This window comes from Candidatus Obscuribacterales bacterium (assembly GCA_019744775.1).
In the GTDB taxonomy this organism is placed as follows: Bacteria; Cyanobacteriota; Vampirovibrionia; order Obscuribacterales; family Obscuribacteraceae; genus SBAT01.
Window position 1 is genome coordinate 403700 of the sequence record JAIETZ010000002.1, and the last position, 56552, is coordinate 460251.

At 47.0% G+C, this 56552-nt stretch carries 59 protein-coding genes (2 of these 59 running past the window's edge); 33 read left to right on the top strand and 26 right to left on the bottom strand.

Features of this window, described 5'->3' with window-relative positions; all coding sequences use genetic code 11:
* From K2Y22_05200 to K2Y22_05235, 8 genes are all read left to right on the top strand, one after another.
* Positions 1 to 830: the 3' portion of a tetratricopeptide repeat protein gene (locus tag K2Y22_05200; protein ID MBX9877835.1), read on the top strand. Its footprint begins 970 nt before the window's first position; 830 of the gene's 1800 nt are visible here — the last part of the coding sequence; its start codon lies beyond the left edge, outside the window; it ends in the stop codon at positions 828 to 830.
* Positions 827 to 2560 (top strand): tetratricopeptide repeat protein, encoded by a 1734-nt coding sequence (locus K2Y22_05205; GenBank protein ID MBX9877836.1) that lies wholly within the window; start codon positions 827 to 829, stop codon positions 2558 to 2560. The genes K2Y22_05200 and K2Y22_05205 overlap by 4 nt, the downstream gene beginning before the upstream one ends.
* Before the next feature lie 38 nt (positions 2561 to 2598).
* A complete protein-coding gene (locus K2Y22_05210) occupies positions 2599 to 3009 on the top strand; it encodes a hypothetical protein (protein ID MBX9877837.1) in 411 nt (136 codons plus the stop codon).
* Positions 3009 to 3221 carry a hypothetical protein gene (locus K2Y22_05215; GenBank protein MBX9877838.1) on the top strand — a complete coding sequence of 71 codons (213 nt, stop codon included), beginning with the start codon at positions 3009 to 3011 and terminating at the stop codon, positions 3219 to 3221. Before K2Y22_05210 ends, K2Y22_05215 begins: the two co-directional genes overlap by 1 nt.
* Positions 3208 to 4155 carry a hypothetical protein gene (locus K2Y22_05220; GenBank protein ID MBX9877839.1) on the top strand — a complete coding sequence of 316 codons (948 nt, stop codon included), beginning with the start codon at positions 3208 to 3210 and terminating at the stop codon, positions 4153 to 4155. The genes K2Y22_05215 and K2Y22_05220 overlap by 14 nt, the downstream gene beginning before the upstream one ends.
* A 9-nt stretch (positions 4156 to 4164) precedes the next feature.
* A complete protein-coding gene (locus tag K2Y22_05225; GenBank protein ID MBX9877840.1) occupies positions 4165 to 4818 on the top strand; it encodes a UbiX family flavin prenyltransferase in 654 nt (217 codons plus the stop codon).
* A complete protein-coding gene (gene rimM, locus K2Y22_05230) occupies positions 4818 to 5348 on the top strand; it encodes a ribosome maturation factor RimM (protein ID MBX9877841.1) in 531 nt (176 codons plus the stop codon). Before K2Y22_05225 ends, rimM begins: the two co-directional genes overlap by 1 nt.
* A gap of 138 nt (positions 5349 to 5486) precedes the next feature.
* Positions 5487 to 6968 (top strand): trehalose-6-phosphate synthase, encoded by a 1482-nt coding sequence (locus tag K2Y22_05235; GenBank protein MBX9877842.1) that lies wholly within the window; start codon positions 5487 to 5489, stop codon positions 6966 to 6968.
* A gap of 4 nt (positions 6969 to 6972) precedes the next feature.
* Here K2Y22_05235 and nuoK read toward each other — a convergent pair whose 3' ends face one another.
* The 8 genes from nuoK to ndhC form a co-directional block, all read right to left on the bottom strand.
* Complete coding sequence (gene nuoK, locus K2Y22_05240; GenBank protein MBX9877843.1) at positions 6973 to 7473, bottom strand: NADH-quinone oxidoreductase subunit NuoK; 501 nt, start codon at positions 7471 to 7473, stop codon at positions 6973 to 6975.
* Positions 7474 to 7510: 37 nt separating this feature from the next.
* Entirely contained in the window at positions 7511 to 8143 is a 633-nt protein-coding gene (locus tag K2Y22_05245; GenBank protein MBX9877844.1) for an NADH-quinone oxidoreductase subunit J, read from the bottom strand.
* 9 nt (positions 8144 to 8152) lie between these two features.
* Positions 8153 to 8890 (bottom strand): NADH-quinone oxidoreductase subunit I, encoded by a 738-nt coding sequence (locus K2Y22_05250; protein ID MBX9877845.1) that lies wholly within the window; start codon positions 8888 to 8890, stop codon positions 8153 to 8155.
* A 3-nt stretch (positions 8891 to 8893) separates the two neighbouring features.
* Positions 8894 to 10342, bottom strand: a complete 1449-nt coding sequence (locus K2Y22_05255) for an NADH-quinone oxidoreductase subunit H (GenBank protein MBX9877846.1) — start codon at positions 10340 to 10342, stop codon at positions 8894 to 8896.
* A 16-nt stretch (positions 10343 to 10358) separates the two neighbouring features.
* A complete protein-coding gene (locus tag K2Y22_05260) occupies positions 10359 to 11579 on the bottom strand; it encodes an NADH-quinone oxidoreductase subunit D (protein ID MBX9877847.1) in 1221 nt (406 codons plus the stop codon).
* A gap of 30 nt (positions 11580 to 11609) precedes the next feature.
* Positions 11610 to 12146 (bottom strand): NADH-quinone oxidoreductase subunit C, encoded by a 537-nt coding sequence (locus K2Y22_05265; GenBank protein MBX9877848.1) that lies wholly within the window; start codon positions 12144 to 12146, stop codon positions 11610 to 11612.
* 27 nt (positions 12147 to 12173) lie between these two features.
* Positions 12174 to 12752 carry an NADH-quinone oxidoreductase subunit NuoB gene (nuoB, locus tag K2Y22_05270; protein ID MBX9877849.1) on the bottom strand — a complete coding sequence of 193 codons (579 nt, stop codon included), beginning with the start codon at positions 12750 to 12752 and terminating at the stop codon, positions 12174 to 12176.
* 84 nt (positions 12753 to 12836) lie between these two features.
* Entirely contained in the window at positions 12837 to 13229 is a 393-nt protein-coding gene (gene ndhC, locus K2Y22_05275; protein MBX9877850.1) for an NADH-quinone oxidoreductase subunit A, read from the bottom strand.
* A gap of 195 nt (positions 13230 to 13424) precedes the next feature.
* Between ndhC and rnc the strand changes: the two genes are divergently transcribed.
* Positions 13425 to 14138, top strand: a complete 714-nt coding sequence (rnc, locus tag K2Y22_05280) for a ribonuclease III (GenBank protein ID MBX9877851.1) — start codon at positions 13425 to 13427, stop codon at positions 14136 to 14138.
* Positions 14139 to 14171: 33 nt separating this feature from the next.
* Here rnc and K2Y22_05285 read toward each other — a convergent pair whose 3' ends face one another.
* Positions 14172 to 14747, bottom strand: a complete 576-nt coding sequence (locus K2Y22_05285) for a hypothetical protein (protein MBX9877852.1) — start codon at positions 14745 to 14747, stop codon at positions 14172 to 14174.
* 418 nt (positions 14748 to 15165) lie between these two features.
* Here K2Y22_05285 and K2Y22_05290 point away from each other — a divergent pair, with 418 nt between their 5' ends.
* On the top strand, positions 15166 to 16266 hold the full coding sequence (locus K2Y22_05290; protein ID MBX9877853.1) for a S1 RNA-binding domain-containing protein: 1101 nt from the start codon (positions 15166 to 15168) through the stop codon (positions 16264 to 16266).
* Positions 16267 to 16474: 208 nt separating this feature from the next.
* The gene (locus tag K2Y22_05295) at positions 16475 to 17458 is read left to right on the top strand and encodes a sigma-70 family RNA polymerase sigma factor (GenBank protein MBX9877854.1); all 984 of its coding nucleotides are present in this window, start codon (positions 16475 to 16477) and stop codon (positions 17456 to 17458) included.
* Between the two features lie 32 nt (positions 17459 to 17490).
* Here the strand turns inward: K2Y22_05295 and K2Y22_05300 are convergent, their stop codons facing one another.
* The 3 genes from K2Y22_05300 to K2Y22_05310 form a co-directional block, all read right to left on the bottom strand.
* Entirely contained in the window at positions 17491 to 17673 is a 183-nt protein-coding gene (locus tag K2Y22_05300; GenBank protein ID MBX9877855.1) for a hypothetical protein, read from the bottom strand.
* A 133-nt stretch (positions 17674 to 17806) separates the two neighbouring features.
* Positions 17807 to 20293: an HD domain-containing protein gene (locus K2Y22_05305; protein ID MBX9877856.1), complete on the bottom strand. Its 2487-nt coding sequence runs from the start codon at positions 20291 to 20293 to the stop codon at positions 17807 to 17809.
* 107 nt (positions 20294 to 20400) lie between these two features.
* Positions 20401 to 20943 carry an NUDIX domain-containing protein gene (locus tag K2Y22_05310; GenBank protein ID MBX9877857.1) on the bottom strand — a complete coding sequence of 181 codons (543 nt, stop codon included), beginning with the start codon at positions 20941 to 20943 and terminating at the stop codon, positions 20401 to 20403.
* 39 nt (positions 20944 to 20982) lie between these two features.
* On the opposite strand from K2Y22_05310, the gene K2Y22_05315 reads away from it, so the two are divergent.
* The 5 genes from K2Y22_05315 to K2Y22_05335 are packed head-to-tail and all read left to right on the top strand — an operon-like array spanning position 20983 to position 26045.
* Positions 20983 to 21915: a hypothetical protein gene (locus tag K2Y22_05315; protein ID MBX9877858.1), complete on the top strand. Its 933-nt coding sequence runs from the start codon at positions 20983 to 20985 to the stop codon at positions 21913 to 21915.
* Positions 21905 to 22567, top strand: a complete 663-nt coding sequence (locus K2Y22_05320) for a DUF4129 domain-containing protein (GenBank protein MBX9877859.1) — start codon at positions 21905 to 21907, stop codon at positions 22565 to 22567. The genes K2Y22_05315 and K2Y22_05320 overlap by 11 nt, the downstream gene beginning before the upstream one ends.
* Positions 22557 to 23792: a DUF4350 domain-containing protein gene (locus K2Y22_05325; GenBank protein ID MBX9877860.1), complete on the top strand. Its 1236-nt coding sequence runs from the start codon at positions 22557 to 22559 to the stop codon at positions 23790 to 23792. Before K2Y22_05320 ends, K2Y22_05325 begins: the two co-directional genes overlap by 11 nt.
* Entirely contained in the window at positions 23773 to 24729 is a 957-nt protein-coding gene (locus K2Y22_05330; protein MBX9877861.1) for a MoxR family ATPase, read from the top strand. Before K2Y22_05325 ends, K2Y22_05330 begins: the two co-directional genes overlap by 20 nt.
* 11 nt (positions 24730 to 24740) lie before the next feature.
* Positions 24741 to 26045 (top strand): DUF58 domain-containing protein, encoded by a 1305-nt coding sequence (locus K2Y22_05335; GenBank protein MBX9877862.1) that lies wholly within the window; start codon positions 24741 to 24743, stop codon positions 26043 to 26045.
* Here K2Y22_05335 and K2Y22_05340 read toward each other — a convergent pair.
* The gene (locus K2Y22_05340; protein ID MBX9877863.1) at positions 26042 to 27382 is read right to left on the bottom strand and encodes a LuxR C-terminal-related transcriptional regulator; all 1341 of its coding nucleotides are present in this window, start codon (positions 27380 to 27382) and stop codon (positions 26042 to 26044) included. The genes K2Y22_05335 and K2Y22_05340 overlap by 4 nt on opposite strands.
* Positions 27383 to 27683: 301 nt before the next feature.
* On the opposite strand from K2Y22_05340, the gene K2Y22_05345 reads away from it, so the two are divergent.
* Positions 27684 to 28217: a hypothetical protein gene (locus K2Y22_05345; GenBank protein ID MBX9877864.1), complete on the top strand. Its 534-nt coding sequence runs from the start codon at positions 27684 to 27686 to the stop codon at positions 28215 to 28217.
* A 3-nt stretch (positions 28218 to 28220) separates the two neighbouring features.
* On the opposite strand, the gene K2Y22_05350 is transcribed toward K2Y22_05345, so the two are convergent.
* Positions 28221 to 29144 carry a LamB/YcsF family protein gene (locus K2Y22_05350; protein MBX9877865.1) on the bottom strand — a complete coding sequence of 308 codons (924 nt, stop codon included), beginning with the start codon at positions 29142 to 29144 and terminating at the stop codon, positions 28221 to 28223.
* 126 nt (positions 29145 to 29270) lie between these two features.
* Between K2Y22_05350 and K2Y22_05355 the strand changes: the two genes are divergently transcribed.
* Positions 29271 to 30347 (top strand): hypothetical protein, encoded by a 1077-nt coding sequence (locus K2Y22_05355; protein ID MBX9877866.1) that lies wholly within the window; start codon positions 29271 to 29273, stop codon positions 30345 to 30347.
* 2 nt (positions 30348 to 30349) lie between these two features.
* Here the strand turns inward: K2Y22_05355 and K2Y22_05360 are convergent, their stop codons facing one another.
* Genes K2Y22_05360 through K2Y22_05370 form a run of 3 tightly spaced genes read right to left on the bottom strand, consistent with a single transcriptional unit; the run spans position 30350 to position 32370 of the window.
* Complete coding sequence (locus K2Y22_05360; protein MBX9877867.1) at positions 30350 to 31126, bottom strand: Spy/CpxP family protein refolding chaperone; 777 nt, start codon at positions 31124 to 31126, stop codon at positions 30350 to 30352.
* Positions 31110 to 31745 (bottom strand): zf-HC2 domain-containing protein, encoded by a 636-nt coding sequence (locus K2Y22_05365; protein MBX9877868.1) that lies wholly within the window; start codon positions 31743 to 31745, stop codon positions 31110 to 31112. Before K2Y22_05365 ends, K2Y22_05360 begins: the two co-directional genes overlap by 17 nt.
* 4 nt (positions 31746 to 31749) lie before the next feature.
* Positions 31750 to 32370, bottom strand: coding sequence for a sigma-70 family RNA polymerase sigma factor (locus tag K2Y22_05370; GenBank protein MBX9877869.1), 621 nt, complete (start codon positions 32368 to 32370; stop codon positions 31750 to 31752).
* Between the two features lie 133 nt (positions 32371 to 32503).
* On the opposite strand from K2Y22_05370, the gene K2Y22_05375 reads away from it, so the two are divergent.
* The 4 genes from K2Y22_05375 to K2Y22_05390 all read left to right on the top strand — a co-directional run bounded on the left by K2Y22_05375 (position 32504) and on the right by K2Y22_05390 (position 37439).
* Complete coding sequence (locus K2Y22_05375) at positions 32504 to 33079, top strand: tyrosine-protein phosphatase (GenBank protein ID MBX9877870.1); 576 nt, start codon at positions 32504 to 32506, stop codon at positions 33077 to 33079.
* Positions 33080 to 33146: 67 nt separating this feature from the next.
* A complete protein-coding gene (locus K2Y22_05380) occupies positions 33147 to 35426 on the top strand; it encodes a CHASE3 domain-containing protein (GenBank protein MBX9877871.1) in 2280 nt (759 codons plus the stop codon).
* Positions 35419 to 36090 (top strand): response regulator transcription factor, encoded by a 672-nt coding sequence (locus K2Y22_05385; protein MBX9877872.1) that lies wholly within the window; start codon positions 35419 to 35421, stop codon positions 36088 to 36090. The genes K2Y22_05380 and K2Y22_05385 overlap by 8 nt, the downstream gene beginning before the upstream one ends.
* Before the next feature lie 326 nt (positions 36091 to 36416).
* The gene (locus tag K2Y22_05390) at positions 36417 to 37439 is read left to right on the top strand and encodes a flippase-like domain-containing protein (protein MBX9877873.1); all 1023 of its coding nucleotides are present in this window, start codon (positions 36417 to 36419) and stop codon (positions 37437 to 37439) included.
* On the opposite strand, the gene K2Y22_05395 is transcribed toward K2Y22_05390, so the two are convergent.
* Positions 37430 to 38368, bottom strand: coding sequence for a hypothetical protein (locus K2Y22_05395; protein MBX9877874.1), 939 nt, complete (start codon positions 38366 to 38368; stop codon positions 37430 to 37432). The two genes, K2Y22_05390 and K2Y22_05395, sit on opposite strands and share 10 nt — an antisense overlap.
* A gap of 27 nt (positions 38369 to 38395) precedes the next feature.
* Between K2Y22_05395 and K2Y22_05400 the strand changes: the two genes are divergently transcribed.
* Positions 38396 to 38980 carry a hypothetical protein gene (locus tag K2Y22_05400; protein ID MBX9877875.1) on the top strand — a complete coding sequence of 195 codons (585 nt, stop codon included), beginning with the start codon at positions 38396 to 38398 and terminating at the stop codon, positions 38978 to 38980.
* 16 nt (positions 38981 to 38996) lie between these two features.
* Entirely contained in the window at positions 38997 to 39602 is a 606-nt protein-coding gene (locus K2Y22_05405; protein MBX9877876.1) for a hypothetical protein, read from the top strand.
* On the opposite strand, the gene mutM is transcribed toward K2Y22_05405, so the two are convergent.
* Together mutM and cax are read right to left on the bottom strand one after the other, a co-directional pair.
* Positions 39599 to 40438, bottom strand: coding sequence for a bifunctional DNA-formamidopyrimidine glycosylase/DNA-(apurinic or apyrimidinic site) lyase (gene mutM, locus K2Y22_05410; GenBank protein MBX9877877.1), 840 nt, complete (start codon positions 40436 to 40438; stop codon positions 39599 to 39601). The two genes, K2Y22_05405 and mutM, sit on opposite strands and share 4 nt — an antisense overlap.
* A gap of 9 nt (positions 40439 to 40447) precedes the next feature.
* Positions 40448 to 41506, bottom strand: a complete 1059-nt coding sequence (cax, locus tag K2Y22_05415; GenBank protein MBX9877878.1) for a calcium/proton exchanger — start codon at positions 41504 to 41506, stop codon at positions 40448 to 40450.
* A 330-nt stretch (positions 41507 to 41836) separates the two neighbouring features.
* Between cax and K2Y22_05420 the strand changes: the two genes are divergently transcribed.
* The 4 genes from K2Y22_05420 to K2Y22_05435 all read left to right on the top strand — a co-directional run bounded on the left by K2Y22_05420 (position 41837) and on the right by K2Y22_05435 (position 44473).
* Positions 41837 to 43120, top strand: a complete 1284-nt coding sequence (locus K2Y22_05420) for a Glu/Leu/Phe/Val dehydrogenase (GenBank protein MBX9877879.1) — start codon at positions 41837 to 41839, stop codon at positions 43118 to 43120.
* 126 nt (positions 43121 to 43246) lie between these two features.
* Positions 43247 to 43456 carry a hypothetical protein gene (locus tag K2Y22_05425; GenBank protein ID MBX9877880.1) on the top strand — a complete coding sequence of 70 codons (210 nt, stop codon included), beginning with the start codon at positions 43247 to 43249 and terminating at the stop codon, positions 43454 to 43456.
* Between the two features lie 3 nt (positions 43457 to 43459).
* Complete coding sequence (locus K2Y22_05430; protein MBX9877881.1) at positions 43460 to 44014, top strand: O-acetyl-ADP-ribose deacetylase; 555 nt, start codon at positions 43460 to 43462, stop codon at positions 44012 to 44014.
* Positions 44015 to 44227: 213 nt separating this feature from the next.
* Complete coding sequence (locus K2Y22_05435) at positions 44228 to 44473, top strand: hypothetical protein (GenBank protein ID MBX9877882.1); 246 nt, start codon at positions 44228 to 44230, stop codon at positions 44471 to 44473.
* Here K2Y22_05435 and K2Y22_05440 read toward each other — a convergent pair whose 3' ends face one another.
* Complete coding sequence (locus tag K2Y22_05440; protein MBX9877883.1) at positions 44474 to 44872, bottom strand: EVE domain-containing protein; 399 nt, start codon at positions 44870 to 44872, stop codon at positions 44474 to 44476.
* A gap of 427 nt (positions 44873 to 45299) precedes the next feature.
* Positions 45300 to 45821, bottom strand: a complete 522-nt coding sequence (locus K2Y22_05445; protein ID MBX9877884.1) for a hypothetical protein — start codon at positions 45819 to 45821, stop codon at positions 45300 to 45302.
* Positions 45822 to 46282: 461 nt separating this feature from the next.
* Between K2Y22_05445 and K2Y22_05450 the strand changes: the two genes are divergently transcribed.
* Both K2Y22_05450 and K2Y22_05455 read left to right on the top strand, forming a co-directional pair.
* Positions 46283 to 47365, top strand: a complete 1083-nt coding sequence (locus K2Y22_05450; GenBank protein MBX9877885.1) for a hypothetical protein — start codon at positions 46283 to 46285, stop codon at positions 47363 to 47365.
* Positions 47359 to 48219 (top strand): hypothetical protein, encoded by an 861-nt coding sequence (locus tag K2Y22_05455; GenBank protein ID MBX9877886.1) that lies wholly within the window; start codon positions 47359 to 47361, stop codon positions 48217 to 48219. Before K2Y22_05450 ends, K2Y22_05455 begins: the two co-directional genes overlap by 7 nt.
* A 114-nt stretch (positions 48220 to 48333) precedes the next feature.
* On the opposite strand, the gene K2Y22_05460 is transcribed toward K2Y22_05455, so the two are convergent.
* The 3 genes from K2Y22_05460 to K2Y22_05470 form a co-directional block, all read right to left on the bottom strand.
* Positions 48334 to 49170 (bottom strand): DUF547 domain-containing protein, encoded by an 837-nt coding sequence (locus tag K2Y22_05460; protein ID MBX9877887.1) that lies wholly within the window; start codon positions 49168 to 49170, stop codon positions 48334 to 48336.
* 9 nt (positions 49171 to 49179) lie between these two features.
* Positions 49180 to 50979 (bottom strand): DUF255 domain-containing protein, encoded by a 1800-nt coding sequence (locus tag K2Y22_05465; GenBank protein MBX9877888.1) that lies wholly within the window; start codon positions 50977 to 50979, stop codon positions 49180 to 49182.
* A 67-nt stretch (positions 50980 to 51046) separates the two neighbouring features.
* Positions 51047 to 52897 (bottom strand): transketolase, encoded by a 1851-nt coding sequence (locus K2Y22_05470; GenBank protein ID MBX9877889.1) that lies wholly within the window; start codon positions 52895 to 52897, stop codon positions 51047 to 51049.
* Positions 52898 to 53484: 587 nt separating this feature from the next.
* Between K2Y22_05470 and K2Y22_05475 the strand changes: the two genes are divergently transcribed.
* Together K2Y22_05475 and K2Y22_05480 are read left to right on the top strand one after the other, a co-directional pair.
* A complete protein-coding gene (locus K2Y22_05475) occupies positions 53485 to 54084 on the top strand; it encodes a HEAT repeat domain-containing protein (GenBank protein ID MBX9877890.1) in 600 nt (199 codons plus the stop codon).
* Between the two features lie 145 nt (positions 54085 to 54229).
* Positions 54230 to 54694 (top strand): hypothetical protein, encoded by a 465-nt coding sequence (locus K2Y22_05480; GenBank protein ID MBX9877891.1) that lies wholly within the window; start codon positions 54230 to 54232, stop codon positions 54692 to 54694.
* A gap of 101 nt (positions 54695 to 54795) precedes the next feature.
* Here K2Y22_05480 and K2Y22_05485 read toward each other — a convergent pair whose 3' ends face one another.
* On the bottom strand, positions 54796 to 55083 hold the full coding sequence (locus K2Y22_05485) for an RNA-binding protein (GenBank protein MBX9877892.1): 288 nt from the start codon (positions 55081 to 55083) through the stop codon (positions 54796 to 54798).
* Between the two features lie 453 nt (positions 55084 to 55536).
* Between K2Y22_05485 and K2Y22_05490 the strand changes: the two genes are divergently transcribed.
* Positions 55537 to 56552 carry the 5' end (the start) of a M1 family metallopeptidase gene (locus K2Y22_05490; GenBank protein MBX9877893.1) on the top strand. The gene runs 1579 nt beyond the window's last position, so the window shows 1016 of its 2595 coding nt (coding positions 1-1016); its start codon is at positions 55537 to 55539; the stop codon falls past the right edge of the window.

Sequence of the window (56552 nt, forward strand, 5' to 3'; positions counted from 1 at the left end):
CACTGGCTGCTGCGCGCAAGAGTTTTCATAGCGCACTTGTCAGTTCGCCATTAGCTACTCCGGCACTACTTGCCTCGACAATGGGATCGATTCAAACGCAATTGCAGCGCAATCCAAATGACCCTGAATTACTCTACATCTATGGACGCGGCAAAGAAGCTCAAGGCGACACGCGCACGGCACTTGCTGCTTACAATAGAGCAGCATCGATCAACATCCATGCGCATCCGGATTTAGCAAAAGGAATTAAGCGCCTGGGCGGCTTCGTAGCAGAAGGCGCCGGTGAGCCTGCTCCACAAGAGACAATTGCTCCTACAAAGACTCCAAAAGGACCTTCTGCCGAAGATTTGAAAAAGCAGCAGGCTAAAGAAGAAGAGGCTAAGAAGCAGAAAATCTACTCTGATCTGGAAGAAAAAATACGTTCAGGCAAACTAGACGAAGTACAAAAAGAATTGACGGCAATTACAGATGCCAACCCGGCCGATGCAAAAGCCTGGCGCCTCTTGGGCAATGTTTATGAAAAGAAAGGTGATCTGGATCAAGCAGCCGTTTGTTATCGCCAAGCGTCTATGATGAAAGATACAGAGGCAGAAGCCATGTATCGGCAAATCAACACTTCGCGCGTGCAACCGCTTCTGAAGGAAGCAGACAAAGCCGCATCGGAGAAGAACTGGGTACAGGCAGCCGCAACTTTGCGCGAAGCAGTAAGTATTGCGCCTAACTTGCCGCTGGTACACAGAAAACTTGGTGAAGCCCTGAAACAACTAGGTGACACCAAGGAAGCAGAAAGAGAATTCAAGAAAGCACAAGATTTGGAAAACGCCAAATGAGACAAAAAACCTGGCTAACACTAGTAGCGGTAACTGCCTTCATTGGGCAGTTTGCCTTCTGCTGGCACGCCATGGCGTTGACACTGCATGATGCCGACACTTTACTTATAAACAACAAATACAAGGAAGCTGAAGACGCCTATCGACAATTGGTAGAAAGCGATGCCAGCGGCGATGCTTATGCCGGCCTTGCCGTTTCGCTTGCCAAACAGTCTTGGCCGGCAAAAATTCTTGAGGCCGAAAAAGTATTGCGCCAAGCAAAAGGCAAGTACGAAGAAAATCCAAATATCTTAGCGGCTGCTGGTTATGTATCCTACATTCACTCTAAAAATGTCGCATCACCTGCTAAGCGAGATCTATATTTAGAAGCTGCCGAGACACTTTGCAAAAGAGCGGTCAAAGCCAATCCTAGCATTTTAATTGCGCAACAGACATTGGGACTGGCAAAAATTGCCTCTGATGATGTTGATGGAGCTATCGATCCTTTGCGTGCTGCATGCGGCATCGCGGAAACCCCAGTTACATTAACGCTTTTGGGCAAGGCTCTACTCATCTTAAATCCCAAGGATCAAGAAGCGTCAGACATGATTAACAAAGCTATTCAGCTAAATGCCAATTACCATCCAGCCAAGTTGCAGAAAGCGATTTGCTTAAGCCAACAAGGCAAACAAGAAGAAGCCTTCATGGAATTGCATAACATTCCGCAGCAGTATCGCACCCATGATTGGTATCAAGTAGAAGGAGATCTCTTTCGCAAACAAGGCGATGGTCCTGCCGCTTTAGCTTCTTGGCGCGAGGCTATTCGTGTTGAGCCGCATGATCCAATTCCATACAAAAGACTAGGTGAATACTATGCCATGCGTGGTGACGGCGAACTAGCGATTGCCGAATTGCACAACGCCCTGGAAATCCTACCCAATGACATGGTTTTGCGCACGCAATTAGCTGAACTTGCATTGCGCCAGGACAAACTAGACGTAGCAGAAACAGAATATCGCACTATCCTTGCCGCCACGCCCGATGATCCACAAGCACTTCTTGGACTTTCCCGTGTTTACTTCCGCAAAGCACGCAAAGAAGGACAGTATCCACCAGGCTATCAACAATTGATGGACCAATTGCAAAACATTGTCACTGAGCAAAGTGTGCAAGGAAGAGTGATAAAAGGCGGCGCCAAAAATGTACAAGAAAGCATTCAACTATCTGAAGCAGAGAAGGCGCTTGCTCAAAATCGCTTCAAAGAAGCACGGGATAAATTCTCACAGGTAATTATTGGACACAAAGACGATTCATATGACCTTCTCACCTTGGGCGAACAAGCCTTTAATGACGGCGACTTGCGCTCTGCTGAGCAAGCCTATACGCTGGCCAAGGAACTACCTGAAATTGCCCCACGAGCCGAGCAAGGGCTGAGCAAAATCAGCGGGCAGAGAGCTGAAGCGCAAAGACAAACAGGATTAGGAGATGCAACGCGCGGCATTCAGGAAGTAGCCCTTGATCATTACAAGCAAGCGCTCATCGCCGACCCACAATGCGCGGAGGCTTATTACGGACTCTTCTTGCTCTACAGCAGTAAATCCAAAAAGGTTGACCGCGAGAGATTGCAGCTAGCGATCAACTATGGGCAAACATTCTTAGAAGCTGCAGACGAATCAAATCCCCACAGAAAAGAAGTAGAGTCGGCAATTGGTCGTTTACAAACTCAAATGGATAAGCTTAAAAAGAAGTAGAATCGGATTAGAGTCTTTCAAAGACAAGGAGATGCTCAATGGTTTTTCCCAAGAAGCAGGGCAGTGACGACGACGTGATCGATGCCACACCAGGCAATTCACCGTCGCCCAATATCGGCAATAGACCACGAAATATTGCCGAAACCAAAGTCTGGAAAGAATCTACGGGCACGGCTAAGAAGGCCTGGTCCAACTATTTGGGCATGCTCAGCGACAGATTCCAGATGATGCCACGATTCGAGCAAGAGCAGTTCATTACCAGACTCTCCGTAATTTTTACGATGGGCGCAACAATCATTGTTATGGTTATGTTCTATTCTTTCTTACCAACAGCCGTACGCCTTTTAGCCTTGCCGGGGGCGCTCGTCGCCTCGTATCTAGCCGGGCTGAAGATAGTTACGCCAATCATGATTTCGCGCTACGAGCAGTACCTAAATAGAGAATACTGATGCAGGACAAGGTGCAAATCCTTAAGGTAATTGGCGCCGGTATAATAATTCTGGCGGCAGTCCTTATAATGTTGCCGGGGATTATGGACTATATAACGTCACTTTCCCGAATGCTTATCTATATAAGTATTGCCATTGTTTTTGCCGTAACTCTATCATTCGTCTTTCGTCAATTGAAGAAAAGCAAATCCAGCGAAAATGAAAGCAAATAGACAGTCTCAGATTATTCTTCTTAGCGCATTGCTGTGTTGCAGCTATGCGAATTCAGCTGTTGATGCGAAATCAATCATCAAACTAGCCCAAGGCAACGAAGAAAAATATGTGGTATTACCTGCCGGCACAACTTTTGAGGGTCGCATTGATTCGACAATTGGATCCGCCGCCAGCCATTCGGGTGAGCGCTTCACGATAACTATTGCCAATCCTGTTTTAGCCAACGGCATTGATGTTCTAATTCCAGCCGGCTCGCAAATAATTGGCGAAGTGGTTGAAGCAATTTCTTCAAGATCAATTCCTCACGAGAAAGAAGTGCCTCCGCTTCAAGGCAAATTGCGCATTCAAATAAATGCACTGCGCACAACTGAAGGCATTACTTACCCACTAGTAGCTTCTCTGGTTGCCGATGCAGGCAGAGACCAAAATTCCGAACAAACTGGTGGTGTCGGTTACGTAGGTGACGCCAATAATTTTGATGCAGTTAAGTTAGGCAAAATGAGCCGCCGCGATAACTATGGACGCAACATGGCAAGCCGCGATGAAGTTTTGCGCGATCCTATTTATGGCATTGATAAATCAGGCAACCGCCAAAGCGGATCTCATATTCGATCACTTGTTAGACGCGGCTTCGATCTATATATAGACAGCGGCGCTCCACTCACAATCAAGCTGAATGCGCCCTTTAGAGTTTCTCTCAACAGGGGAAATCTCAATGTGCCAATAAATGAATCTGCATCCGGTTCAGAATCTGTCACCGGGTCACATTCATCATCGATGCCACCAATGGATATGGGTTCATCAGGAGGCGGTGACATGCCATTAGATGTAATCCGCTCAAGCGGTGGCGTCCATCGTGAAAGAGAAGAAAGCGATAAGCAAACACACTCCGAAGAAAGCAAAGAAACCCGCACAACAGAAACAGCATTCTAGGCAAAATTCATGAGCACAGCAAAAGACAATTTACCTTTCGTACTGGCAATGACTGGAGCATCAGGCTCCGTGTATGGCCTACGCTTGCTGCAATATCTTTTAGAAATCGAGCAGCCGGTGGAAATGCTTTTGTCCAAAGCCGCCATTATGGTAATGCGCGAAGAAATGGATCTAAAAGTCGGAAGCGACGCAAAAGACTTTCTCATCAAGTATTTGTCGCTGCCGCAAAATTCACCGCTAACAATGCATGATTTAGGCAACTATGGAGCAACAGTATCCAGCGGCTCATATCGCACAAAGGGCATGGCCGTTGTACCGTGCAGTGTGGGCACATTAGGGGCGCTTGCTGCCGGACTTACTGAAAATCTCATTCAAAGAGCAGCAGCCGTCACACTCAAAGAAAAAAGAAAACTGCTTATCTTATTAAGAGAAATGCCTTTCGGACAAATTCAATTGAAAAACATGCTGACTCTTTCTGAAGCCGGCGCCATCGTCTCTGCTGCTTCGCCAGGCTTTTACCACAAGCCTCAATCAATATCCGATCAAGTTGATTTTGTTGTTGGTCGCGTACTCGACCAATTTGAATTTGATCACGCTTTGTTTAAGCGCTGGAAAGGCAATGCCAAACCACTTCCGAGTCTGACAGGCAGGGAAAGTCTCTAATGACCGATATGTTTCCTGTCGGTAAAATTGTCGGTTTTCACGGACTTGCCGGTGAAGTCAAAGTCAACGTGAAAAGCAGCGCTGATTTAGTCGGTGACATTCAAACTGTCACAGCTAAGCACGATAAGAAGCCTCCACTTACTTTGGAAGTCAGAAACGCACGCACAAAAGGCAATCTATTATTCTTGAGTTTCACAAACTATCCCGATAGAACTTCAGTCGAACCATTACTTGATTATCTGTTGCTGGTTGATCGGGCGGAATTACGCGATCTTACCGAAGACGAATGGTGGTTATCGGATCTAGTCGGCTTACCTGTCTACACCACTGATGGTCGCGCGGTAGGCACCATATCTAGTGTCATCGATGGAGCAACTCCCACGCTGGAAATAAAGGACGAGAAGGGCAATCCCGAAGATGAAGCAAAATCAATCTTGATTCCATTTGTCAAGGATCTAGTGCCTGTTGTGAACATCAAAGACAAACGCATTGAAGTGGTTGATTTGCCAGGCTTGCTAGAGTTTCAATAGTTGCCAACAGATCTTTTTCCGTTTTCAAATGCGACGTAGAAATAACTTGCCTACCGATTGCATATAGAATATCTTTATAGAAGCGGGGCAACCATATCGCTCCCAGTCATCGGACTCTCTCCTTCAAAAAGGAAAGAAATGGCCACCACGCAAGTGCATTTAAATGAGAGTCCGAATCCGCCGTTGCTGTCGCACATCAACGCGGCAGAGTTGAAGCCTTACCTTCCTGCACTCACTGTAATTTCCTTTCGTGGTCCTGGACAAGCAGGCGGCGTCTCCAAAGCGCTTGAGCCGTTGGTCAGACAACTGGAAACCAAAATAAATTGGTTGGCACTATCAGATATTCCTGGTCCGGCAAAAGCAGAAGCCCCGAGCCAAGCTGCAATTCCACGACAAGTCATCGCCAGTTTCAATGGCTTTTCCTACATCAAGCCTTCTGTGCCGACAAATTTATTTGAGCGTCACAACCAAGTCGTAAATTCGTATCTGTGGCCGCTTCTGCATGGACGCACAGATTTAGCTCAGTTCAACCGCGAAGCCTGGCAAGGTTTCCGTCAATTGAATGAAGCTGTAGCTAACGAAGCCTTAGCTGCATCCACACAAAGCTTTCCAACAATTGCCTGGATTCACGATTATCAGTTGGCACTGGTTGCTCCGCACCTATCTGCTGAAGCAGGAATTATTCCCTGTCAGTTCTGGCACGTGCCCTGGCCAAAACCAGAACAATTTGCCGACGCAATTGTGGCTGAAGAATTGGTGAGTGCACTGCTCTCCAATCATCTGTTGGGTTTCCACACGACAGAATACGCAACGAATTTCTTGAACACAGTGCAAATAGTAATTCCGGAAGCTGAAGTCGACTTATTGAAGATGCAAGTGAAGTATCACGGACGTCTGACTAATGTCGTCGCCATGCCGCTTGGACTAGACTTTGCTTACTGGGAGCGCTTGTCCATGGCCAACAGACCAAAAGCTGCTGCCATGAATAAGAAGTATCGCCTGGCCAATCAAGTATTACTTGGTGTCGACAGACTCGATTACGCCAAAGGACTTTTGGAAAAATTAGCCGGACTTGAATTATTCCTGCACAACAATTCCCAATGGCACAGACGCTTCCACTTCGTGCAAATTGTCCAGAATCCAAGCACCGCCGACAAAGCACTAATTGAATATCAACAACAAGTTGAAGCCAAAGTCAAAGAAATAAATGAGCGCTATCACTTAGATGATTGGGAGCCAATTGTCTGGCTGAACGAACATCTCGATCATTCTGAGCTTTCAGCCTGGTACTTAGCGGCTGACGCGCTGGTCACAACACCTGTACGCGACGGCTTGAATCTAATCGCCAAAGAATACGTCGCTTGCCGTACAGACGAACAAGGTGCTGTAATTCTAAGCAAAACAGCAGGTTGCGCCGCCGAACTTTCCCCAGGCGCATTACTTGTCGACGCCGACAATCCTTATCAAATTGCCGAAGCATTTGCTGAAGCCCTGTCCATGGCCGCCGAAGAAAAACGTCGCCGCATGATTGCCATGCGCCACATTATCGGTTGGAACCAACTCCATGATTGGGCACTAGCTTTCTTGCATCAAGCTGTTAACCTAAACAACAAAGCTTAGCTTGTTACCACTTCAACTCGGAGAATTTTTCCATGTTGACTGTCGCCATGTTGCGGTAGATAGCCAATACGATGGCTAGTCCAACAGCAGCTTCAGCGGCAGCTACGGTCAAGATGAAGATAGCAAAGAGCTGTCCTTTGACGTTTGCTGGGTCGATGTAACGGGCAAATGCGACTAAGTTGATATTGACGGCGTTGAGCATCAATTCAATGGACATAAGCACGCGAATAGCGTTGCGTGAGACAACCATGCCGTAGACGCCGATACAAAAGAGAATCGCAGCCAAAATCAAATAGCGTGTCAGAGGCTCTTGGTTGGTCGTTAAAACCACAAATCCGGCAGTTGTAGCTGTTGCTACTATTGCTTGGCGATTGGCGCCGAGAGCGCTGCAAACAAAGCCAAGGACAATTAGAGCTAAGCAAACAAATAAATAGCTGAAGTCAGCATCTTGACCAATGGCGGTCAACACTGGACCTACGCCACCGGTGAAATACGCAAGCGCCATGACGGCTGCTATTAAGGCATAAGAGATTGCCAGGCTATTAGACTTTGACGACATCATCAGTCCTCTCAACGTAAGTGGTGTGCGTTCCATTGCCTTCATCTGCGCTGGTAGCAGCCTTAATTGCTTTTGGTTCAGCTTTGGCTAGCATGACAGCGCCAATTAGAGCAGCCAACAGAAGTACTGAAGCAAACTCAAACGGCAGCGAATAGAAGGTCATCAACCAGCGACCCAAGACATAAGTAATATCTGGATGCACATTTAAGCCTTGAACAGGCCATGGTTCAACAATGACGGCTTGGAAAATAGTCAGGAATAAAAGAACAGAAGCAAATAGCGCAGGCAACTTGAGCTTAGGCTGCGCAACAGACATATCTTCTTCCATTTTTGGATTGGTCAACATCAAGGCGATAACAACAACCAGCGTTATGCCTACTGCGTAAATCATGATTTGCGCCAAAGCCAAGAATTGCGCTTGCAATAAGAGGAATAATCCGGAGATTACACCAAAAACGCCGATCAAAATAAAACCAGCGCGGATGATCATGCGGTCGAAAATTACGCCGAATGCCAGCGGTATTGCCAAAATGCCCAGTATCAAAAAGGTCACTGGTTCAACATTGGCTTGCGCCCATATTGCGAGATTCATAAACATTTGCAGATCAGGACTCATTTTTTCTACCTATTTGGTTTCTTCTGGTTTTGTTTCTGGCTTAGCTTCTTCAGCTTTAGGTTCAGCGGGCTTAGCAGCTTTTTCAGGAGCAGCTGGTTTAGCTTCAGCGGCAGGTTTTTCAGCAGCTGGTGTTGCAGCGGCAGCAGCCGGCTTCTCGGCAGTTGCAGTAGCAGCAGGTTTCTCAGCGGTTGCTGTAGCACCTGCAGCAGGCGCAGCCGGCTTAGCAGCAGCGGCGGCAGCCGGAGCAGCTTTAGCTGGTTTTGGTTTCGGCAATGGCATCTTCTTCTTGTCGAAGTAGAAGCCTGATTCTTCTTGCGTCAAAGTCAAACGCTTCAAGTCATATATCAATGAATCGCGGCTGTAATCGGCCATTTCAAAATCATTGGTATTGATAATACAAAGCGTTGGGCAAACTTCCGTGCACAAGCCGCAGAACATACAAAGACCGTGGTCGATTTTGAAGTCGATAAGCTCAAGCTTGTTGGTGTCTGTTGATTTCTGAGCAGTAATTTCAATGCACTTATCAGGGCACACGCGCTCGCACTGGCGGCAGGAAATACAAAGATGCTCGCCTGTCTCCGGGTTAACCGTCAGCGCCAATCGTCCGCGGAATGCGGCCGGCAAATCCGGCATCGTATCCGGGTATAGTTTGGTGATAGGCGGGCGGAAGGTATGTTTACCTACCGTCGTCAGTCCTCTAACGACTTGATACAAGCCACCTACAGCTCGACCAATAATATCGAACATTATTTACACAAGCTCCCTGAGGAAAGTAACGGCTAACAAAAGAAATAGAGACAGCGGAATGAGGCGCTTCCAACCAAAGTCCATTAGTTGGTCAATGCGGAATCGTGGCAAAGTGCCGCGAACAAGAATGGCAAAGATAACCAGTGAATAGACCTTAACTACTACCCAGAATGCACCGAAGAAAGTTTCCGCATTGATGAATGGCACAGTCGGCATTGTCCAGTTGTTGACGGATGCCAACCAATTCCACCACTGCGCATCCATGAAGCCCTGAATGGGCGACGAGCCACCGCCGAGGAAAAGTACCGTGGCAATGGACGAAACTACAAACAAGTTGGTGAATTCAGCCAAGAAGAAGATGGCGAATTTGATGCCGCTATATTCAGTGTTATAGCCGCTGACCAATTCTGATTCAGCTTCCGGCAAATCGAATGGAATACGGTTAATTTCAGCGCAAGCACATGTTGCATAAATACCAAACAGCAAGAACATGCAGCCGATGAATGCGAACGCAGCGACTATACCGCCCCATGCTTGGTTAACAGCGGCCCAGGCAGCTTGTCTTGTTGGCTCGGTTACATCCGTGCTCATGTTTTTCAAGTTGTCCAAAGCTGCTCCAAGGTGAGCACCAGCTTGTGGCAGAGCACCCCCGGCAAAGATATTCCAGTGGAGAATGCCGCCTGCTTGCCGCTCGGCAATGGATACAACATCCAATGTGCCTGAGATAAGGCAAACAGTAATGATGGACAAGACAAGCGGAATCTCGTAGCTGATTGCTTGAGCGGCGCTTCTCAGTCCACCTACTAATGAATACTTGTTATTGCTTGCCCAACCACCCATCACAATGCCCACTACAGGAATTGCTGAAACAGCAATCACGTAGAAGATTCCAGTTGGAATATTGACCATTGAGAAAAGTTGGTGGTTATTGGTGACAGCAGCCAGCAGTGGCACCATACCAATAATGGAAGGCGCAAAGAAAATAATCGGCGCCAGGGTAAACATCAATATGTCTGCACCACGTGGCGTGATGTCTTCCTTAAAGAGCAATTTGACAGCGTCTGCTGCTGTTTGCAAAAGACCATCCGGACCTACGCGGTTTGGACCCTTACGTACTGTAAAGAGAGCCAATGCGCGTCTTTCACAAAGCACCATGAACATGGCATTGATTGGAATGAATACTGCCACTGCAACAATTGGTGTCAAAGCACGGAAAGTATTCGACCAGATAAGGCTGGCATCTGATGGTGCTTCGTTGAATTTGGTAAATAGGTTGAGAGAACCATCAACCATAAAACCATTGTCGATCCAGAAAGGAATTGCTACTCCGACCAAGAAGCAGGCTGCCCAAACAGCGCCGAAGATAATCGACAGCCAGATGACAGTCAGTCTGGAGAATTTAAAAATCTCGCCTATATTGGCCGGCGTTTGATGTGGATACGTGTAAGTCACGCGAAGATTCTCCTCTTTACCTGTCTACGTCTGGCAGAATGACGTCGATTGATCCAAATACAGCCATGATGTCGGCAATTGGCGATCCAACCAGAAGTTCCGGCAGGACGGACAAATTGCTGAATGATGGATTACGCCATCTAAAACGTGCCGGTTTATCCGAACCGTTGGAGATGATGTAGCAACCTAATACACCGCGTGGCGATTCTACAGCGGCAAAACCTTCGCCGGCTTTGATACGCAGACCGGCCATTTGCTTTTTGCCACTCAATTTCAAGTCACCACCGCAGTTGGCGCAATCTTCTTTGCCGCAACTGTTGCAAGCCTTGCGCTTCTCTCTCAATTCATCAGCGGTACCGCCTGGAATTTGAGCCAAGCACTGCTTGATGATTTCATTGGACTGGCGCATTTCGGCAATACGGCACATATAACGCGCCCATGTATCGCCATCGCCTTCCATTACAGGCACTTCAAATTGCAATCTGTCATAGACGGAATACGGCTTGAATTTACGTAAGTCGTAATTTACACCCGATGCGCGCAAGCTTGGACCGGTAACACCGTAATCCATAGCTACGGATTTTTTCAGGCGACCAACACCTTTGGTACGCTTCAAGAAAATTGGGTTTTCTGTAACGATGGCTTCGTACTCATCGACACGGCTCGGAAAATCTTCGGTAAATTGCTTCAACTTAGCAAACCAACCGTCTGGTGCCTCATGTTGCACGCCGCCTATGCGGATGTAGTTAAACATCATGCGCTGTCCGGCAATTGCTTCAAACAAATCAAGCAATTTTTCGCGCTCACGGAATGGATAGAAAGGGAAACCGAACATGGCGCCTAAGTCGATTAGGTAAGTACCCAACCAGAGCAAGTGCGAAGTAATGCGGTTCATTTCCGAAACCATAACGCGATAGTACTCAGCGCGCAACGGTACCTTAATATCTTCAATATGCTCGGCTGATCTGGCAAGAGCCCAGGAAGTGAACATGCCTGAGAGATAGTCAACACGATCAATAAGAGCTTGGTATTGGAACCAAGTTCTATTTTGACCTTGCCATTCTTGCGCACGGTGCAAGTGCCCAATTACAGGTTCTACGTGTTTGACGAATTCACCATCAAGCGTCAACAGCAAACGCAACACGCCGTGTGTTGCCGGGTGCTGTGGACCCATGTTGATGATCATCTCATCGGTCTTAAGCCCAGTTGTTTTTAGTGTAATTAGTTCACTAGCCATTTTGTTTCTCTTGCAATTTACTGTCGGTAATTAGCGGAAGCTTACGGGATTTTTGTCGTTCAAAGCATCCACCGGTTGCTTATAGTCATGACGCAACGGGTAGCCTTCCCAATCCCAAGGGTTCAGAATTCTTCTCATATAAGGATGTCCGACATAACGGATACCCATGAGGTCATAACATTCGCGCTCGTGCCAGTTAGCAGCCGACCAGTAGCTAGCTGTCGTTGGCACAAGAGCTAATTGGTCTTCACCGAGAGTGGATTTTGGAACGCGAACTTTTATCACTAGTTCCCTTGTGTGTTCAAAGGACCAGAGGTGATAAACAGACTCAATATTTTCCGGAGATTCCACGCCGGAAACAGTGACCAAGAAATCCATTCTGGTTTCGGCACTGTTGCGCAGGCGCTTAAGAGCCTTTTCCAAATTGGCGGCAGTCACTTCAATTGTTTCCACGCCGGTTGAATCAGCCAGACGAGTTGATGGAATATCGTGTTCAGCCAAAAACTGACCAAATACGCCCGGTGTTAAATTCGGCGTTTCTTCTGGTTTTGCTTGCTCTGTACTCATTGTCCTTACAATTCCCTTTTGAAATTTCTAGGCTTTCAGATCTTCCTTGGTTAAAGCTTTCGCTTCTTCAATCAAATCTTCCATTGGACGTCCTGTGTCATAGTCGACATAACGCACCGGACGCATTTCGGAATTGCCTTTCTTGCGGCGGTCTTCTAATGACTGCGTACGAATTCTCTGTTGCAGTTTTAGCAACGCATCCAAAATACCTTCCGGACGCGGTGGGCAACCCGGCAAGTAGACATCAACCGGAATAATGCGGTCGACACCTTGCACAACAGAATATGAATCGTTGAACATGCCACCGGTCACAGTACAGGCACCCATAGCAATAACGTACTTAGGCTCAGGCAATTGCTCGTACAAAGTAATCAGAGCCGGTGCCATTTTGCGGGTAATTGTGCCGGCGGTGATAATCAAGTCGGCTTGTCTTGGTGTGGCACGAAATACTTCTGAACCGAATCGCGAAATATCAAATGCCGACATACCGACAGACATCATTTCGATTGCGCAACATGATGTTCCGAAGGTCAATGGCCAGACAGAATTTGATCTAGCCCAATTGGCTATCGGACTCACTAGCGGCGATACGACAGGCGAAAGCATTTCCGACAACTTCTCAACTACAAAGTCGACATTTGTTATCGTTACGGTTTCTTTTAGTTCATCAGGAACTTGAACAGACATTTGTTACTCCCACTCAAGCGCGCCTTTTTTCCAGGCGTAAATAAGACCGACAGCTAAGATGCCGAGAAACACAGCAATTTCAATTGGAGACAGCCATGGTGACTGATAGGCTTCCTTCAAGGCATTGCTGGTCATAGCCCAGGGCACCAAGAAAACAATTTCAATATCGAAGACGATAAACAACAGCGCATATAGGTAATAGCGGATATCGAATTGCATGTGCGCTTCTTGCAATGGCTTCATGCCGCACTCGTAAGGCTGATTTTTGACCACGTTTGGTCTGTGATAGCCGAACAAGAGTTGGATTACCCAGGCAAGAAGAATCATGCCGAGGGCAGGCAGAGCAAAACCAACTATTACAAACAAAAGAATTTGAGCAACTTGTAGGTCGTACATGTTATGTCCCAGATTTGATTTAAGACTGCCCCCTGTCTAACGGGCAGACTAGTAAACGTAACCACATATAAGATAGCAGTTTATGCTTAAAAGCCGCATAGCACTTAAATTATAGCCAGATAAGGAACGTAGTCATGCGGTATCCAAAACGACATCTGAAAGTATGATGTTTGTACAAAGAAAAAAGATATGGAAATGTCCAACTTATCCCAATTGCGCCTAACTGCGCTCAACGAATTGATGACCGAGCTCTCCCTGCCGGACAAGCGCGACGAAAAAACCCTGGGTCTAATCAATGAAGCCCTCACCCACAGCTCCTACAAGGCTGATCACAAGGGTTCGGTTGATTACGAAAGACTAGAGTTTTTCGGCGATTCGGTTTTGAAATTTGTTGTTAGTGAATATTTATTCAATCGATTTCCAAATTACAGCGAAGGCCGCTTAACAGAAATTCGCGCCGTACTTGTCAGTGGCCAAACGCTCAATCAAATCGGCACCCACTTACAACTAGGCAAGCACATCATTTTGGGCCGCGGCATTCATCTTAAGCAATCAATGATCGGCAGATCGCTGGAAGCGCTTTTTGGTGCCGTCTATCTCGCCTACGACATGCAGACTGCACGCCTACTCATCGAGTCATTGCTTTCTGAAAAAGCTGAAGCCATTCACGAAAACGCCAGCCAAGAAAACTTCAAAGCACAACTACAAGAACTCACTCAAGGACAAGCGAAAGGCGCACCAGTGTATGCCACCTCTGCCGTAGAGGGTCCCGCGCATGATCCCATCTTCAGCGTCACCGTCGCCGTCCAAGGCGAAGTAATTGCATCGGGATCAGGCCCCTCGAAGAAGCAAGCGGAACAACAAGCCGCTAAAGCAGCTCTGGAAATCCTGCTCAAGAGATCATCTTAGGGGCGCATTGCATGCGCCCGCTTTTGTCATGCTTTACGGCAAATCCAAATCGTCGATGGAGACTTCGTCGCTCGGCTTGTTCCAACCTGGTGCAGGAGCCAAAGTTGGCTTCGCAGGAGCTGGAGACGGCATCAAGTCGCCCATTCCCAAAGACGCCGGTGCTTCAATTCTTTCGTTAGTCGCAGATGTCTCAGTCGACTTATGGGCAATCTCGCTTTTGCTCGAAGAGTTCGCCATGGTGTTGGCCTGTTTTCTCAGCGAAATAGCGCCCAACTCAAATTTCGCAACACGATATTCAGCTTCAGCAGCTTTCAATTGAGCTTGAGCAACGGATACTTGCTTGCGCGCAGCTATGAGATTTTGCGCTGCCGCCTTCAGTCTCTCCGAGACAATCGGTTGGTCTTTTTGATCTTTAGCAGCCTCCGGAGCCTTCACCGTCTTCGCGATCGGTTTCACTTCAACTTTCGCCGTTGGCTTCGTATCGGTCTTCGCCGGTTTGTCCTTCTTCAACAGTCCCAGCCCGGGCAACGCACTGCCGACGTTGCTCTGCGTTAAGAGCAGCGTCAACGATGCCAGAACAACCAGGTTTTGCTTATGAGAATCAATCATGACAACAACCTCTGCGACAGACAAAATTCAAGCTACTAAGCCAAAATTACAATCTATGAACTAATTAGTAAAATTATAGGAATAATTAGTTTTATACCTAATAGCTATCTGCAAGCACCCGGAAGTACATGCACCGAGATCGCTAAAACCAATACAAACAGCGCCTCTAGCCCATCTTTTCGGCACAAGCCTCTGTCAAGCCACAAAGCCAGGCCGGCCCATAAACCACCCGATCCAACGGCTTTTTGAGCAGCCTCTCATTCCCGGGAATAGGCATGGGCATTGTATACTTACAGCCTGCCTAAGCTAGGTTGGTTTCCTGCAGGTTTCAGGAGATTGGCCGGGTCGGGATTCTGTCTCCGACGGATTCGCTGCCACTAGCAGAGGTAAATTTGAATCAAGGAGAAACCATATTCCAGTGTCAGCACAACAATCAGAGGGCAGCCCAAAGTCCGAGTTTGAGCTTCTTTTAGGAGAAAGCTTCAACTATAAGTTTGGTCAAGGTGACATCATCACCGGCGATGTCGTTCGCATCGAAAGAGACGGTGTTCTAGTAGATGTCGGCAGCAAATCAGAAGGGTTCGTTCCCTTCAAAGAGCTGTCCAACATCCCAGTAGGCTCCATCGAAGATGTGGTCAAAATTGGCGATCGTCTAGAGTTCTACATCCTGCGCGAAGAAAACGAAAACGGTCAATTGACCCTTTCCTTGAAGCGTGTAGCTCAAGCCCGCGGCTGGGTCCAATTGGAAGACCAGAAGCGCAAAGACCAAACAATACGTGCCAAAATTTCCGCCGTCGTCAAAGGTGGCGTAGTAGTAGATGTATACGGTCTACGTGGTTTCGTTCCAGCATCGCAATTGCGTGTTAAAGGAACAACTCCTGAAGAACTCATTGGTATGGAAATCCCAATGAAGATTTTGGAAACAGACATTAAGCGCAACAAGCTCATCTTGTCGCAAAGAATGGCTGTACAAGAAGAAAAAGCCGTACAGCGCGAGAAGATTCTGGCAACGCTGGAATCCGGTCAAGTTGTCTCCGGCGAAGTTGTCCGTATTGCCGATTTCGGTGCATTCATCGACTTGGGTGGTATCGACGGTCTTCTTCCAATTTCCGAAATCTCCTGGGAGCGCGTCTCACATCCTTCAGATGTCCTCAAAGTTGGCGATGTCGTCACTACCAAGGTTCTGAAAGTAGATCGCGAAAAAGGTCACATCAGTCTTTCATTGAAACAAATGCAAGCTGATCCATGGAAAGAAATCGAAGACAAGTTCCAAGACGGCCAAGTCATCAACGGCAAGGTTCGCAAGATCCAAGCTTTCGGCGCCTTCGTGCAAATCTATCCAGGTGTAGATGCCTTGTTGCCAACGACAGAAATGTCCGAGCAACCAAACATCAAGCCGGAAGAAGTTGTCCATGTTGGTCAAGAAATCAAAGCAATTATCAAAAAATTCGCTCCAAAAGACCATAAGATAAGCTTGTCCCTGCGCGGCGTCGATGTATCCGATCTAATCGGTACATAAACCAAGCGTTTCGGCCAAGAGAAACAACAGAAATAAGAATAAGAGCTGCCTCCGGGCAGCTCTTATTCTTTAAGCGCACTGATTAATTCAAGTCGCCAGACCAAGCGCGGTTTTGACAGATCTGTTATGTTGAACATACGTATGTATAAATAACCCCGGTGCGTCTTGTAGGACGCACCAAATTTTGTCCTTGAGGGACAACACGATTATGAACACAACATTAAGACAAGAAGAAAAACACAAAGAAAACTACATTGAAGAAAAGATTTTGCCGGAATTTGACACGGCAATAGCTCTCAACGACTACCTTCTGTCGGAAGACGAAGAAGACTTTGCTGTGGAAGCAGAAGATCTCGAGGCTGAGAAAAATCGTGCAAATCAGGATTCAACTGTTGCATATCTGCATGAAATTGGCAGATATAAGCTTTTGACAGGCGCTGAAGAAATTGAGCTTGGTCGCAAGATTAAAGACGGCGACAAAGCTGCTCGACAAAAACTCATCAACAGCAATTTGCGTTTGGTTGTGAGTATCGCCAAGCGTTATCGTGATCGCGGACTAGGCTTTCTCGACCTCATTCAAGAAGGTAGTTTCGGATTGATGCGTGCAGTAGAAAAATATGATCCGGAAAGAGGATTCAAATTTTCCACTTATGCCACCTGGTGGATTCGCCAAGCAATCACACGTGCCATTGCCGACAAATCACGTGCAGTTCGTGTGCCTGTGCACATGAATGAAAACTTGCAGAAATTGCGCAAGTCGATAAGCCAACTTTTACGGACGCTTGATAGAACTCCGACAATTGATGAAATTGCTCGCAACATGAAAGTGCCGAAGAGCAAAGTAATTGAATGTCTGAGGGCTGAGAAGCACCTTGTTTCTCTGGACGCTCCCATAGGCGATGACATGGAAAAGTCATTTTCGGAATTTCTGGAAGATGAACATTCCCTGACTCCGGAAGAAAGTGCTTCCAATGAACTTCTAGCCGACGGCGTTCGAGATGCGCTAGCGAAATTGAACGAAAATGAAAGAGCAGTTGTCTCTTTGCGTTTCGGTTTGAACAATGGCGCACCGGCGACACTTGAGCGCTGCAGTCAAGTACTCAACATGAGTCGCGAACGCGCGCGCCAAATTGAATTTCGGGCGATTAAGAAGTTGCAACAGAACGATCAATTGAGAGCGCTCAATAACTGAGGGCGCATGCAATGCTGCCCGACGGAGGCGTGTCATGCAGCTGCGGCAATTACTGCGGAAGGCGTTTTTCGACTCATTACGTACTTGATGCAGCCATTTTTCTTTCCGGCAAATTCATTATATGCTTCGGGCACTTCATCAAGCGTGATTCTGTGCGAGATGATAAAGCCTGGGTCAATATCGCCATTTTGAATTCGCTCAATAAGCGCGGGCATATATTTCTGCACACTGGAAGGGGCAAAAATTAAACAAGAAGAGCATTCAAACTCTAATCAGCACCAAAGCCAGCAAGAGATCCGAAACAGTTGGTGTCAAACGCGCAGCAGCTATGCTTAAAGCAAGCTAGTCCTAAAACTTCGCCGGAACTATTTGTTGCATGATAGACAAGATCAAGGCTTCGACACAGCGAGCATCCCAAAGACTGTTGGCACCCTTGGTCAACTCTTCTTGCGCTTGTGTTGGCGCAAGTCCCGGTCGATAGACAAGATCAGAGGTCATGGCGTGATAACTATCGGCGACAGCAATAATGCGCGCAGCAAGAGGAATCTCTTCTCCTTTAAGTCCTACTCCGTCGCGTCCCGGATAGCCGTTGCCATCGAATTCCTCGTGGTGGGCTCTGACAATTGGACCCAGATTGGACAATTCCGGGAAAGACTCGAGCAAATCAGCGCCGTCAATTGGGTGGCGCATCACCAAAAGCAATTCCTCATCACTTAATTGATCATCAGGTTTTTGCAGAATTTCTTGTGGAGCACCTAATTTGCCGACATCGTGCAATAAAGCAGCTAAGCGAATATGATCTATTTCAGCAGGCGACAGTCCCATCTGTTTAGCAATTGCCTGAGCGTATTCGGCAACCTGACGGGCGTGTCCATTCTTGTATTTGTCTTTTTGTTCAATCTGGGTAATCCAGCCGTCAATGCGGCCAAGCATACGCACATCAAGACCAGCAGTAGCGAATATGTAATCAGATGTTGGGTTTTTGGAAGCCAGCAATTCTTCTAATTTTGCTTGAGCTTGTTGTTCATCTATCTGAATTGGCGGACCTTCAACGAATTCCGGTGAGTCCGGATGGAATTTGCTCTTGTCCTTGTGCAGAGATGCCAGCAACGAGCTTCCCTGCGCGGCCCCTGTTGGTCCTTTTGGTTTACCAAACATCGCTGAACCAAGTCCGTGACTGGCAGGACCCGATGATGGGGTCGGAATAGAATCCAGATCCGCGCCCCATTTACTTTCATGCTCTTCTTCCAATGCCGCTTGTGGCGGTGGAGGTGGAGCCTGGCTGACATCCGCTACAGGCTGGAAAGTTTCGCTTGGAGCCTCAAGTGCAGGCGGCGGCGGTGGTGTCGGCTGAGCTTTAGGAGGAGGCGGCGGCATTTCCGGTTGCGACATTTCTTCCGGAGTAATTTCCACCAGCGGTGGTGGAGGCGCCTGTGCCTCTAAAGTCGGTTCAATAAATACAGGCTGTGGAGGCGTTGGTGCCGGAGCTTCACTGCCAAAATCTACAGCAGGCATTCCCGACTTGCCGGATCCACCTAGAATATCGCCGATAGAATGCGCGCCCAAAGTAGGTGCATTCACTTCGGCAGCAGCTTCATCAGAGCCCCAAGCAGACTGCATTTCATAAGCAGGAGTTCCTGACGTGTCCGCAGCCAAAGGCGGCGCTACGTTTTCTACCGGCTGCAGTCCCTTTGTAGGGGGTGCCGGCGCTGCCGCAGGAGGTTCAGGAGCAGTCTCAACAGCAGTGGGTACAACTTCTTGCTCAGGCGGCGGCGCTGCTTGAGCCGGAGCTTGAGCTGTAGCTGCCTGAGACTGTTGACCTATTGAAGGCACCGATGTTTTCTGCGCTTGCGGTATCGACTGTTGACCAAGCGCATCTTTCAAAGCGCGTCTAATTGCCCGGATGTCTTCCTTTTCTTCTTGTCCTTCCGGCTTGTCGACAACACGTTGATGCAATTGCATTATTGGTTCGCGTGCAAGTTTTTCAGCTGGCAATTTAGCCAAGGCTTCCGCAACTTTGTCAGCCACTGCCTGCACCATGTCGATTTCGTGGCGCGTCCAAGAACGACGCCAGTCACACTGTTGAAGAATTACACAGCCATGAGTATTGCTTTCATGACGTAAGGGAATGCCTAAATAACTTCTAGCGCCGATGAATTGCAATTCTTCCTGCATCGGTGTCACATAGGAATTTTCTTGTCCCTCAAAGACCAATAAAGGAGACTTGGCTAAAAGCGTGTGAGCAACAATTGCCGAGTCAGTTGTCGGCCAGCGAAAATCACGACAGCTCGGATACGTCCCTTGCTGGCTGTATTCATAACAACGCCAACCGGCTTGCGAATCATCGGTACAAATGAACAAACAACGCGTAGCATTTAAAACTTTACCGAGAATATTCACAACCATGAAAAGCGCATCGCCTATTCCCAGCGAATAGGTCATCACGTTGCCGATTTCCACCAGGAACGTATCGCGAAAAGTATCGCGTTGCACAACATCTGTAATTTGCGAGTGGCGAATTATCTCAGCTAATTCAGCCATAATCACGCGCAAGGTGTTTATATCTTCTTCGGTCAATAACTGTTGTCTGGAAAGAGCCACATAGCCTTGAGCATTTCCTTGAAGCGCAATCGGCAAACGCAAGCAACTTGTGTCTTCGCCATTATCGGTAACTTTGTATTCGCAAACAGTTGTGATATTGCGATCAAGGGGACTGGTCAGCACGATTTGGCAAGCATCGGCTGAGAAGCTTTCGGAAAGCTCTTTCACTGTGGTTTCCAGAATCTTTTTGAGATCCCGTACTCCAGTTAGCTTTGTAGCAAGAGCGCTGGTCATGAGTAGTTCCTTTTCAATTTATCTGCATAAAATGCAGGCCGTGGTAATTACTGTTTTTCCCAGTCCAGCATTACTTTAATACTCTTTATTAGTATGGCTGAATTTTATTAATCCAGCGACAACGAACTTACTCGATTAAGACTTGCCAAAGCCAGGCTGAGAGCCTCTTTGACGTTTTTTGCCAATTCCAACTGGTGAATATCATCAAGGTTCACCCAAGCGGCATTTTTTACTTCCTCACTTACCACAATGGCTGGTAATGTGCCACGCTCGACAGTGCGGCAAAGAAAAGCAAGGTCCAGGTGATGTACGTACTCACCTTTTTCAAAGGCTCTTACGTTGTGTATACATAGTGGTTTTGGTAAGAAAAAAGCCTCATTGCTGCCGGTTTCAGGCATCACTTCCGAAATTATCTCGACAGCAATCCCTGTCTCTTCAAAGACTTCACGCACGGCGGCTTCGTGCGGTAATTCAAATTCATCAATATGACCGCCTGGCGGCATCCAGGCCCCTATCCGCCGATGATGGACAAGCAGAACGTGTCCTTCTTCGACAACAACGGCCGAAGCTGTAAAGTGCTGTGGTAATGGTTCTCTTACGCTTGCCACCCAGGTATTTTCCCATAATGGGCTTAGCTCCATGTCGAACATGGCATATAGATCTTCAGTAATACCTTCAGAACTCTAGCCTTGATAATCAAACCAATTAATCAGGAGCTTTCGCCCGGGGACATTGTTGGTACCGCTTTCACAACTTTGCGCCGCAATATCGGCTTTACCTGCAAAGTCTTACTGGTGCCGACAATTTTCAGCACACTGGGCAGCATGGCTATGCAATGGCCGTTAAGTAAACCGGCATATTGGACGGACTCGCTGACAGGCATGGGATCGCTTTTTCTCATTGGCATTGTAGGACTAGCGGTCGGGCTAATTGCCAAGTGGGTGCTCACGTTACGCCAAATGTCTCTTATGCGCATGGAAGGTGGATTTTCGACCGATTGGCAGGAATCCTATGCAGCAGTTCTTCAACGTAAATGGCAGGTTATAGCACTCTGGATTCTGACAGCAATTGTCTCTGTGGGAATATTTCTTGCCTGGCTTATTCCGCTCGTACTTACTTATAAAAAAGATCAGTCTTCCGACGAACTTGTTCCTGTAATTTTGCTCAGTTTCGGGGCGCTGATAGTAGCGTTTTCAGCAATTTCCTTTGTTGTATTAATGGGTCTTTGCATAATTGCCTGCGAAAACCTATCTTTTAAAGAGAGCATTGACAAAGCAGTGAAGCTAACGTCAGGCAACATCATGCGTTGTTTGGGCTTTGCTCTCGCGTTTACTCTCACTATTGTCGTTCTTACCTATCCGCTAACCATGCCCATAATCATATTAAATCTTTGGGACACATATAAGTTAGGCGTCAGTCACAATGCCGGTGAAATACCCATGCACACAATGATTGTCACGCATGTATGGGAATCATTTATCACACTTCTAATAAGCCCGCTATTTAGTTTTGCCTTCGCCGCCTTTTATGTTGATTTACTCAATCGAAGAGAAGGACTCGATTTAAGAAGAAGACTTAACGCATTGGTTCCGTCCGAGGAAACAGACAATCATGGAACCTAAAGATTTAAGCGCGTACATCGCTGCGTTAAGCAAGGACTATCTCTATCCCAAAACACCAAAAGTGGTCAATCATTTCGAAGATCTTTTTCTGCGCTTACTGCGTTACATAATCGATTTTCTTGACTCGCTGCATATCAAAATACCTTATCCAACGCACGAAAACATGATGACCATGTACATGATGCTGGCGGTATTCATCGTCGCATTTATCGCTATCTCTTTGATGGTCATAGTACTCATTAGAAGTGTTCAGCAAAACACAGTTAGAATTTCTTCGCGCACACTTGTCGATGCCAACTTAGAGCCGATACTCGACTCTTCATCCTGGCTCAATATTGCCGAGGAATTGGCATCGGAAAAAAATTATCGATCTGCCTGCCGCGCAGTATTTCTCTCAACGCTGCTTGTACTTGATGAAATGACCATAGCTAAGTTTGTGACTGCCTTGAGTAATTATGAGTACCTTTACAGAATTGTCAGACACAAAGAGCTGCATGCCAAGGTAAGAGAATTGGCAAATATTGTTGACCTTATTTGGTTCGGCAATCACGAAGCAAATGCCTCCAGCTATCAATCTTGTCTTTCCCTGCACTCGGCAGTCAAAGCCGAAGCAGAGGACATTATTAGGCGGAGGCAATTCAATGGCAAGTAAAAGCCTTACCAATCAAATATGGTTGCAGATGGCTATCTTTATTCTCGTGAGTACTACCGCGGCGCTCGTCAGCGTACATTTCAAGGAAAAGGTTTCGCTGCTTGCACCGGAAGTGACAATCAACCCGTCCGTACTGAACAAAAAAGCAAGCGGCTCCAGTGCCATCTATGAGCTGACAAAAATCGCCGGACTCAATACCCACGTCTGGAAGTTGCCCTACAGAGATCTCAAAAGCATCAAAGGGCAACTTGTGATGATAAGTCCTAATCACTCGCTGGAAAAATTTGAAAGAGACCTCATTCTCGACTGGGTCTCCAAAGGAAACAGTCTTATCTATCTAGATCAATTCTCAAATCCCTACAGCAAAGAGGTTCTTGGAACATTTAATATTTGGACGCATTCAAACAAGAAACAAATAGATGTCGCGGCACTGCCCGAACCAAACTTGAGGGTGACTCGGTTTGTCGGTCCTACCAAAGTATCGTACTTAGAATCGTTTGATACAGGTAGGCATTTAGTGCCGGTGCTCCGCAACGATAAAGATATCTTGATGGTCGAACTCAGACACGGCAAAGGCAATATCCTCCTTGGTACAACAGCCAATCTAGTGGCAAATTCTCGACTTCTGGACAGCGGAGCCAATTTCCAGCTGATCGCTAATTGGCTGCGACTAAACAATTCAACCGTCTACTTTGATGAGCGCTGTCACGGGCTTATGCAAAGTCGCAACCTTATAACCAGCGTTTTAAGCGGTGTCAGCGGCATCTTGTTTTTGCAAATTGTCGTTATTCTCGCTATAGCAATAGCCGGTTCTGCCCAACGATTCGGACAGAAGCTGACACTTGCAAATGCTCGAAAAATATCCAATCTTGAATTTGTTAACGGCATTGCCAACTCATATCGTCGAGCACGTGCCACACACCTAGCAGCAGATGTATTGAGCCACAACCTGCGTCTTAAATTGGCCAAGGCTCTTGGTCAATCAACAGGTGATGATGAAACACTGGCAGCTGTGTATGCCAACAGCTTGAAAGAATCAACAGGTGATATTCGTGAAGCGGAAAGGACAAGACTGATAGAGATACTTGCCGCCTCAAAAACATCAGGCAACAAGACACATATCTCCAATCAGGAAATGACTGACATCGCAGCCTATTGCGATAAGATACAGGAAACTCTAGAGACAACTCAACAAGGAAATGTCCATGACACAACAATTAGTTAAGCTGACGACTATTAGCCGGAGTTTGAAAGACGCCCTCAATAATGTCATTGTTGGGCAGGAGTTAGTTGTCGACCAACTGCTGATATCTCTTTTAGCCGAAGGACATGTTCTCATGGAAGGCGTGCCGGGCACCGCCAAGACTCTTTTAGCCAAGACACTGGCAAGGCTAATTTCCGTGGACTTTGCCCGCGTGCAATTGACCCCGGACATGCTTCCCTCAGATATCATCGGCACAAGTGTTTATGATCTGAACAGCCGTACTTTTCACGTAAAGAAAGGGCCGATATTTACAGGGCTTCTTCTCGCTGATGAAATTAACCGCACCCCGCCAAAAACACAATCAGCACTTTTAGAGGCAATGGAAGAACATCAAGTAACTCTTGATGGACAAACACATCCACTGCCTGAACCTTTTATGGTTATCGCCACACAAAACCCCATTGAATTTGAGGGGACTTATCCGTTGCCGGAAGCGCAACTAGATCGCTTCATGCTCAAAATTATCGTCTCGTATCCAGGCAAGGAAGCCGAAACTAACATCTTGCGCAAATGGCAAAGCGGCGACTACAACCGCCACGCACCGGAGTTAGCACCGCTTGTCTCCAGAGAAGAAATCCTTGAATGCCGTGAACAGCTCAAGTTAGTGCAAGTCGAAGAAAGTATCTTTTCATACTTGTCGGAATTGATAGACAAGACAAGGCATATCTCTGATTTGTACTTAGGCGCCAGTCCAAGAGCAGCGATTAACTGGCTGGCGGCAGCCAAGGCACAAGCGGCGATTGCCGGCAAAGACTTTGTTACTCCAGATGAAATTAAAATGACTGCGCAACCAATTCTGCGCCATAGACTAATACTTACACCAGAAGCGGAGATGGAAGGAATTACCATCAACCAAGTAGTCGAGAATCTGCTCAATCAAGTAAAAGTACCGCGATAAGGACAATTTAGTTGGTAGCCGCATTCCGCCTATATTTGCTCCTTTCACTAGCAGCGTTGCTTCTGCTTGTCGGCTGCTTTCATTTTGCATTTGCCGTCCTCGGTATTGTGGTAAATGTGCTGGTAGTTTTGCTTTTAATAGCCGACTGGTGCCTAACAAGTCAAAGTAAATTCCTCACAGCAAAACGTGGTGTTGCCAAAAGACTATCAATTGGCAGGTTAAATGAAGTCACGTTGACCGTAATCAATCAAGGTCCTGATGAGCTGGCATGCAGAATCAAAGACGATGTGCCTGTAGGCTTTGAGGTTGATGCTGAGGAATTTCTGGTAACCGTACCACCGCTCAACAAATTGACCCTTAATTACAATGTCACTCCGCTCCGACGCGGCAATTACCAATTCAACAAAACTCACTTGCGTTATTTGAGTGCCTTGAAATTGTTCTGGCGGCAAATAGGTTTCAACAACCAGGAAGATGTTCGTGTATTCAATGATTTGAAGTTGCTCAATGAACTAGCAATAAAACTAAGCAGATCAAGCGAATTGGGTGAAATCAAAAAGCGCAAGCGCGGTGCTGGCACGGAATTTGCCAGCTTGAAAGAATATCAAGTCGGAGACGACAGTCGCTTTATAGATTGGAAAGCAACAGCCAGACGCAATCATCCGGTAGTGCGCAATTATGATGTAGAGCATGAGCAAAACATGCTCATCCTTGTTGATGCCGGACGCACGATGGTTTCTGATCTCAATGGACTAACGCGTTTTGATCACGCACTTAATTCTGCCCTCGCTTTAGCACTAACAGGTCTTTCACGCGGCGATCAAGTGGGAATAGGCGTTTTCAACCACAAACCAATTTGCTACCTGCCTCCTAAAAGAGGCAAGACACAGCTTAAGGAAATGCTGGAATTAGTTTTTGATGTTCAAGCCAAGCCTGTCGAACCGGATTATGCAAGCGTGCTTACCTACTTCGCCAATCAATTGAAAGGTCGAGCATTGCTTGTCGTCTTAACTGATGTCAGCGATACAACAGCCTCAGAAGCACTGCTTAAAGGTCTAACGAGCCTAAAACCAAGGCATTTGCCTTTTTGCGTCACACTGCGCGACAAACAAATTGACGATCTAGCACAAGAAAAGACAATAGCCGAAGAACATATTTACAAGCGTGTTGCTGCGCTTGATTTAATTAGCGCAAGAGATCTTGCCTTAGCCACGTTGAGCAGGCAAGGTTGCCTTACCTTGGATAGCCCGCCGGAGCTGCTCACCAGCAAGCTAATTGCTCAATACTTGGAAGTCAAAACTCGCAGCAGGCTTTAGACAAGGTGATTGTCGCATGCATATTTCACAAGTGCAGTACGGCTCTTGAGCTTCAACTTCTTACGGATACGAGAAGCGTGCAACTCCACAGTAGATTCGGTCAGGAAAAGCCGCTGTGCGATTTCCCGGTTTGCCAGACCCTGAGCAATTAAGCGCAAGACTTCCATTTCTCTTTGCGAAAGTCTAACGGCAGGAGCCAACTTATCCCCATCCTCGGTGTGCGGTCGGCCGCCCTGACCAACCAATTCAAGGGCCGTTGTTAATTGTTGCGTGAGTGTTGTAATCACATTCATTTTGTATAGTTGATCTTTCACTTGAGCGAGCATGTCGGCATGGTTAACGGCGATAGCTGCCTGCTGAGCCACTGTTTCTAAAACTACAATTTCCCTCTCGCTAAAAGCTCTCGAGCGTCGACAATCTAAAACAAGCAAAACTCCATGATGGATACCATGAAAGGTGATGGGCGTTCCCAGCATGGTTTTTATATCATTGCTGCGCACATATTCCATTTCTTGATGCCCCAGTTCACCAAAGGGCATTTGACCGCTCATGCTGCCTATTGCCGCTGTACGCTGCTTGAAGAAGGCAACGACATTGGGAGGAAGATGCTCAGTTCTACCAAGACCAAGCGGGCTGGAAGCAGCATCGGCATACTCGTGAGTAACAAGAGCATGACCTGGCATATCAGTGCGAACAACCAAACAGAATGTAGCGGAAAGCGCTCGTCCCAAACAATCAACAGCGGTTTGCGAAACAACATCCTTGTCCAAAGACAGATGCAGCTTGCTTATGATGTGACGCATCATCCGCTCATCACTCAATTGCCTGGTTAATTCATCGATACTGTAGGTGGGTTTGGAAGCATCCGCCGGCGGCAAGTTTTGCTGATTCAAGAGCAAAAGCATTTCTTCGGCAATTATTTGGGCGACAGCCTTAATCTCTTCGCACGATTCTGCGTCTTCCTTTTGGTGTAAGCAAAGAAGGCCGCTCAATTCATTCTTGTTCAATAAAGGATATATGGTGCCCAGTTGGTTAGCCCGCGATTTTAAAAAGCCGGCAAAACCCTCGTCGCTACGAATCTCACTTAGAAGTAAGCATTGTCCTTGTGACAGTAACCGATAAAGTTCGGCTTCCTTATCTAAAATGAACGATCGGCCGATAAAACTTTGCCCTTCATTAAGCCAATAATCGGCCAGGATTGTCGCCTTGTTGTCCGGGGCAATTTGTAAGAGAGTGGCCCCATTTAGGGACATCGATTGGCAAACCTGAGCCAAAGCTTCGTTTAAACCATCGCCAAAGTCAGTCGCATCCAAGATGGCGCGCCTCACCCTAGCCATTAGGCTACCTACCCGATTAAGGGTCTGGATATCAGACATACCTTGGTCCTGCCCGTGAAATTGGTCGATTGCTTGCTGGGGTTTTCCCTATGTATCCAATATAGGGTTTCCGTAATGACTCATGCAGGGGTTGTCAAAAAATTTAATCCGGCTCAAGACTTGCCAACCGCTTGGGTTCCGAGCCAAACCCATCCCAGCTTGACTCTTGGCAGCCTTTTGTTCGTCGCTAGTTTATTATAGAATTAATATATCTTCACACCGAAGCAGGTCGATTCTCAGTCCCAAAATTGGAAGTTAGTTAGTGAAAAATCTGCGCCGACAATTTGGAAAAAAGCTGGTTGAGACAGCTCAAAAATCGCCCAGCTTGGTGCGCGATATTGAACGCATTCGTGCCGAAGGAGTGAAGATCCGCTTGGTCGACGGCCCATGTCGGGCCTATTACGATCGCAAAAGAAAGACCATTTACATTGGTCGCTGGTGCCCGCGCAATTACAAGCTAATAAGTATTGCCCATGAATTCGTTCATGCCCTGGTCAAGCCGACCTCGGATCCAATTCCCGGCAAGACTGGCAAAAAAGAATTCGTCAAACGCTGTTTAGATGAGGAAGCGGCAGCCATTATTCACGAGATTTCCATCATTCAAGAATTGATGCAAGCAGGCGTGAAAGTCGACAGCAAAGAACTTGAATGGCTCAGACGCTACCAGCGCGGCGGCAAGAGAGCCGTGCGCAAAGCATTGGAAAAAACCGTCACTTCAACGACTGGCGAAGAGTATCCGGAGTATTACGGAAGCTGGTACGACGAAATTGTGCCGCCAAAAAAGCGACTGCCTTAGTCTCTAGACTTCAGCCCAACTCAGACGTGAGTGTTCATCGTCTTCCGGATTGTACGGCTCGGCTGACAGCGGGCTGGCATTCGGCATCAGTGCACGAATTTGTTCGGCCACCATTTTTGCTTTAGGAATAGCCGGGTGCAAGTGGATGCTCTGGAAATCAATGCGCACGGTTGAACCATCAATAGCTTGCAATGTCTTGTTGCGAATTAAAGACGTCGCTTGCTTGATGATCTCTTGCGGCTCGTGAATGATTGCACGCGGATGACTGTGTGCCAATAAATTACCGTTGGCGTCATAGCCTCTGTCGACCCAAACTTCGCCGGCAACTCTGATACCAGCTTTTTCTCCGGCAGCTAATAGGTTGTGTCCAGCTGGTCCAATCAAGACAATCCAGCGATCAAACTCGGCAATGGCACGGGCGACCGTAGTCGCTGTGCGCACGTCATGGAACATCTGGCGATACATAAAACCGTGCGGACGAACTTGGCTTATTTCAAAACCGAATGTGCGGGCAAGCCCGGACAAAGCCCCCAACTGATAAAGAACCGAAGCTCTTAACTCAGCTGCCGGCAGATGAATTTCACGGCGACCAAAGCCTGCCAAATCAGGATAACCGATATGCGCACCCAGGGCTAACCCGTAATAACGAGCTTCCTCAAGCGCAGCTTCCATAATTGCCGGGTCACCGGCATGCGCTCCGCAAGCAATATTGGCCGATGTAACAAACGGCAAAATATCAGACTCGCCTTCAACACGGTAATGACCAAATCCTTCGCCAAGGTTGGTGTTAATGTCCATACCGCCTGATAAAAGAATGCGGGCTGACTGTGTTCTGGACGAATTGTAGCCGCGATTGTCCGAGCGAGAATCTCTGGAATCGCGGGAATCACGTGAGTTACGGGAGCGTGGGCGCTGTTGTCTTCGCATACTGAACCATACCGGGTTAACAAGGTGATTTTACCAGTAACTGCCCCCAAGCTTAGATCATTGATTTAATGAGTGTTACAACATTACAACTAGGCTAGAATGGAAAATACTTGCAAGGAAATATCTATGTCCCTCAAGTCCGTTCGACCCTGTATTTCAGGCTTACTGTCCTGTCTCATGGCGTTTGCCCTCTGGCAGAGCCCAGCGCTTGCCGGAGACGTCGAGGACAGCATTAAGGCTATTCAGAAAGAGGCCCTGGCTAAGCAGATGGACGGCGACCTCGATGGGGCAATCGACTCCTATGAGTCAGCTTGCAATTTAGCTAAAAACGAGTACGGCGAAAACTCCAAAATAGTTGGAGCCATGTATTTGGATATGGGCATTCTTGCTCTAGATTCGGCAAAACAGTTTGACAGAGCAGAAAACTTTTTGAACAAAGCCGCGCGGCTCAATGACAATTCCGTAACCGCGCATTTAAAACTTGCAGAGTTATTAACGCTTCGCGGCACCAATGAAAAGAACTTGCAGGCACGACGCGAAATTGAAAAAGTCTTGATGAAAAATCCTCGCTCGCAACCAGCTCGCCAGGCATTGGCCATGTTTTACCAACAGCAAGGGCAACCAATGCTGTCGTTTCACCAATATTCATATCTGAATCAAGTGATGAACGGCAAATCTATTCCGCGCGATAAATTTGGTCGTGGCAGATCAATTCCCGTAGAGCCAAAAGCCGAGTTAGTTGCACCTGCCGTCTTTAAAATGCCGTCAGCACCAGCCGGTTATGTAAAACCATTACCTGTGCCAGTCAAACCAATCGCAAAACCAAGACCGAAACCAAGTGTTGTACCAAAGCCGAAACCAAAACCAAGGGCAATTACTCAACCTGTAATGCGAGAGCTGCCGCCACCTGCGGAGCCAAAACCAGCTAGAACAAAACCAGCCAAGGGACGCAACGGACTTGTGCCACCACCTCCTCCTGTTATGCCTATGTTCGGCAGCGGCTTTGCGCCACCACCTCCGGCACCAGGAACAAGCTCGCCTGCATTCAACTTAAAAACTGAAGCTCAAATTAAGAAAAAGAACAAACCAGCTCCTGAACCAGCAGAAGAGAAGGCTGAGAAACCAGCTGAAAAACCACGCGCTACTTCTGGCGATAGTCCGGACTTCTTACTTGACTGGGCATCTGAACGTAAAAAGAAATAGACTCAAATTTCAGTGGAATTGTCTCTGCCCTGCGGTTGAAATCCTGGTCTATAACCAGGACCGCCCTGCTGACGCTGCCTTTGCATCCGCGGATTGAATCCTTCGCCGCCATTGCCAAAACCGGCTCTGCTTCTAGGTTGTGGCTTAGCCTCCTGCAAGTGGCTTAACTGCTCTTTGGTCAAGACTCCGCGCATTTTGAGAAAGTCATTTACCAGAAGTTCGTCCATTTTGTCTTGCAGAGCACGGACTTCTTGGCGCTTATTTCTAATTTGCGAATCACTTGCCTTGGGATCAAACATCATGTCTTTTAGTTCACCACGCACCGTTTTTAAATTCGTGCGGACTTGTCTGACGCTTTCAGCAGTTGCTTGACGCGTGGTTTGAATTTTTTGCTTTTGTTCTTCGGTAAGATTCAGCGGGCGCAAATCGAGTGGTCCCATACCACCACTCATGCCGCCTCCCATGTTACCTCTCGGCCCGTCTCCCATTTGTCCAGCACCACGTCCACGCATCGTCTCGCGCCTACCGCCGGGACCTTCAAATCCGTCTCCGCGAGGAGGCTCGTTAAGACTTTCTTGCCCACGGCCAAATCCCCTTTGGTTCCACGAACCCGGCTGCTTTTCTCGACCCTGTCCGCGTGGCGGCGGTGGTGGCATATCGGCACCGTCAAAATCCGGTTGATTACCAGGCGGCCCGGAACCAGGCTCTGCCGATACCGGCGGCACAGTCAACAAAGCAGCCAATGCCACAAACAATATTGATTTACATCTTAAGCGCATAAAGACCATCCTCATCCGTTGCCATACCCATACCTTCCATAAGATTCGGCTGATAGCCGTCGTCAAAAGCCAGCACTTCATCGTGTGCAGAACTGGCAATTAGTGTTTTTTGTTTTTGCAGCTGATTTATCTTAGCCTCTGGTTTTTGTGTCACCTCATTGGACTGAGGGGCAGCCGCCAATTTTCGTTGCATTAGCTTTCGCACACTCGGTGTGCGAGCCACTTTTACAGGCTGAGTCGGCGCAACTTTGGTCGGTTCAACTCCGGAAGAACTGCCCACCTTAACCACCGGCTTGTTCAAAAGCTGAAAACTCAAACCGAGAATAAGACAAGCTGCCGCCGCCCAAATTACCTGGCGTTTGAAAGTCAGTACTTTTCCTTTACTTTGCGGCTTTGCTTGTGCTTTAAGCAATATCGCCTGTGAAAGGTCCTTGCCGAGACTGACTTTCGGCATTGATGAAAGTCCTTTGCTGACCATGACTATCTCAGCGAGTTCGCCGGAGCAATCGTCGCACTTACTAAGATGAGATTGCACGGAAGCTAATTCGTTGGGTGACAGTTCATTATCAAAATAGCCGTCTAATAATGGTTCGATTGTCTGGCATTTTGTATTGTCCATGTGATTACCTCGAGGCAGGGGTAGAGTCGGGAGAAAAAATGTGTGGGCGCAGAAGATCGCGTAGCTTCAAGCGGCCGTAATGAATACGTGAGCGCACAGTTCCTTGACTGGCACCAACAATTTCTGCAATGTCGTCGTAAGTAAGTCCTTCTATGTCACGCAAGACAATGACTATTCTTTGCTCATCAGGCAACTGGCTAAGAGAGTGTTCAATAACTTGAGCTTGCTCGCGCAATCTAAACTGCTCTTCCGGACCGGCTTTGCTGTCAGCTATTTGACCCAAAACAGCAGAGCGTGCTTCTTCAGCAGGCGAGATGGTGGCAGTTTGGTCAAATGACATATTTGCAATTTCCTTTTGACGCACACGCAAAATATCAAGACAAGCATTGTGCGCAATACGAAATAGCCATCCGGCAAAGACTTTGCTCTGGCGGAAATTATTCGCTCCTTCGTGTATTCTCAAGAATGTGTCCTGTACCACTTCTTCCGCTTCCTCTTGGTTGGCCAAAACTCGATAAGCCAAGTTGTATAGGCGGTCCTGATACCGCCTAACCAGGGTTGTGAAACTGTCCGAGTTACCTGTTTTCCGGAAACTCTCTAATAGTGCTTCGTCTGTTAACTCCACATCTATCTCCAAGCCGAGAAGTTGGCGGTCACCATATAAACGGTTTAGGGGGTCAAAAAGTTCAAAATTTGCGCATTAAAAAAGATAAATAATCTATAATTCAAGTCTACAAATCACCGAGAACCGAGTATCCATGAACCTATTCACCATTTTGCTGCTTTGCGCAATTTTCTGCCTGCCGGCTGTCGCCACTCCTCTTGACCTCAAGTCTTATTCCATAACCATCGACGGGCATACCTATAAGGACCAGGCCGGCAATTTGCCCAATTTCCATCAAGTACACCCTTATCTCTATCGAGGCGGCGAACCGACCGCCAAGGGACTCAAGCAATTGTCCAAAATGGGCGTTAAGACTATTATCGACTTACGCAATCCCGGTGAGAAGAAAATACCGGAAGAAAACCTCGCCTCAAAGTTGGGGATGACCTACATAAGCATTCCTATGGGTCCGCAAGCACCGACGGAATCACAAGTTAAGACCTTCGTTTCCGCTGTGGAAAACGCCAAAGACAATCCCAAGGCCGGATCCGTTTTTCTACATTGCGCGCACGGCTCCGACAGGACTGGTTGTCTTGTCGGCATCTGGCGAGTTACTCACGACAAGTTCAGCTACGACGAAGCCTATAAAGAAATGCGTAAGTACTACTTTGGACCGAAATACACACTCTTATCCGGTGCAGTCCAATCGGCAGCCGGAAAAGCCGACTAGCAGATAATCTGCATCGACGGGGCACTATCCTGGGTACATTGCGGATGTACAGAGAGCCAATTCCGCTATGCGCCTTCATTTAACCCTCACCCAAAAGGGACTAATATTGGTTGCCGTGCCACTCATTTTCCAGGTGGCATTTCTTGTTGTCTTGAGCAGCCTGAAAAACCAAATAGATTATGACGACGCGCTGGCTATAAAGGGCAAAGCTGTCCTTGCCAGCATTTATAAATTACACGGATTGCTGGTTGATGGTGAAACGGGCATCCGCGGATATTTGCTGACAAACGACCCATCATTTCGCGAACCATTTGACACGGCTAAGAGAGAGATTCGCGAACAAGGAAAGGACCTGCAAAATCTAGTTCAAGACAATTCCAAAGAGTATTTACTGGCCTCAGCAATGAATTCATTGGCAAAACAAAAACTTGCACTCTTGGACGAAATGAATTTCCTAATTGAACAAGGCGCAATTGAAGAGGCCATTCAGATAGATCTTTATCAGCGTGGTAGCGGCAAAGCAATCATGGATGAATTTCGCGCAAAGATGCGAGCCTTACTGAAAGAAGAAGAACAACTGGCTCTCATCAGACAGACAAAAGGCAGCGATTTACGACAATCGCTCAAAGTATTTCTCTACATTGGCATGTTTGTCGACTTCTTAATTGCTCTGTTATTGCTTATCTTTTTCGTCAAAGGCATTACTTCCCGCCTGCAAATCATGATGGACAACACGCAGCGCCTGGCGCGCGACGAGCCGTTAAATCCACCACTCAAGCAAATTGACGAGATATCACAACTGGATTCCGTCTTTCACGAAATGGCTGATGAACTAAGTGCGGCGACAGCCAAACAAAAGGCCATTATTGAGAGCATGCTCGTCGGCGTGATCATCACTGACGACAAAGGACACATCGAGTCGGCCAACCAGGCTGTCGAGGCCACCTTCGGCTACAGTCGAGAAGAATTACTCGGCGAACCGCTCTTGCATTTATTTCCTGTGCTGCCCGGGCAAGACCCGGAAAGTTTTATTGCAGGGCTGCGCATGAAAGCGGAAGGTCATATCTACGAGTTGAAAGCCCGAAGGCGCGACGGCGCTCTCTTTCCACTTGAGGTTTCCATGACAGAAATTGAAACGGAGCGCGGACCAAGACTTTTGGCCAATGTTCGTGACATATCGGAACGACGTGAAGTGGACAGGATGAAAAAAGAATTCGTCTCCATTGTCAGTCATGAACTACGCACACCCTTAACTTCAATTCGCGGTTCGCTCACTTTGCTTGCTTCCGGTGCCGTCGGACAAATGCCTGACGAGGCCCTGGAAATGTTGGCTATTGCTGAGCGCAATGCCGTGCGCTTGATTGCCTTGATAAACGACATTCTCGATCTGGAAAGACTGGAATCAGGCAAACTGGATATGCACTTTGCTCCGGTGCCTCTAAAAAACATTATTGCTTCGGCAACCGAAGCAGTAGCGGCCCTGGCTGCAACACAAAATGTAAAAATCGCCCAAAAAGATTCACAAGCCATTGTTATTGCCGATCAAGAGCGCCTTATTCAAGTCGTCGTCAATTTTCTCTCCAACGCCATCAAATTCTCCCCGGAGGGTTCAACTGTCGAAGTTATAGTGAGTGAGATTCCGGGCTGGACGGAAGTCTCAGTGACGGACGCCGGGCGCGGCATTCCCAAGGCATCGCGTGAAGCTATTTTTGAACGCTTCCATCAAGTGGAAGCAGGCGACGCCCGTGACAAAGGCGGCAGCGGACTTGGCTTAGCTATTTGCAAGACGATAGTTGAAAAACACAGCGGCACAATAGGCGTTTCGTCCAAAGAGGGCGAGGGATCGACCTTCTGGTTTCGCATTCCCACAGCCTATTCCGCTGTTGACTGGCTTGATAAGCTTAATTTAGATCGATCGGCAAATGTCCTATTAGTAGATGATGATCTCGAGCTTTTAGCGGTAATGCAAACCGAGTTATCCAACGGCGGCATCAACGTCACCGTGGCATCGTCCGTTGTCGAAGCAATTAAGCAAGCAAATTTGCATAGGCCGCAATTGATGGTCCTCGATATTGGACTGGGTGATGGCGAGGGTTTTGAAATTGTCGAGTCTTTCAAGAACAATCCGCACCTAAAAGACATCTCAATGCTGGTATACACGGGACGCAACCTAACAAGCGAACAGTGCGCCCGTCTGCATCTAGGACCGACCTATTTTTTGACCAAAGCCAAAGCAACAGACCAAGAATTTCGGTCTCTAGTATTGGGACTTTTGCAGCATGCACTTCAAGGTTCATCAGATCAAGTAACATCGTTATTAAGCGACGAGAGTGAATCAGATGGCTAAAATTCTTATAGTTGAAGATGATACAGATATCGCCACTATTGTTTCGCGTTGGCTTCAGCATGAAAATCACCTCGTCGAAATCAGCAAGGACGGCGAAGATGCTTCCGTCAAGTTGAAATTGAATCAATATGATCTGGTTATTCTCGATTGGATGCTACCCAAAATAACTGGTGTTGAATTGTGCCAAAAATTTCGCACTAGCGGAGGCACTACGCCTATTTTGCTTCTGACGGCTAAAAGCACAATAGAAAACAAAGAAGCCGGATTGGACTCAGGCGCTGATGATTATCTAACCAAGCCATTTGATTTAAAGGAATTATCCGCGCGTGTAAGAGCGCTTTTGCGGCGTGCAGGCGCCATATCCACCAAGACATTAAAGATAGGCGACTTGAGTTTGGATGCTGAAATGCATCAAGTCTTTGTCGGCGATACTCCCATCAGCCTAAATCCCAAGGAATTTGCTCTTTTAGAATTCCTCATGCGCCATCCCAACAAGATATTTTCCGGGGAAGCATTATTGAGCCGGGTCTGGCAATCGGATGCGATGGCATCGACAGATACCGTACGCGCACACATCAAAAACTTACGCAAAAAGATTGACCAACCCGGCAAAACCTCGCCTATTTCTACCGTTCACGGCTTGGGCTACAAAATCGAACCTTAAATCTCGCCGGCAGCTTTCTCAGTTCACACAATTTTCACGACTGGTCTTTAAGCTCATTAATGTAAGACCAAACGGTCTGCATGGGGTGTTCTAAATAGGAGGGTCTTCTATTTAATTTAATACAACATGGTTTTCCGCTTCCGTGTGATTTTGGGGCTCTCGTACTTGCCAAAAATAGCTAGCCCGCCCGCCAAGCTGTAAAGTTCTGTACTAATCTGCGACGAGTCCCTAAGTGTCAATCAAACCTCCCATCTCTGCCAAGCCAGCGCAGTAGATTCAAGAGGTTTGATTGTTTTTTGGGCTTTTTTTGATGCTAAACTCTTGGGGTGCAAGAGAAGAAAAAGAACAACTTCGGCAAACAAGTAGTCGGCATAGCTTTTGCCCTCATTCTTTTGTGGGCCGCTTTTTCCGGCAGCGACCCGAAACACTTGTGGCACTATATCCAAGGCATTCAAGCGATTTACCTTTTGCCAATAACCATAATTGCCCTTGTCGGTCATTTATTGAGAGCCTGGCGCTGGCGCATTTTGCTGGCACCCCTAACCGACAGAAAACTCGGTCTATTTAATATCTTCCTAGCGCTGATGGTTGGCTATGCAGTCAACATCATTATTCCAAGAGGCGGCGAGATTGCCCGCATCGTGTCGCTGGCACGTAGTGAACAATTACCTTGGGCCGGCATTTTGCCCACCATGCTAATTGACCGCATCCTCGATGTCGCTGCCCTGGTAATCCTGCTGGCAGTCAGCCTCGCTTATTTGCCTGAAAATATTGTCGGCAACTTACCCTGGCTCAAATCAGCCGGCGTTGGCATGGCGGTTGTTACCGTGCTTGGTCTAATTGGTCTGCCTTACTTAGGCAAGTTGCTCGAGCGCATTTTCAATTTGAGCTTTGTGAAAGAAAAGGCACCGGAAAAATTTGTCGAATTAGCAAGCAAGCTAACAGGCGATTTTGAACAAGGCACACGCTGTTTGAAAAATCCGCTCGCCTACCCGGAGATTGCTGTTCTCTCTATCATTATTTGGTTTACTTACTGGGCATGCTTCTACTTAATGCTCATGGCTTTTGGTTTGACCAATCAAGTAAGTATGCTCAACTCTTTCCTTGTATTTACAGTTGGTTCAGTCGGCATGCTTGTGCCAACGCCAGGATCAGTCGGCAGCTATCATTTCCTTGTTAGTCAGGCGCTTGTTATGTTGTGCGGCGTAGATCGCGATCAAGCGCTTGCTTTTGTAAGCCTCCTGCATCTGTTCACAATCATGCTGATACCGCCGGTAACAGCATTTGTGCTTGTAACATTCACATCATTGCGCAAAGGCAAGACCGCCGAAGGCGAAGTTCAAGGCTGAACACTTGCTCCATCGGCAGCAGCGCAAGTAACAATTTTTACGCCTTGCGTGACTGTCGCCTTGGTGCCTACTTGAGAGACATATTCCAGTTTGACTGCTGAAGGCAACTGTTCAATTTTTACTTTGTTCGGCTTGCCGTTTTTAATCACCTGCCCACAACTTACAAATACAGTCGGTGCAGTCAGACGAGCAGGAGCCACATTACCGCGCACGGGAGCCGGCAACGGAAACATCTTAAACTGCAAATCGCTGTCGGCATCAGGCAAGCGCGCATCAATGTTTGAAACATAGAGGTTGCTTGATTCCTGAATGAAATCATGATCTTTGTCGTACTGGATCAATGCAGGATTACCGGCTGAAACTTCCACATTGGATTGCACACCTTTGATATAACCAAGATCCATATTGGTCAACTTAGGAGCTTGCGCTGTCATGCCGGGCAAGCTGAATTCCTTTTGCCCCTTAATACCGAGTTCAGCTGATTCAGCCTCTTTAAGCGCGCTTTTGATATTTGCTTGCAGCAAGAGCTCACGTTGATCATCAAGCATTTGCGCGTTATTGCGTGCCTCATTGAGCAATTGTCTGGACAATGGTTCAAGATGTTTATAGCCAAGCGAGTTAACGCGGTTGTAAGTCTCACGAGACGTGAATACTAATTCGCGGCAACGAGCAACGATGTTGTTCATTCTGCCGCTTTGATCTTGAGCATTTAGCGTCTTGGCTGTTTTCAATGCCAGAGCTTCAGCGGAGTTCTGCATCATTCCTTTCATCATTTGCGGAAAAAGGAAAATGAACATAACGAAGATGGTGCCCACCATTACAAGACCGGAAATCATGGTCAAAAGAAGCATGTTGCCGGAGCTCTTACGAGGTGCTGATATTGCTTTATTCATCATCAATGCCATTCCCGAAATATCCACTTGAGACATTCTACTACCTTGCTAGCACATGTTATTATGGGCGCAAGATTAGGCTTTAAAGTAGGCAAGATGATTCGCTCTCGTGAAAAAGGACAGCAAATGGCCGACTTCACGGTGGCATTTGGCTTCTTGGTAATCTTTGTCATTCTGCCTTTGATTGACTTGGGCGTCGTGCCCGTTCGTTATTTGATGGCGCAAACGTCCGTGCGTAACTACATCAAGCAATTGTCTCTTTGCGAGACGATGAGCCAGGCTTATACCAAGGTAAAGTCGAACAATAATGAATTCGACAAGTTGCTAACAAGCGTTGGCGGCACCCATGTCAAGTCCACCAAGCTGCTTATTGTTATCAGCAGTCAGAAAAAACTAGGCAATCAAATTGAAGTAGACAAACCAAAAGCAATCCAAAAAATGTGGCAGCCGGATGGTACCAATTGTCCTTGCCAATACATGATCAAGTTGAGCGTAGACTTGGAAATCGATCCGCTAATTACTTTGCCCAAAATGCTGGGAGGAATTCCCGGACTAAGCGCGCCATTTGTTTTGACTCTTACGGAAATTGCGCCGTGGGAAAACTTAGGTATCAATCCGGCCACGCAAGAATATTTCATCAACGAATAAAGTGGAAATAAATGCCATGAAAAAACATCTGATTATTCTCACCACAATCCTTATCGTGATGTCCGGAGTTTTTCTCAGCTGGTCACAGAAACAATGCCAAGCCAGCGCGCGCGATTTTGACTGGACAATTACCGCAACAACAGAAGAGATGAAAGACTATTTTACGTTTCCGGGCAACAATCTCAACCCAATTGTCAAAGTAAGAGTAGTCTACAAAGACAAAAAAACAACCAAGGGCGAAGATGTCCCCTATGAAGACTTGTTCTTTCGCGGTTGCGAAGCAGTCGGGCTAAGACGCTATAGTGTTCTTAACATCACGAATACTGGTCTCGGCTCAATTCGTATTCAGCACAAGACTGATGACGCCGGCTCCGGAGAAACCTGTGCCGCCGCCAATACCATAACCAGACTCTTGCTTGACACTTATATTCTTGGTGATGCACCGTCTGTAGTAGTCGTGCCGCGCACATCGTTTTCGGCAGTCGCTCAGGATCTACGTCGGCAAAACTTCTTCCCGTTTGATAGTAACGCCAATGACGCAATTCCAGCTTCTGTCATTTTGTCTCTAGCTTCCGAACCCGATGGCAATCGGCAAAGTATGTATTACAACGGCGGCAATTAGCGCCTCTGGCAACGCGAACAAAAGTGCGCCGAGCGTCCCGCCAACTTAACTCTTTCAATCTTACTCCCGCATTTGGTACAGGAAAGACCAACGCGACCATAGACCAAAGCTTCGTTCTGATAATTGCCGTTGACACCGAAACTGTCTTTGTAGTCTCGTATACTTGAGCCGCCGGCAACAATAGCCTGCGTTAAAACCAAGCGGATATTTTCCACCAATTTCTTTAGCTTTGCCGCGCTTAAATCAGATGCTCTAGTCTGCGGGTGGACGCCTGTGAGAAACAAAACCTCATCAGCATAAATATTGCCTATTCCGGCAATCAACCCCTGATCAAGTAATGCCGCTTTTATAGATTGACTGCGCGTGGCCAATTTTTCCTGCAAGTAATTGTGCGTTAAGTCAGTAAGTGGTTCGGGCCCCATTTTGCTCAGTGCCGGTATTACTTCCTCAAACTTTGCGTTGGATTTTACGAACCAGAGCCGTCCAAATACACGCATGTCTTCAAAATGCAATTCCTTTCCGGATTGCATTTTGAACAAGACTCGCAAATGCTTGTCGTTTTTGTCTTTGTTGCTTTTCTTGGTTTTCACTACAAGCGCACCGGACATGCGCAAATGACATGCTAATCCACTGCCGTCATCAAAACTCATAAGCAAATATTTGCCGCGCCGCACAAAATCAGAAAAAACACGCCCAGGCACTAATTTGGCAAAGCTTTTCGCTGAAGGACACGCAATCGATTGCTCACGCAACACTTTTACCGATTCAATGCGCTCGCCGGCAAGGCTCTTTTCCAGCCCACGCAATACACACTCTACTTCCGGCAACTCTGGCACGCAAGTCCTTTAGATGAAGAAGAAGCCTATAGACAGAATAATATAAACAGCGAGCAATTGCAGACCTTCCAGCCAGTTGCACTCACCATCCAAAACAACAAGCGGCAAGATTAACACCGACAAACCGACAGCGACAATTTCACCAGCCGTGAAATTGAGATTCATCGGTTGCCCAAGCAAGAAACTGGCAAAAACAAGCACAGGGGCGACAAACAAGGCTATTTGCGCTCCCGAGCCTAAGGCTATTTGCATAGCCAAATCCATGCGGTTTTTCATAGCCATGAGCACAGCTGTTGAGTGTTCGGCGGCATTACCAATAATTGCCACCAATACGACACCAACAAACAACTTTGTCATGCCTAAAGTCTGCGCTGCCGCTTCCACAGCGTGGACAAGCATCTCAGATAAAGCCGCAACTAATATCGTTGAGACTAGCAGTACTACAAGCGAGCGCCTCACAGACCAGCCTTTAGTCCCGAGTGCTTCCTCAGCCTCATCATTCTCTTCAGCGGATCGAGTAAATAAATGTCTGTGCGTCTTTAATGAGAACCAAAGGCTGGCAAAATAAATGACGAACAATACAATGGCAATAGTAAGTGCAATATTGGACTGCCTCACCGCATGTCCTGCGCCTGTTGAAGCACCATAAACAGCAGGTACTATTAGACTTATGGCACCCAGACCCAAAAGCGTCGCCAGAGTGGTCGCAGCCGTTTTGTTGAATGTCTGAGTCTCGTAACGCAAGCCACCAACAAAAATGGACAACCCCAACACAAGCAAAACGTTTCCAACAATAGAGCCGGTAATTGATGCTTTCACAACCTCCGGCAAATTGGCGCGTAAGGCTGCCAAAGCAATAATCAGTTCGCAAGCATTGCCGAAAGTGGCATTGAGCAGTCCGCCTGGTCCTTCACCTAATCTTTCGCCAAGATATTCCGTGGCACGCCCCATTAAGCCGGCAAGCGGAATAATGGAAAGAGCGCAGAAGGCAAAAATAGTCACCGGCCCCCAATGAAGAAAATGGGACAGGACGGCCAGAGGTAAAAAAATTAGTAACCAGTTGAGCATTGCTATATTTTAGCGCCTTGCCCGACGTGTACTCCTCCGGACTCTAGAGGTTGTCGGCTGAGTCCCACATGTCAAGGACCATAGGAAGCGACGCAAGAGCGGCGAGGAGCCGGTCGTTAGCGGCGCGATGGTGTAAAGCCGGACGGCAAGCGAAGGTGAAGGCGGTGTGTTATTTCAAACACGCCGCCGGAACCGGAGCGATATAAAAAGACTTAATGGGGGATTCTACGATAGCTTTTACCTGGTAAACATCAGGGTTTCATGGCATACTACCCCCACTAATTCGACAATTGAATCTGTGTGACCCGAAACGGTCAGGAGGGTATCTGAATGGCTACAGTGAAGCCGGTTGAAATTCCAGGAATGGAATGCGAAACGCCTCACTTCCTGATGGCTCAACGACAGCTCGATGAGATAGCTCTCGAGATGGGTCTTGATCCGGAGCTTCACGAGCGTTTGCGTTATCCCAAGCGTGCTCTAATAGTCACAGTGCCAGTACGCATGGACGACGGCACAGTAAAAACATTTACCGGCTACCGTGTGCAGCACGATGTTAGCTTAGGACCAGGTAAGGGCGGCATCCGCTTCCATCCCGAAGTCAACCTCGGCGAAGTTTCCGCATTAGCCATGCTCATGACCTGGAAATGCGCCTTGATGGGTTTACCTTATGGTGGTGCCAAAGGCGGCATTCGCTGCGAACCATGGAATCTTTCTTTGGGTGAGCAAGAAAGACTAACCAGACGGTACACTTCTGAAATTATCAACTTGATTGGACCGGACAAAGACATTCCGGCTCCGGATATGTACACCAATGAACAGACAATGGCCTGGATCATGGATACATACTCCATCAACGTCGGTCACACAGTGCCTTCGGTAGTTACCGGTAAGCCTGTTTCCATCGGCGGATCACTGGGCAGAATGGAAGCCACCGGTCGCGGTGTTGCCTACTGCGTACGCCGCGCCTGCCAGGAATCTGGTATCACTGATAAATCACCATCTGTTGTTGTGCAAGGTTTCGGTAATGTCGGCGGAGTAGCTGCCAGACAATTATTCGATGCCGGCTTCAAGGTTGTCGCCGTATCTGACGTGCATGGTGGCATTTATTGCTCCGACGGCATAGACATTCCACGCTTGCAAGCCTACGTTTCCGAAATGGGTCGCGTAGAAGGCTTCAGCAACTGCAAGGCCGTATCCAATACCGAATTGTTGACACTGCCATGTGATGTGCTGGTGCCGGCTGCTCTGGGCAACCAAATCCACGAAAGAAACATGATGGACATCAACGCCAAGATAATTGTCGAAGGTGCTAATGGTCCTGTAGGTCCGGAAGCCGACAGATACTTGCACGAAAAGGGCGTACTCATTGTGCCGGATATTCTGGCTAATGCCGGCGGCGTAACCGTCAGCTACTTTGAGTGGGTTCAAGGCCTAATGCACTTGTTCTGGTCGGAAGACGAAGTGAATAAGCGCCTGGAAGAGATTATGGGAAGAGCTTGCGATCAAGTTTTTGCTATGGTCAAAAAGACAGGTCTTCGCCCCAGAATGGCTGCGCTTCGTTTGGCCGTCAGCCGCCTGGCAGAAGCTAAAAAGCTCAGAGGTCTCTACCCATAATTGTGGGTTAGTTCATCAACCAAAAGCCGCCTTTCGGGGCGGCTTTTTTGTGTCCCGCCCCGAAAGGCGGCTTTTGCTGTAGCATGAAGATAGGCACGGAAACTCACCAATTAGAGGACTACGCCAATGAGAGCCAAATTGCCAGCCGGTGAAGTCCGAGAAGCAGGGCACTACTTGTGCCAAGCTTGTCAGACCGTTTTCATTTATGAAACAGGAACACTTTCCTGCCCCAACTGTTATAAATTAGATCCACAAGAACTAATTCCCGTGTACATGGAAGATGACGAAGAAGAAAATCAAATGTACTCGGATGATGATTGGGGTTCCGGCGACTAGCCAATGCCTGATAATCAATTACAGATAGGCAAGGCCACTCTAAGCCTTGCAATAGGAGACATCACGCGGCAAGAGGTCGATGCCATAGTGAATGCCGCCAACACAACGCTCATGGGAGGCGGTGGCGTAGACGGCGCCATTCACCGGGCAGGCGGTCCAGCAATTTTGCAAGAATGCAAACAGATAAGAGAAACAAGCGGACGCTGCCAGATAGGATGTGCTGTCATCACCGGTGGTGGCAACCTAAAAGCTCGCTATGTCATTCACGCAGTTGGCCCTATTTGGCACGGGGGTAACGCTAATGAAGCGACACTTTTAGCCGGCGCTTACTCACATAGCCTGAAACTTGCCGCCGAGGCCAAGGTTAGTTCTGTTGCCTTCCCATCTATCTCAACAGGAGCTTACGGATTTCCTGTCGTTCTTGCCTCAGCAGTTGCACTTACTACCGTCAAAGAATTTTTGCGCACGGAAAGTACAGTAAATGATGTGCGTTTTCTGCTTTTCGATAGTCAGACCTATGATGCGTACGTAAGTGCGCTCAAGAAAGTAGGCACATAGTTCCAACCCTAATTATCAGCCGGTTCCAAGCTGTCAAAAGAAAATATTTAGAACTTATTAAGAGTACATCGAGACCGTATCGATTTAGACCAGTAACATATATCAATTGCATATCCAAATCATCCATTAATACCCCATTCTATATATTTTTGACAACTTGACAGCAAATGCAATCAACAACATCCTATACACAAACTGGGTGTGTGTGGGGTTATGACTGAGCAATTCGACTTAATCGAATATCAACAGAAGGCAAGGGAGATGACTTGCCCCAAAAAGCTTTTCGCGCTTTGGGAAGATGTTTGTCTCCGCTATGATCGCCGAGAAATTGGTCGCTATGAAGTGGAAGAGATGAAGGTGGTAATCTGGCCCAATTTGAAAGCGTTGTCCGCGCTGAGAAACATCGTCAACGGCACTGCTACAGGAAGCAGAGTCGCACGAAAGCAAAGCGCCGGTTAATTACTTGCCGACTATCATTTTCCATTGCTTGTCCGTCACAGGCATCACGGACAAACGCGACATTTTCACCAAGAGAAAATCAGCGAAAGCCGGATTTGCTTTTATCTCAGCAAGACTGACAGCTTTTGCCAGGCGTTTTTTCGGTTTTACATCAACGACAGCCAGTTTGGCGTCGCTTTCTTTAGGATCAACATAAGGCTCTGATGTTACTTCAGCAATACCAATTGCCGATCTCTCGTCGCCTGTGTGATAGATAATGGCGAGATCGCCTTTTTTCACTTGCCGCAGATATTTCAAAGCTAAGTTATTGGCGACACCATCCCAACAAGTCTTTTTGTCTTTTTCCAATTCATCATAGCTATAACAGCTTGGTTCTGTTTTGAACAACCAATAAGACATTTGTCTACTCCTTATTTTGTTCAAAAAAGTTTTTTTCGTAGGTGGTTGGTTTTACTGTGGTCATATAGTTTCATTCAATTTAGCTCTTAGCTTTCTAGCAAGTTTAGTTGCTCTTATTACACGAGGAAGGACTCATCTCCATTTAGACCAGCCAACTTTGTCGCTTCGCGTAAGCTCTATCTTACGTTACTCCTTAATGCTATGGTTATATCCTGAGATTGATCTAGGATTAGCCTCGGATTACTTTAGATTTGCTATTGGTTTTAAAAAGGAATTCCTGGTTCGTTCTCAATCAAATGTCTCTGCGTCCCAGCTTGTGTATAAATTGTCTAAGCATTTGGGCTGCCGGATTTAAGTCACGCTGATCGAACAAAACCGCATTTTTGCCGCCAGTTTTGTCTTGTACCTTAATGCCAAAACCGCCCATCTAATTATTGTAAAACTCCAAGTCATATTTTTTATCCAATCCCAGTCGTTGCATTTCAAGATGAATAGGCTCATTTATCATGTGCTGAAATCTTCCAGGGTGTTCCGTATACCGTTGCACAACTTTCTCAGCCTGGTCAAAGTTTCCACTTTCTAGGGCCTTAGTGAAGTCACCGATATCCTTCAACTCGTTGGGCTGTAGACTCTTTAAATAGTCTCGCTCCCTCTGGTTGTGACTGTCTAGAGCAGGCTGTCCAACCTTGAACATCTCTGCCATTTGTTTATCGTCTTTTGCTAATTCCTGTTGTTCCTGTTTTTCTTGTTGCACATTCCTATCGAACTGTTGCAATAATCGATCGACAGAGGGAAAACTGCTCATATCGGCATTGCTTCCGGTCGCCTGCAACACATTTTGAGCTTCCTTTGTTTTCATAGCATCAAGCGACTGACGGCTTGCGTTAGTGCTGTCCTTTTCTATGTTTTTCGTGACAGGGTGATCTCCCTTTTCTGATGAATTGCCCATTGTGACTTCTCCAATCGAGCCAGTAAAAACTAAACTGCGGTGTTGACACCCAACTCGTATATACCCAGCAGGATAAATTCGTGGAAAAACGAAAATGGATCCAGCCCAAAAACGCCAGTCTTGACAATCTGATTGCTCCCAAACCTGAAACCTTCTCAGGGTTTGCGTTTTCGGCTTGCTTAAGCCCCTAGCAATTTGGAGCAATTACTGCATTGAGCGTAGTAATTGCTCCACCCCTACCACCGATCCCAGCCAGGGACTCTTTAACAAATCGCAATTATTTACCACGCAGTAAATGATTGCATTTTATTAAATTCGGAAATCGAGGAATTCTATTAGTTTTTTCGTTTATATAGGAGTATGCCATACAGGGTTAAATTAGTTATGAATAGCATGTTTACTCTTTTGAATCATTTTACTGTGTGGTAAAATAAAAGGAATGAGTAAAATAGGTCGTATAAATGGAAAAGTCACGCCAGGGACTCGAAATAGAAAAAGAAGCTGCTCAGCGACTATACGACTTGCTGAAGGAAATACCGTTTTTGGACGTTGAAATACCTGTTTTGGAGCGGTGGCAAGGCGACACCGGGAGCGAAGTCGACGGCAAGATTGACATTTGGCATGGAAAAACGAAGCGGACTATTGTCATAGAAATAAAGCAAAACGCACAAATGCGTGATGCTAGAGCGGCAGTTGAGCAGCTAAAAAACTTTCAGCGCCAATCTATTTCTAATATCCATCCTGTACTTGTAGCACCGTATTTAAACAATTCAATCAGGCAATATTGCCGAGACCAGGGCGTTGGTTACTTTGATTTTTCTGGCAGTTGCCGCTTGGTCTTCGACGATGTTTTTATTGAAAAGGAAATGCCTGGCACAGAGTTTCGCGAGAAGAAAAGACTTCGGTCGCTATTTTCGCAGAAAGCAAGTCATGTAATTAGGCGGTTGATTGAGGAGCCTATACGTCGGTGGCGAGTAGAACAACTGGCAGAATTTGCCGTGGTCAGTGCTGCAACGGTTTCACTCTTAAAGAAGAAACTCATTGGAGAAGAGTACGCGGCCCAGGATGGTGAGTTTTTCTACGTAACAAAGCCGGAAAAACTTTTGCGCGAGTGGTCCAAGTATTATCATTCAAGAGAGCATGTGCAGATTGATTGTTTCAGTCATTTAGATTTGGATGAACTAGAAGAGCATTTTGCTGTGACTTGCGCAAACAATCAAATTGAGTATGCTTTCACGATGTTTTCCGGGGCCCGTCGAATTTCGCCATATACTCGGGGAGTAAATAGGGCCTACGCATACATTTCGACAGACAAGGAGTTATCTAAGCTTCCTGAAATCTTTGGCATGGCGCCAGTGGATAGCGGCGGCAACTTTCGTCTAATAAAGCCAAATGATGCTGATGTGTTTTTTGGCAAGCGCCAGATTGGAGACGCGACTGTAGTTAGCGATATTCAATTGTATTTGGATTTAGCTGGGCACCCTGGGCGCGGCGAAGAAAATGCAGAATATCTCTTAGAGCAGGTGATTAGACCGAAATGGTAAAGAAGCGCACGCAAGACGACTATATACACAAAGAGATTGACGCCTGCAAGAGGGTATTGATTGAAATCGTCAGATTACTTTCTGAATTTCAAGATCACATTGCTCTTGTTGGTGGTTGGGTACCTTATTACATAATTCCAGTAGGTCGCGACAAACATATCGGCAGCTTAGATGTGGATGTCTTTTTCGATTCAACAGAGATCACCAATGACACTTACGAAACCATTCTCAATATCCTGAAAGAAAACGGCTACTACCAGAAAGATAACGGTAAGTTATTTCAATGGTGGAAAGATGTCGACATGGGCGATGGTTCAGAGATTTCAGTTGAAGTAGATCTTCTAGCACCGGAATATGGTGGTCGGAGCAAAAAGCATGAACACCAACGTATACAAGATACAAAAGCACGTAAAGCTCGTGGCGGTGATCTGATATTTGGCAAGTTCAATCACTACGAAGAAATTATTATCGAAGGACAACTACCGGGCGGCGCTAAAGCCAGTACCAAATGTAAAATTGCTGGTGTCGTTCCATTTCTAGTCATGAAAGGGATGGCCCTTGGTAGAGGCAAGGAAAAGGACAGTTACGACATCGAATATGTTATTAGAAACTATCCAGGTGGACTAAAAGCACTTAGCGAAGCATTTGGGTCAGACAAAAACAACGAGCTTGTCAAAGAAGGGCTCGGGAAAATGAGGGCAGCATTTGAAACAGTGGACCATGTAGGACCTGCTGATATTGTGACATTTGAAAATGAAAACCTGGACGAAGACGACAGAGCAATTCGCAGACAAAAAGCATTCCAAACGGTCAAGACATTTCTCGATGCTCTGGATATTGAAAAAGTTGTTTAGCAATAAACCCAACGACAAATAATAAGTTGAACAAAGGCGGAGGCTGTGCCGCACTTGTTTGGTGGCAACCAATGAGCGGCCCTTTCAGCATGCAAAAAAGTTTCAGATCTGCCTTCATTTTCTTCGGCTGTCGGCTTTTTTAGCGTCAGCATCGTTGAGAGCCCAATCATATGGCTTGTAAATCACCTGAATATCCGGCTTTGTTTCGTGCGGCTTTTTCTGTGCATCGAGCAATTGCAAGACATAATGCAAGACAACGGCGTTGTCGTTAGGCGGCAATTGGCGTTTTTTGCCAAAACCTACAGGCGCCATAAAATCCAGAGGGAACCAGGCAAAGATTTTGCTCAGGCGAACTTCATTTTTCTCTTCGTCAAACTGGACAAACTGGGGGTCAGTTACAACTTTGTTTGCCAGCGCATTCAGATCATCGTCAATTGTTTCTCCCACGTAGGCAGCATAACGCAAGGGCAAGGCTCCGCGCGAAGCCGGCACAATGGCAAAGTGCATGCGTGGATCATGAAAGTCTTTGCGAATACGCCCATGCACAATTGTGTACAGTGTGTAGTCTTGTCCGGCAACACGAAAGTGATCCTCATCCCAGAAGCCGACCACTTGCCTGATGCTATTGGGAGGGAACCATGTCAGCGTGCCTTTTATAGGGTAATGGTTCAAGACATTTTTTATAGTGAGAGCATTGTAGGCATTTATCCAAAAAGCTTTCTGTTGGTTTTCGGAGAAGCCTTTGTATTCGTCTTCAGTCAGATTGGCCAGTGACGCCAAGTATTGATCAAGCCCTTCCGGGTGTTCTTTCAATTTCTTGTAGTGTATGAGCCCACGGCTCAGGTACTTACTTAGTTGATCTGTAAACAACTGATGCGACTGATCAAATGCTCTAACTTGCTGAATCTGCATCAGCATCAAAAAGCAAATAACTTTGGCTATTAGTCGCACCGCATCCACCTAGTTGCTGAGCTGGTCGATGATGGCGGCCAGCGCCTCGGGGTCATAGGCCGGCGCCGAGCAACGGTTATTGGCGCAGCCGAAGGCAGCCGCTTTCTTTAGTTGCGGATATTCCACATCCGTATTTGGCAGTTTACCTTCAGTGGCATCAGCCCATTCGGTGCGCTTATAGTTGCTTGGATAGCGCAGCGCTGCTGCAAATAATTCTCTTGCTTTTGGATCTTGCTTCGCACCGACAACAGTTATGTGAGTCGGTATAGTTGTAATTTCTCTATCGGCAAGAAGTATTCCAGCTACTAACACGCGCCTTTTGCGGGCGATTTCAGGCATGGACAAATAGCGCATGGATGAATCGGCCATTTGTTTGAACTCGTTGTTGCCTGTGTAATGGAAAAGCAGGTTGGCAAAGCGGACAACCGAAATATTTTCATCGAGATTGGCTTGTGGCACAAGTTTTGCCTGCGGGTCTTTGTTGACATTGCTGACAAAGCCATTTTTTCCGGCAAAGGTTTTGGCAATAAATTTTGCCGCGTCTTCTGAGTACTTAAGCCAGCTTCTATCGGCAGTCACTGCATATAGATTGAGAAAAGCGCGCCCCATTGATAGCGTATCGCCAAGATACGGGCCACTTGGATCAGTTTTATCGTGGCTGAAGCCGCCATTAGGAATTGATCTATTGGCAATAATCCACTTAGCGGCTTTCTCTGCTTCACCTAAATAAGTTTGATCGGCAGTGGCAGCATAGAGTTGCGTAAGAGCACTTATGACCCAGCCATTTTCGCGCGAGTAAATATGCTTATCGATGTGCGGTATGCCCATCTCGCGGCGGCGCTCATCGGACAATTGGAAAAATCCTTGTCCTGACTCACCAGGTACTAAGTCCGCATCCTGGCTTACGTAAAAGGCGCCTTCCGGGCTCATCAAAAACTCTTTCATGTACCGATGAATATCTTGAGCTGCTTTTAAATGCTCCGGATCTTGCCAGTACTCATAAGCAAGAGCATAAATGCGCATGTTTTCAGCTTGAAATTGCACAAGCTTTTCAAAGTGCGGGTGATTCCAATCTCCTTGAGTGGAGTATTGATAAACTCCTCCCCAAACAGGGTCCATCAGTTGCAATTCATTAGCTAGAGTTGCTCTTGCCCGTTCTTCCGGGTGATAGTCACGCTCTTTTGACTGAGCGAGGCTATATTCAACGCTGTCCCAATCGAGAAACTTTTGCTCGGTTTTCCAGCCGCCGGCCTTTGTGTCGTAACCGGCAACATGCTTGTCGTTCAATTCCTTTCTCAAGTCGGCTGGCAAGCCGGAATCTGTTGTTGATGTGGCAGCTGCGTCCGACTTCTTTTCTTCTATGGGTTTGGGATTGCTTACGACTTCATTGAGCAAAGCAAGCATCTCTTCAGGATTTATGTAGCCTGATTTCTTAACAAGTTCTCTACCTTGGGCATCGAAAATAATTGTTGCGGGCCAACCATAGTCTTCATAGCGAGTGGATAAGTCCGGTCTTGCGTCTTGATCGACACGCACGGTGATAAAACGATTTTTCAAAACCTTGAGGACTTCAGGGTTTTTGTAAGTTTTGTCGTCCATTACATGACACCAGTGACACCAGCCTGCTTCCAAATCCAATATGACTAGACGGTTTTCCTTTTTTGCTCTATCGAAAACGGAATCCGACCAGGTCTCCCAATTACTTCCAGAGACAAGTAGAGTCTGTTTAGCTTGTCCATGCGTAATAAGTCCGGCAAACAAAACCACCATTTGCAACGCCAGGGCAACCAACCAGAATCTACGAATCATCTCCAAATATCCTTTGCACAGAAAAACGGCCCGCTCTCGAGCCGTTTTTCACAGTATCCCAATTTTCTTAGCCGATGGACTTTTTCACAGTCGCGACGATTTGCTTAGCGCTAATTCCAGCAGCATCAAGCAATTCCATTGGCTTGCCGGAACCCGGCATGGAGCCAACTGCCAACTTAATTACCTTCGGCAGGTTATTGCCGCCGGCAAAAGCTTCCAATACTGCATCGCCAAGTCCACCTTCCGGCCAGTGGTCTTCAACAACTATCAAGAGTCCAGTTTCTTTAGCTGCAGTTGAAAGTGTTGCTTTATCGATAGGCTTAACAGAGTAAGCATCGATTACGCGGACATTAATGCCGGCTTTCTTCAACTCTTCGTATGCCTTCAACGCTTCGTGCAAGGTAATACCAGCGGCAACGATAGTTGCTTTGTCTTCCTTGGATTGCTTGAGTACTTTGCTGCCGCCGATTGGGAACTTCTCGTTGGCATCGTAAAGCAAAGGTGTCTTCTCACGTGTCGAACGCATGTAAGAAATACCTGGCTGCTTGGACATGGACTCAACTAATTGAAACGCTGAAATAGCGTCCGACGGATAAAGAACTGTCGAGCCATAGACAGCGCGCATCATAGCTAAGTCTTCCAAAGCCATTTGTGAAGGACCATCTTCACCAATGGAAACACCGGCGTGTGATCCGCACAAGCGCAAGTTAGATCGCGAAATTGCCGCCATACGAATTTGGTCGTAAGCACGACTCAAGAAGGCAGCAAACGTAGAGGCAAAAGCAATCTTGCCACGACTTGCCAGACCAACAGCGGCACCTAACATTTGCTGTTCGGCAATGTAGATTTCAAAGAAACGATCTGAGTGAGCCTTACCGAAACGTTCAGAGAATGTGGAATTGCCAACTTCAGCATCCAGTGCCACTACATCAGCATTCACATCACCAAGAACTTTCAGTGCATCACCATAAGCTTCACGAGTTGCAACTAGACCCTCATATTTCGGCAAAGCGAATTTGCCGGCAACTGCATCAACATGCGGCTTAATATCTTCAGGCTTAGCCACCCTAATGGTGATATTTACTTCGCCGCCCAGTTCAGCAATGGCTTCTTTTGCTTCTTCCGGCTTAAGAGCTTTACCGTGCCAACCGTCTTTGTTGGCTGTCAGTTTAATGCCATGACCTTTTTCAGTCTTAGCAATGATAAGTGTCGGCTGACCTTTTACTTTCAATGCTTTGTCGTAAGCAGCATCAATTTGATCGAGGTTATGTCCATCGATTTCAATTGTTTGCCAACCGAAAGCACGAGCACGCTCGGCATAGACATTACCCTGCCAGGCAAGCATTGTTTCGCCGCGCTGACCAAGTCTATTCATATCGAGAATAGCAATCAGGTTATCGAGCTTGTAATGGCTGGCTAATTCCATTGCTTCCCAGCATGAGCCTTCAGCCATTTCACTATCGCCACAAAGGACGTAGACTTTGTAAGGAAGCTTATCCAAATACTTACCATTGAGTGCCATACCGACACCAATCGGCAGACCTTGACCAAGTGAACCTGTAGCAACATCTACCCAAGGAAGAATTACAGGAACCGGATGACCTTCCAAACGGCTGCCCATTTTACGCAAGCTCATCAACTCTTTATCATCGATAGCGCCTGCTGCTTTGTACAAGGAGTAGAGCAACGGTGCAGCGTGTCCCTTGGAAAAAATTAGACGATCGTTATTCGGCATTTGCGGCTTAGCAAAGTCATAGTGCAAGTACTTACTCCAGAGCACAGCCATCAAGTCGGCTGCCGACATAGAAGATGTCGGGTGTCCGGAACCAGCTTCTGTTGTGCAACGAATACTATCGATACGTAATTGGCGAGCCAACTCCGTCCAGGTTTTTACTTGTTCCGCTTGCATCTGAATCATTGCTACTATCCTTTGTGAGTACGCTAATTACCCTTTAGATCAAAACGTGATTGACCGGCAAACTTGCCACGGTCACGAACGGGTCCGAATAAGGTACATATTGTACTAATTCAGTCTAGTTTTGCCATGATCGAATCGGCATTTCTTGATAAGCGGAAACTGTCGGTTTCCGCCGAGAAGTTCAGATGACAACTTGATATTGAGGAGGCATTGGCGAGCTCGCCGACGCCGCAGAGCTTATTCAACCCGAAAACCGGGGTGGGGGCTCCTTTTGCGTGTTCCATAGACGTATATTACCGGGTAAACAGAGGCAGACAGTGCTATGATGTCATTAGAGAGATTGTAAAAGCGCGCCCTTTTGTTGGGCTTGAGAACCTAGAGAAATGCCGCTATTTGCACTCGGTCTTGTAATTGCCACGACTTGAGGTGATTGATATGGCGGTTCAGTTTGACACACGCCCATGTTGCAAGGATGGCGACAACACATTGTGGTCGAGAGACATAAGCCGAAATGTTTGTAGGATGGCTGCATGAATAACCTATCGAGTCAAAAAACATGCAGATCCCGGCAAACATAAGGTGAGAAGATGAATAATCCACAAGAACAGCCAGATAAAGGAGCAGCAAATGATCTATCTTATTTGTACAACTTCATTTGCGAGTGTCCGAACCCGCGAATTACGCAAGCAATCAAAAAGCTGGTAGATCACTGGCTAAAAAAAACGACTATAGTTCCAGAACTCGCATCAGCAATACGAGACCAACTTCAAGCAACGAACGAAGAAGTAGTTGAGATCTGTTGGTTATTGGCAATAAATCCGAACACACCGCCTTCAGTGCTCAATGACCTGTCGATAGACGCGGACAGTAGCATGCTTGAACGGATAGCCGAAAACAGTAACACAGGTGCCGAAACTTTAGCTCAGCTATCCTATCAGGCAGTTGCCGAAATTCGAATTGCTACTGCTAGCAATCCAACAACACCACTTGCCTCGATAATGATGTTGGTCACAGACGAAAACCCGGACGTCAGATTCAGCATTGCTGAAAATCCAAAAGTTCCACAAGAAGCGCTACAGGCGTTGGCAAACGACGACAATCCCTACGTGAAAATGCGTGCAACAACTACTCTAAGTCGATTGGAAGTAGAGCGTAATGTTTTTCGGCAACCATCCGTACTACAATAGCGCTAGGCTTTTGCGTTTGCCAGAGGTCACAATAGCTTCTGCCGGTGCAGACATCGAACGAAGTTAGCGGGCATGATACAAGGAACCTTGTATTGCAACCGAATAGGTCCAGTTAGATCCTAATAAGTAAGAGTACATACAAATAATGAAATCAAAACCAGGTAGACCAGCTCAATTGCCGCCGGACACGCCAACCAGATATGGTCCACTGAGCATCCACCAAAACGGCATTGCTGTTAAACACCTCACGGCGACGCCAACACCGTTGATTGGAAGAGAAAGTCATCTTGCGCATGCGCTCGAGAATGTACGCTTATCGCTACACGTTGAGCGTTTCGATGCCACCGATCGACTGTCTTCGGACATAGTTTGCATTACCCGTTTCCCTGAATACGGCTACGAAAGCAAGCACCTAACCCCATGCGAAATGCGCGTCGGGCAAACTCATGGAACCGCCGTAGTTCAAACAACTTGCATGTGCATGGACTTTGAAAACGCGCACGACACTGTTTTGGAAGTGGAATATTCGCTTGGCGAAGAATCAATCTCGCTGGTATCAATCCCAATAAAGTTCCCCATTGTCTCTACGGACGACGATGGTCGAGAATAAATCACAAAGACGCATCAAACTAGAGTGAAAGAGTAGGTTGCCATTGCATCCCTACTCTTTCACTTTAGTTTTTATAGAACAGCTGAGTCAACAGCTATTTCTTACCAGCTGTTACCGTACGAAGTGCCCGACTTGCGATCGCGGGACTCGGAAATCGCAACGTAGAGCGTACGACCGTTGTGCTGGCTGTTATCCAAAGTGCGAATGGCATTATTTGCCTCTTCTGGTGTGTTCATTTGGACAAAGCCGAAACCGCGCGATCTGCCGGTGTCACGATCTGTAGCTATTCTCGCTGAAACCACCTCGCCGTAGCCGGCGAAAATTCCACTAAGCTCACTATCTGTAGTGCTGTAAGCAAGGTTTCTGACGAATAGTTTATTGTTTTGCATTGAGAGTAGACCTTATAGAAGTAGTGTTTCGACCGCAATGCGGACGAAGAAAAAGTCACAGGGAGATGAATATACAATGCAACAATGCGGTGACATCTCGTAATAAAGAGCGCCAATTTGATGCGGCACTCCAAGTACGGTGGATGAAATCGGTATCCGGAAAGTGGCTTTGCACCTGAACCTTCGGCAATAGAACTCAAAGGTAGAGCAAGACAGCCTGACAATTTCAGTGACACTATAGCACGATTCACCAGCGAATTACTATCTTTGAGCATGCGATTCAACATAAATCATATGCCTTAGCGTGACAATGAATCATTCGAATGCTGGACTCCTCTTTAGATACTCGCCGAATTCCGCTTTGGAAACACAGAGAAATTCTGTCAAGTCACTGTCAACGACAAGTTCAACTTGTGATAATCTTTGCTCCATTGCTTTGGAGAGGATTTGCAGATGTCAAAAGATTCAACAGCACTTGCTGAAAAGGATATTCAAGCCTACCGCTTACCGAGAACAGCTATTCCGTCCAAGTACGAGATAAGCCTGACGCCCGACTTGGCTAAATTCACCTTCGCCGGCGAAGAGACAATTCATCTCGACATCAAGGAGCCGGTCAAAGAAATTACTCTCAACGCAATCGAAATTGATATACAAAAGGCAACAGTAATATCTTCATCCGGCAAAGAATTGACTGGAAAGATATCGCTTGACGAAAAGCTTGAGCGTGCAACTTTCAGTTTCGACGAAGCAATTCCTAAAGGACAAGCCAAGTTGTCTATAGAATTCACCGGGATTTTGAACGACAAGTTACATGGGTTTTATCGCAGCACTTACAAAGATGAAAAGGGCAACGAGAAAGTCTTGGCGACAACACAGTTTGAAGCAGCAGACGCTCGCCGCGCATTTCCTTGTTTTGACGAGCCGGATTTCAAAGCGATCTTTGCCGTCACCCTCATTGTCGATGACAAGCTAACCGCTATTTCCAACGGCGCAGTTAAATCAGAAAACAAGCTAGCCAACGGCAAGAAAGCAGTTGCATTTGCCGACACGGTAATCATGTCTACCTACCTAGTAGCATTTATCGTCGGTGAATTCATCGGCACAAAAGAAGTAATGGCAGGCAATGTGCCAATCCGCGTCTGGGCAGTGCCCGGCAAAGAGCGTTTGTCTATATTCGCTCTGGATATTGCACAATTCTCGGTTAATTACTTTGCCAATTATTACGGCATTCCATATCCGGGCACCAAAATGGATCTAATTGCCATTCCGGACTTTGCTTTCGGCGCTATGGAAAATTTAGGAGCAATTACATTCCGCGAAACAGCGTTGCTCGTCGATGAGAAGACAGCATCTCACGCTGAGATGGAAAGAATTGCCGATGTGGTGGCACATGAAATTGCCCACATGTGGTTTGGTGATTTGGTAACAATGAAATGGTGGAACGGTATATGGCTAAACGAAGCATTCGC

What these genes read in the sequence shown, in the direction of transcription:
- K2Y22_05405 (MBX9877876.1), top strand. Translation starts at nt 38,997, where the DNA reads ATGAAAAAACATCTGATTATTCTCACCACAATCCTTATCGTGATGTCC.
- K2Y22_05210 (MBX9877837.1), top strand. Translation starts at nt 2,599, where the DNA reads ATGGTTTTTCCCAAGAAGCAGGGCAGTGACGACGACGTGATCGATGCC.
- K2Y22_05395 (MBX9877874.1), bottom strand. Translation starts at nt 38,368, where the DNA reads ATGTCTCAAGTGGATATTTCGGGAATGGCATTGATGATGAATAAAGCA.
- K2Y22_05260 (MBX9877847.1), bottom strand. Translation starts at nt 11,579, where the DNA reads ATGGCTAGTGAACTAATTACACTAAAAACAACTGGGCTTAAGACCGAT.
- K2Y22_05425 (MBX9877880.1), top strand. Translation starts at nt 43,247, where the DNA reads ATGAGAGCCAAATTGCCAGCCGGTGAAGTCCGAGAAGCAGGGCACTAC.
- nuoK (MBX9877843.1), bottom strand. Translation starts at nt 7,473, where the DNA reads ATGGCGCTTGCGTATTTCACCGGTGGCGTAGGTCCAGTGTTGACCGCC.
- K2Y22_05400 (MBX9877875.1), top strand. Translation starts at nt 38,396, where the DNA reads ATGGGCGCAAGATTAGGCTTTAAAGTAGGCAAGATGATTCGCTCTCGT.
- K2Y22_05480 (MBX9877891.1), top strand. Translation starts at nt 54,230, where the DNA reads ATGAAATCAAAACCAGGTAGACCAGCTCAATTGCCGCCGGACACGCCA.
- K2Y22_05375 (MBX9877870.1), top strand. Translation starts at nt 32,504, where the DNA reads ATGAACCTATTCACCATTTTGCTGCTTTGCGCAATTTTCTGCCTGCCG.
- K2Y22_05245 (MBX9877844.1), bottom strand. Translation starts at nt 8,143, where the DNA reads ATGAGTCCTGATCTGCAAATGTTTATGAATCTCGCAATATGGGCGCAA.
- K2Y22_05440 (MBX9877883.1), bottom strand. Translation starts at nt 44,872, where the DNA reads ATGTCTTATTGGTTGTTCAAAACAGAACCAAGCTGTTATAGCTATGAT.
- K2Y22_05220 (MBX9877839.1), top strand. Translation starts at nt 3,208, where the DNA reads ATGAAAGCAAATAGACAGTCTCAGATTATTCTTCTTAGCGCATTGCTG.
- K2Y22_05430 (MBX9877881.1), top strand. Translation starts at nt 43,460, where the DNA reads ATGCCTGATAATCAATTACAGATAGGCAAGGCCACTCTAAGCCTTGCA.
- K2Y22_05365 (MBX9877868.1), bottom strand. Translation starts at nt 31,745, where the DNA reads ATGGACAATACAAAATGCCAGACAATCGAACCATTATTAGACGGCTAT.
- ndhC (MBX9877850.1), bottom strand. Translation starts at nt 13,229, where the DNA reads ATGTACGACCTACAAGTTGCTCAAATTCTTTTGTTTGTAATAGTTGGT.
- K2Y22_05485 (MBX9877892.1), bottom strand. Translation starts at nt 55,083, where the DNA reads ATGCAAAACAATAAACTATTCGTCAGAAACCTTGCTTACAGCACTACA.
- K2Y22_05355 (MBX9877866.1), top strand. Translation starts at nt 29,271, where the DNA reads ATGTCCCTCAAGTCCGTTCGACCCTGTATTTCAGGCTTACTGTCCTGT.
- K2Y22_05320 (MBX9877859.1), top strand. Translation starts at nt 21,905, where the DNA reads ATGGAACCTAAAGATTTAAGCGCGTACATCGCTGCGTTAAGCAAGGAC.
- K2Y22_05205 (MBX9877836.1), top strand. Translation starts at nt 827, where the DNA reads ATGAGACAAAAAACCTGGCTAACACTAGTAGCGGTAACTGCCTTCATT.
- cax (MBX9877878.1), bottom strand. Translation starts at nt 41,506, where the DNA reads ATGCTCAACTGGTTACTAATTTTTTTACCTCTGGCCGTCCTGTCCCAT.
- K2Y22_05310 (MBX9877857.1), bottom strand. Translation starts at nt 20,943, where the DNA reads ATGTTCGACATGGAGCTAAGCCCATTATGGGAAAATACCTGGGTGGCA.
- K2Y22_05285 (MBX9877852.1), bottom strand. Translation starts at nt 14,747, where the DNA reads ATGATTGATTCTCATAAGCAAAACCTGGTTGTTCTGGCATCGTTGACG.
- K2Y22_05340 (MBX9877863.1), bottom strand. Translation starts at nt 27,382, where the DNA reads ATGGCTAGGGTGAGGCGCGCCATCTTGGATGCGACTGACTTTGGCGAT.
- K2Y22_05380 (MBX9877871.1), top strand. Translation starts at nt 33,147, where the DNA reads ATGCGCCTTCATTTAACCCTCACCCAAAAGGGACTAATATTGGTTGCC.
- K2Y22_05235 (MBX9877842.1), top strand. Translation starts at nt 5,487, where the DNA reads ATGGCCACCACGCAAGTGCATTTAAATGAGAGTCCGAATCCGCCGTTG.
- K2Y22_05445 (MBX9877884.1), bottom strand. Translation starts at nt 45,821, where the DNA reads ATGGGCAATTCATCAGAAAAGGGAGATCACCCTGTCACGAAAAACATA.
- K2Y22_05360 (MBX9877867.1), bottom strand. Translation starts at nt 31,126, where the DNA reads ATGCGCTTAAGATGTAAATCAATATTGTTTGTGGCATTGGCTGCTTTG.
- nuoB (MBX9877849.1), bottom strand. Translation starts at nt 12,752, where the DNA reads ATGCTTTCGCCTGTCGTATCGCCGCTAGTGAGTCCGATAGCCAATTGG.
- K2Y22_05385 (MBX9877872.1), top strand. Translation starts at nt 35,419, where the DNA reads ATGGCTAAAATTCTTATAGTTGAAGATGATACAGATATCGCCACTATT.
- K2Y22_05300 (MBX9877855.1), bottom strand. Translation starts at nt 17,673, where the DNA reads ATGCCCGCGCTTATTGAGCGAATTCAAAATGGCGATATTGACCCAGGC.
- K2Y22_05470 (MBX9877889.1), bottom strand. Translation starts at nt 52,897, where the DNA reads ATGATTCAGATGCAAGCGGAACAAGTAAAAACCTGGACGGAGTTGGCT.
- K2Y22_05350 (MBX9877865.1), bottom strand. Translation starts at nt 29,144, where the DNA reads ATGCGAAGACAACAGCGCCCACGCTCCCGTAACTCACGTGATTCCCGC.
- K2Y22_05435 (MBX9877882.1), top strand. Translation starts at nt 44,228, where the DNA reads ATGACTGAGCAATTCGACTTAATCGAATATCAACAGAAGGCAAGGGAG.
- K2Y22_05305 (MBX9877856.1), bottom strand. Translation starts at nt 20,293, where the DNA reads ATGACCAGCGCTCTTGCTACAAAGCTAACTGGAGTACGGGATCTCAAA.
- K2Y22_05420 (MBX9877879.1), top strand. Translation starts at nt 41,837, where the DNA reads ATGGCTACAGTGAAGCCGGTTGAAATTCCAGGAATGGAATGCGAAACG.
- K2Y22_05450 (MBX9877885.1), top strand. Translation starts at nt 46,283, where the DNA reads ATGGAAAAGTCACGCCAGGGACTCGAAATAGAAAAAGAAGCTGCTCAG.
- K2Y22_05475 (MBX9877890.1), top strand. Translation starts at nt 53,485, where the DNA reads ATGAATAATCCACAAGAACAGCCAGATAAAGGAGCAGCAAATGATCTA.
- K2Y22_05295 (MBX9877854.1), top strand. Translation starts at nt 16,475, where the DNA reads ATGAACACAACATTAAGACAAGAAGAAAAACACAAAGAAAACTACATT.
- K2Y22_05265 (MBX9877848.1), bottom strand. Translation starts at nt 12,146, where the DNA reads ATGAGTACAGAGCAAGCAAAACCAGAAGAAACGCCGAATTTAACACCG.
- K2Y22_05330 (MBX9877861.1), top strand. Translation starts at nt 23,773, where the DNA reads ATGACACAACAATTAGTTAAGCTGACGACTATTAGCCGGAGTTTGAAA.
- K2Y22_05325 (MBX9877860.1), top strand. Translation starts at nt 22,557, where the DNA reads ATGGCAAGTAAAAGCCTTACCAATCAAATATGGTTGCAGATGGCTATC.
- K2Y22_05250 (MBX9877845.1), bottom strand. Translation starts at nt 8,890, where the DNA reads ATGTTCGATATTATTGGTCGAGCTGTAGGTGGCTTGTATCAAGTCGTT.
- rnc (MBX9877851.1), top strand. Translation starts at nt 13,425, where the DNA reads ATGTCCAACTTATCCCAATTGCGCCTAACTGCGCTCAACGAATTGATG.
- K2Y22_05225 (MBX9877840.1), top strand. Translation starts at nt 4,165, where the DNA reads ATGAGCACAGCAAAAGACAATTTACCTTTCGTACTGGCAATGACTGGA.
- K2Y22_05215 (MBX9877838.1), top strand. Translation starts at nt 3,009, where the DNA reads ATGCAGGACAAGGTGCAAATCCTTAAGGTAATTGGCGCCGGTATAATA.
- K2Y22_05465 (MBX9877888.1), bottom strand. Translation starts at nt 50,979, where the DNA reads ATGATTCGTAGATTCTGGTTGGTTGCCCTGGCGTTGCAAATGGTGGTT.
- rimM (MBX9877841.1), top strand. Translation starts at nt 4,818, where the DNA reads ATGACCGATATGTTTCCTGTCGGTAAAATTGTCGGTTTTCACGGACTT.
- K2Y22_05455 (MBX9877886.1), top strand. Translation starts at nt 47,359, where the DNA reads ATGGTAAAGAAGCGCACGCAAGACGACTATATACACAAAGAGATTGAC.